The following is a 56,666-nucleotide window of genomic DNA, read 5'->3' as shown; positions in this document are numbered from 1 at the left end:
TCGGCGGCCGCCCGGGGCCCGTTCCGTCCGATCACCGAGATCCGGTCGCCCGCGACCCCGAAGACCGCGAGACCGTCCGGGAGGAAGCCGGGCATCGACAGCCCCGCAGCCACCCGCAGCACCTCGGCGGTGGACATCGCCTCGGCCAGCGCCCGCCCCGCGTCCAGCAGGAACGCCTCGCGGTTGCGCCGCCAGTCACCGGTGACCGGCGCGCCCTGCGCGGCGGTGCCGGGCAGCGGCTCGGGAACCTCCTGGAGGGTGCCGAGCAGGTAGTAGCCGTCCTCGCTGCCGCCACGGGCCACCGGCCGGGCCCGGCAGCGCACGGTCCGCAGCACCGTGCCCTTCTCGTCCACCACCCGCAGCCGGGCCTCGGCGAGGCTGCCCTCGGCCAGCGCCAGCAGCACGGTGGCCTTGACCTCCAGCCAGTCCGCGGGGTGGAAGCAGGCACGGGCGGCGGCCTGGGAGAGGGTGACGGCCTCGGCGGGCAGTCCCACCAGCCGGGCCGCTTCGGCGTCGTAGGCGACGGCGCCCGAGACACTGTCCCAACGCCATAGACCGGTCGCCATGGCGGCCAGCAGGTCCTCGGTGCGCATTGCACTACCTTATGGGGATTTTCCGAGCGCTTACCAGTGAGGGTCCGGGCGCCGGTAGGCTTGCCCAGAAGCTCCCGAGGGTACGTACGCCTCCCGATCACACGACTTGGATGAATGATGCATCGGTACCGGTCCCACACCTGTGGTCAGCTCCGCGCCGCTGACGTCGGCACGGACGTCCGGCTCTCGGGCTGGCTCCACAATCGACGGAACCTGGGCGGCATCCTCTTCATCGATCTCCGTGACCACTACGGCCTGGTCCAGCTGGTGGTCCGCCCGGACACCCCGGCCAACGAGGCGCTCAGCTCCCTCACCAAGGAGACCGTCGTCCGGGTGGACGGCCGGGTGATCGCGCGCGGTGCGGACAACGTCAACCCCGAGCTGCCGACCGGTGAGATCGAGGTCGAGGTCACCGATGTCGAGGTGCTCGGCGCCGCCGACCCGCTGCCCTTCACCGTCTTCCCCGAGGACGGGGTGAACGAGGAGCGGCGGCTGGAGTACCGCTTCCTGGACCTGCGCCGTGAGCGGATGCACCGCAACATCATGCTGCGCTCCGCCGTGATCGCCGCGATCCGGCAGAAGATGACCGCCCAGGGCTTCAACGAGATGGCGACCCCGATCCTGTCCGCCACCTCCCCCGAGGGCGCGCGCGACTTCCTGGTCCCGTCCCGGCTGCACGCCGGCAAGTTCTACGCGCTGCCGCAGGCCCCGCAGCAGTTCAAGCAGTTGCTGATGATCGCGGGCTTCGACCGCTACTTCCAGATCGCGCCCTGCTTCCGCGACGAGGACGCCCGCGCCGACCGCTCGCCGGGCGAGTTCTACCAGCTCGACGTCGAAATGAGCTTCGTCGAGCAGGAGGACGTCTTCGAGGTCATCGAGAAGGTCATGACCGAGCTCTTCGAGGAGTTCGGCAACGGCCGCCATGTCACCTCGCCGTTCCTGCGGATCCCGTTCCGCGAGGCGATGCTGAAGTACGGCTCCGACAAGCCGGATCTGCGCGCCAAGCTGGAGCTGAAGGACGTCAGCCATGTCTTCGCGGGCTCCGGCTTCAAGGCGTTCGCCGACAAGCACGTCCGCGCCCTTGCCGTACCGGACACCGCCGACCAGCCGCGGAAGTTCTTCGACCAGATGGGCGAGTTCGCGGTGCTGCACGGCGCCAAGGGGCTGGCCTGGGTGCGGATCGGTGAGGACGCCAAGCTGACCGGCCCGATCGCCAAGTTCCTCAGCGACGAGGACGTCGAGAAGCTGATCGCCGAGGTCGAGGGCAAGCCCGGCACCTCGATCTTCTTCGGCGCGGGCGACTACGACGAGGTCTCCAAGATCATGGGCGCGGTGCGGGTCGAGGTCGCCAAGCGCACCGGTCACTTCGAGGAAGGCGTCTTCCGCTTCTGCTGGATCGTGGACTTCCCGATGTTCGAGCGGAACGAGGACACCGGGCAGATCGAGTTCTCCCACAACCCGTTCTCCATGCCGCAGGGCGGTCTGGAGGCGCTGGAGACCAAGGACCCGCTGGACATTCTCGCCTGGCAGTACGACATCGTCTGCAATGGCACCGAGCTGTCCTCGGGCGCCATCCGGAACCATGAGCCGGAGGTCATGTTCAAGGCGTTCGAGATCGCGGGCTACTCCCGCGAGGAGGTCGAGCGCGAGTTCGGCGGAATGCTCCGCGCGTTCCACTTCGGTGCCCCGCCGCACGGTGGTATCGCTCCCGGCGTCGACCGCATCGTGATGCTGCTGGCCGATGAGCCCAGCATCCGCGAGACCATCGCCTTCCCGCTCAACGGCAACGCCCAGGACCTGCTGATGGGCGCGCCCAGCGAGGTGGACGAGGCCCGGCTGCGCGAGCTGCATCTGTCGATCCGCAAGCCGCAGATCAAGCAGGCGGCGAAGAGGGACGGGCAGCCGGCCGAGGGCCAGGCGGAGCAGCCCGCGGAGTAACGAGGCAACCACTCCGGTACCCCAGCCGGTTCTTCGAGTGTGAAGACATCTGCGAGGGTACGGACGCGGACCGGACGGAGGGCCGCGGGTGCGCTGACCGCCGCCGCCCTCCTCCTGTCGGCACTGTCGCTGACCGGATGCTCGGCGGACGGCGGCCACAACGGATCCGCCGGCCGCCCCGGCGCACCCGACTCGTTCACGGACGGCGCGCTGTCCGGACGTGGGGCGGCCCTTGAGCCCGCGAACGCGCACCACCCCGGGCGGGGCGGCCCGGTCCGCCCGGCGGCCCGTTCCGACCCCGCACCCGAGCTGAGCCGCGCGCTGCCCGGACTCGGGCCGCGGACCCGGGCCGAACTGCCGGACGACTCCGACCAGGTCGTGGTTGTCACGGGCACCGGCCGGAACTCCGCCACCTCCACCGCGGTGCTCTACGAACGGGTGGAGGCGGACGAGGAGAGCCACGGCACCAGCCGCGGTACGGGCGACGCGGGCGCGGCCTGGCGGGCCGGAGCCTCCTGGATGGCCCACAACGGGCAGCGCGGCTGGACGGACCGTCACCACCAGGGCGATCTGCGCTCCCCGATCGGTGTCTTCGGCCTCACCGACTCGGGCGGGCGGCGCAAGGACCCCGGCACCCTGCTCCCCTACGACCACACCCGGTCGGGCTTCACCATCCATGGCTCCGGCTCCGAGGGCGAGCCGCTGTCCGGGTCCTTCGGCTATGCGCTGGCCATCAACTACAACCGGCGGGCGGGCACCTCACCCCTGGACCCGGCGCGGCCGATGGGCTGGAACCGGGGCGGTGGCATCTGGTTCCACGTGGACCACGGCGGGCCCACCCAGGGCTGTATCAGCCTCTCCCGGAAGAACATGAAGAACCTGCTGCTGACCCTGGACCCGCAACGCCACCCGGTGGTGGTGATGGGCGACTCCGCGTCCCTCGCCCGCTGACCGCTGACGGCCGGGCGCCCCCTTTGAAGATGGACCCTAGTGGGGGATACCGGGCTCCGACAGCCGCCGGTCCACCCCGCACGGTTCGCCCCGCTCCCGCGTACGTGCCGCCCGGAGCACCGCGCGCAACAGCCGTCCGGGCGTGGTGCGGTGCTGCCACAGCACCGCCCGCACGCCGTACTCCATCACCGCCATCAGCTCGGTCTCCGGCAGCTCGCCCGCGACCAGCACCACCCGCTGCGCACCGCCACGCACCAGTCGGCGCAGCTCGGCCCCGGCCGCGTCGTCGAGCCGCTCGGCGAGCATGACGGCCACGGTGGCGGGGGACTCATCGCCGGCGAGCAGCTCGACGGTGGGCTGATGCTGGAGATGGCGGACGACCCCCGCCCGCGAGAGCGGGTCGGGGCCGTGGACCGTCACCGTGACCCGTGCGTCCGGCACTGTTTTCCTCGATTTCCCCGTGGTGTGGACTCACAGGGTCATCGGCAGGACTAAACGAACGGTTGTCGGGCGCTCAACGGGCCCGCGCGCCCCCGCCGGGGGCTCGCCGCCGCGGGCTTACGCCGCCTGGGGCTTACGCCGCCTGGGGCTTACGCCGTCGGCTGCTCCACGCCGCCGAACCGCTCCCGGTAGGACTCCAGGTCATCCTCGGTGATCTTCGCGAAGAGCACCGGCGGCACGGTGAAGGCGGTGCCCGCCGGGACCGACGCCAGCGCCCTGGCCTCCTCCTGGCTCACCCACGGCGCGGTGTCGTCCGTCAGCGCGAACGCCGACCGCATGGCCCGCGCGGACGCCGGGATGAACGGCTCCGAGACGATCGCGTAGAGGTGGATCAGGTTCATCGCGGTCCGCAGGGTGAGGGCCGCCGCCTCCTGGTCGGTCTTGATCTCCAGCCAGGGAGCCTTCTCCTCCAGGTAGGAGTTGCCCGCGCTCCACAGGGCACGCAGCGCCGCCGCCGCCTTGCGGAACTGGAGCGCGTCCATGTGCTCCTCGTACTCCGCGAGCAGCCGCGCGATCTCCTCACCGAGCCGCTCCTCGGCCGCACCGGCGGGCTTGCCCGCCGGGACCTCGTCGCCGAACCGCTTGCGGGAGAAGGACAGCACCCGGTTGACGAAGTTGCCCAGGGTGTCGGCCAAGTCCTTGTTGACCGTGGCCGAGAAGTGCTCCCAGGTGAACGAGGTGTCGTCGGACTCCGGGGCATTGGCGATCAGGAAGTAGCGCCAGTAGTCGGCGGGCAGCAGCTCCAGCGCCGCGTCGGTGAACACACCGCGCTTCTGCGAGGTGGAGAACTTGCCGCCGTAGTACGTCAGCCAGTTGAACGCCTTGACGTAGTCGACCTTCTTCCAGACGTCCCGGGTGCCCAGGAGCGTCGCCGGGAACATCACGGTGTGGAACGGGACGTTGTCCTTCGCCATGAACTCGGTGTAGCGGACCGTCTCGTCCACGTCGTACCACCACGACTTCCAGTCGCGGTGCGCCGGGTCCTGGTCCGACCACTCCTTGGTGGCGCCGATGTACTCGATCGGGGCGTCGAACCAGACGTAGAAGACCTTGCCCTCGGCCGCCAGGTCCGGCCAGGTGTCGGCCGGGACCGGTACGCCCCAGTCCAGGTCACGGGTGATCGCCCGGTCCTGGAGCCCCTCGGTCAGCCACTTGCGGGCGATCGACGACGCCAGCGTCGGCCAGTCCTTGCCGTGCTTCTCGACCCAGGCGCCGACCTCCTCGGCCAGCTTGGACTGGAGCAGGAACAGATGCTTGGTCTCCCGCACCTCGAGATCGCTGCTGCCGCTGATCGCCGAGCGCGCGTCGATCAGATCGGTCGGGTCCAGCACCCGGGTGCAGTTCTCGCACTGGTCGCCGCGGGCCTTGTCGTAGCCGCAGTGCGGACAGGTGCCCTCGATATAGCGGTCGGGGAGGAAGCGGCCGTCGGCGTTGGAGTACACCTGACGGATCGAGCGCTCCTCGATGAAGCCGTTCGCCTTCAGCTCGCGGGCGATGGTCTGGGTGATCTGCACGTTCTGCTCGGAGGAGCTGCGGCCGAAGTAGTCGAACGCGAGCCCGAAGCCGTCGTAGATCGCCTTCTGCGCGTCATGCTGCTGGGCGCAGAACTCGTCCACCGGCAGCCCCGCCTCCTTGGCGGCCAGCTCGGCCGGGGTGCCGTGCTCATCGGTCGCACAGATGTAGAGCACGTCGTGGCCGCGCTGGCGCATATAGCGGGAGTAGACATCGGCCGGGAGCATGGACCCCACCATGTTGCCCAGGTGCTTGATCCCGTTGATGTAGGGAAGGGCGCTGGTGATGAGGTGTCGAGCCATTGCAGGCTGCTCCCGAGTCGATACTGTGGGTGACTTTTTCCTGATGTGAGCTGCCCATATCGTATCCGAGCGCAGGGGGCCACCCGCGCGGGTATTTCCCCGCCGCGGATGGCCCCCTGGTGCGTCAGCCCCTGATGGGGTCAGCGCTTGACGGGGTCAGCCCTTGACGGCGCCGGCCGTCCGCGCCTCCTCCAGCCAGCCCGGGAACTTCCCGACCAGCTGCTGGAACACCTCCGCGTCCGCCACCGCGCGGGGGTCCAGCCCGGCGTGGAAGAAGCCCGTGTTGTCCACGGCGCGCTTCTCCGGGACGGCGAGCGCGGGGGAGGTGTCCAGCTTGCGGAGGAAGTCGAAGCCCTTGGCCTCCGGGTCGCCGAACGCGATGAACTGCCAGAACAACGGCAGCCCGGCCGCCGCGCACAACGCCTTCTCCGCGGCGGGCTTCCCGGTGGGCGCACCGTCGGTCTGGAAGATCACCAGTGCGGGGTCGGTGGTGCCGGACTTCTTGTAGTGGTCGATGACCGCGTCGATCGCCGTGTGGTAGTTCGTCCGCCCCATGTGCCCGAGCGCCCCGTGCAACTCCGTGACGCGGCCGGAGTGGTTGGCGAGGTCGATCTCGGCGGTGCCGTCGATGTCTGTGGAGAAGAAGACGACGGGGACGGTGCCGGTGCCACTGCCGAGGTGTGTGGCGAGGGCCACGGCCTGGTCGGCGAGGTGCTGGACGGTGCCGTCCTTGTAGTAGTTCCGCATCGACCCGGACCGGTCGAGAACGAGGTAGACGACGGCGCGCGTACCGGCCATCCCCTGCTTTTCGATCACCTCCGCGGCAGCGGTGTACAACCCGACCAGTGCGGGAGCCTTCTCCTGAACCTCAGCGGCCCCCACGGCCGGGGTGCCCGCCGTCGCCTCGGCGGCCGTTGCCTTCGTCGTAGCCTCGGCCTCGGCCGGGGCCTTGGCTTCCCCGCTCTCGGCGGACTCCGTGTCCGGCTCGGGCTCGGGCTCGGGCTCCTCCGAGCCTTCGGCTCCGGCGGCGTCGGCTTTCGGTTCGTCCGACGCGTCATCGGCCACGGCTTCCGCCTTGGCAGGCTCGGCCTCGACCTCCGCCTTCGTGGCGGGCTCGGCCACCGGGGCGGGCTCCTCGTCGGCCTGCGCCTCGGGTTCCTCCACCTTCGCGGTCATCTCGGGCTCGTTCAGGGTCTCCGCCGTGGCCTCCGCTTCGGCGATGTCCGGCGTCGGCTCGTCCGACGCGTCGTCGGCCGAAGTCGCCGGGGCGTCGCCCTCTGGCCCTGCCTCCGCTTCCACGGGGGCGTTGGCCTGGGGCTCGCTCGGTGTGGCGGGCTCCGCGTCGGCCTGTGCCGTGGCGGGCTCGGGCTCCGCCGTGGCCTCGGCTTCGTCGGCCTCCGGTGTCGGTTCGTCCGACGCGTCGTTGGCCGTGACCTCCGGGGCGTCTTCCGCGTCTGCTTCCCCATCGGCCGCGACAGCGGCCTCGGGCTCGGGGGCGGCGGTGTCGTTCTCGGCGGCCTCCGCCTCCGTGGTGGTGTCGGCGGGCTCCTCGACGGCTTCCGGCTCTACCGCCGTGTTGGCGGCGGACGTGTCGTCGGCCGACGCCTCGGCCTCGGCAGCGGTCTTGGGCTCCGAAGCGGCGGTGTCGCTCTCGGCGGCCTCAGCCGCCGGGGCAGACGCCTCGGTGGCCGTCGCTTCGTTGGCCTTGGCGGCGGTGTTGTCCTCGGTCTCCGCGTTGGCGGCGCTGTCGGCCTGGGGCTTGGCCGCCGGGGCGGGGGGCTCCTCGGTCTCCGCCGTGGCGGGCTCGGGCTCTTCCTTGGCCTCCGGCTTCGCCTCAGCCGACGCGTCGTTGGCCGTGGCCTCCGGGGTCTCTTCCGCGTCTGCTTCCGCCTCGGCCTCGGCAGCGGCCTTGGGCTCAGGGGCGGCGGTGTCGCTCTCGGCGGCCTCCGCCGCCGGGGCGGACGCCTCGCTGGCCTTGGCGGCGGCGTTGTCCTCGGCCTCCGCCGTGGCGGGCTCGGGCTTCGTTGCCGTCTCGGTCTCGGCCTCGGTCTCGGCCTCGGCCTCCGTCTCCGTGGTGGTGGCGGACGCGTCGTCGGCCGACGCCTCGGCAGGGGCCTCTGCTGCCGAGATGCCCGCCTTCGCCTCGGGGTCGGGCGAGCCGAGGATTTCGTCCAGCGTCTTCAGGGGTTCGGCCAGGGCCGGGTCCGGCAGGATGTCGTCGTCGGCGGACCGCGGGGCCGGGATCCTGGGGGCGGCCTCGGCCTCGGCCTTGGGCGCGGACTCGGGCTCCTCCACCGTTACGGCCACCTCCACCGCCTCCGCTACCTCGGCCGTCTCGGCCGTCTCGGCCGGGACGGCGGCCTCGGCGGCCTCGGCGGCCTCAGCCGAGACGGCCCCCGTTTCCCCGGGCTGGGTGTCCGGGACAACTGCGGCCTCCGGCATGGCGGAGTCGTCCGCCGTCGTGGCCCGGGAGCGTCCGAAAACTTTGCGCAGTAGGTCCCGTATGCCCATGGGAGATACCTCTCACGTGTCGTGTGCGGTGCATGGCGGAGCATGACCGTGGTGCCGAAAGGCTAGCGGGCCGCTCGGCCGCCCTCTTCCGTCGATTCCGGTCGCCCGTCGTTCACGCATGGTTCATGAACCGGACGCCGTACCGAGGTTCTACGCCCATAGCTTCACACCGAATGAGGGATTCCGACGCCATGTCGGTGCGGGCCGCGCGAGCGGGCCCCCAGAAGCCTTACGTGACACCCTTACGGAGGGGAAGACGTGCGCAAGCTGCTGCCGCTCATCAGCGCGCATCCGGGCGGTCGTTCGGCGCTGACGTGCCGGTACCGCTGTGGTGACGCCTGTTTCCACGAGGTGCCCAACACGAGTGACAACGAGTACGTGGGCGACATCATCGCCCGCTCCGCGTCGCGCCGCTCGCTGCTGCGGGCGAGCGCCGTGGTGACCGTGGCCGCCGCGACCGGGGCCACGGCGCTCGGTCGGGCGCCGCTCGCCTCGGCCGCCGAGGGCACCGCCGCGCCGACGGCCGCCGAGGCGGCCAAGGGCCGCGCGGCACGGGGCCTGCGCTTCGCGCCCGTCGCGCCGAACACCAAGGACGCGGTGGTCGTCACCGAGGGCCACGACCAGAACGTCGTCATCCGTTGGGGCGACCCGATTCTGCGCGGTGCGCCCGCCTTCGACGCGAACAACCAGTCGGCCAAGGCGCAGGCGGGGCAGTTCGGTTACAACAACGACTACATGGCCGTCCTCGACCTTCCGGACGAGCGGGACCGGCAGCTGCTCGTGGTCAACCACGAGTACACCGACGAGGTCCTGATGTTCGCGCACTACGACGCGAACAACCCCACCCGCGAGCAGGCCGAGATCGGCTGGGCCGCACACGGACTGTCCGTGGTCGTGGCGCAGGAGGACAGCAAGCTCGGCAAGCTGACCGCGGTGACCCGCCACCGCCTCAACCGCCGGATCACCGGCACCACGCCGTTCGAGGTCACCGGCCCGGCGGCGGGCAGCAAGCTGCTGCGCACCTCGGCCGACCCGACCGGCAAGCGGATCCTGGGCACGCTGAACAACTGTGGTGGCGGTATCACCCCGTGGGGCACGGTGCTGTCGGGCGAGGAGAACTTCAACCAGTACTTCGCCAACGGCGGTTCGGTGACCGACCCGACGACGGCCGCGCGCCTCAAGCGCTACGGCGTCACCGGGGCCGCTTCCGAGCGCAAATGGGAGCGTTTCGACAAGCGCTTCGACGTGGCGCAGGAGCCCAACGAGTCCAACCGCTTCGGCTGGGTCATCGAGATCGACCCGTTCGACCCGGACTCCACCCCGCGCAAGCTGACCGCGCTGGGCCGCTTCAAGCACGAGGCCGCCGAGCCCCGGCTGACCGAGGACGGCCGCCCGGTCCTCTACATGGGCGACGACGAGAAGTTCGACTACTTCTACAAGTTCGTCTCGTCCAAGCGCATGATGAAGGGCACCAGCCGGGCCGCGCGTGAGCACAACCGCACCCTGCTGGACGAGGGCACGCTGTACGTCGCCAAGTTCACTGGTGACAGCCCGGCCTCGGAGATCGACGGCAGCGGAAAGCTGCCCGAGGACGGGGAGTTCGACGGCACCGGCCAGTGGATCGCGCTGGCGAGCGGCAACACCTCCTACGTCGAGGGCATGACCGCCGAGGAGGTGTACGTCTTCACGCGGATGGCCGCCGACAAGGCGGGCGCGACGAAGATGGACCGCCCCGAGGACGTCGAGCCGAGCCCGCGCACCGGCCGGGTGTACATCGCGCTGACGAACAACAGCGACCGGGGCAAGGACGGCAAGCCGCCCGTCGACGAGGCGAACCCGCGCAAGAGCAACAAGCACGGCCAGATCCTGGAGCTGACCGAGCACCGCGACGACCCGGCCTCCCGCCGCTTCAGCTGGCGGCTGTTCCTGGTCTGCGGTGACCCGGCGGACCCGTCCACCTACTTCGGCGGCTTCCCGAAGGACCAGGTCAGCTCGATCTCCTGCCCGGACAACCTGACCTTCGACTCCTACGGCAACCTGTGGATCTCGACGGACGGCAACGCCCTGGGCAACCACGACGGTCTGTTCGGGGTGGCCACCGCGGGCAGCCGCCGCGGTGAGGTCAAGCAGTTCCTGACGGTGCCGAACGGTGCCGAGACCTGCGGTCCGATCGTCCAGGACCGGCGGGTGATGGTGGCCGTGCAGCACCCGGGTGAGATGGACGGGGCGAGCGTGGAGAACCCCAAGTCCACCTGGCCGGACGGACCGGGCAAGCTGGTCCGTCCGTCGGTGATCAGCGTATGGCGGCGCGACGGCGGAAACATCGGCGTCTGACCACAGCCGCCGCTTCCGCGCGGCGTGCGGTGAACGACCCCTGGTGCCCATGGGCACCAGGGGTCGTCCTATTGCACCGGCTCACCGGCTCACCGCGCGTCCTGAGGTAAACCGGAGGATTCACTTCCCATTTGGTGATCCCGTAGTGATCACTTGTTGATTCCGGAACCGTCCGCGTTGCACCAGACCGTGTCTCCGGCACCCTTCGACGTCGCCTTCTGCTTCACTTTGCCGTCGACCAAGATCGTGCACGTCACCTTGGATTCGCCGCTCACCGTAAGGCTGAGACCGTCGAGCTCGGTCACCTCCACGGTCTTGGTCCACTTACCGTGCGCCGGGCCGAGCTCCTTGGGGTCGAACTCCTTCTTCACACTGTCCTCGAAGTTCTGCGTCCCCGGCTTGTCGTACTCCACTTCGAACGGTTGTGAGCCGGTCGCCACGTATGTCACCTTGTGTTTCTCCTCGCTGTCGTCGGAACACCCCGTCAGGAGTGCCGCTGTCACCGCAAGGCCGGTGGCGAGGAGAAATGGGCGCATTTCCTTCATTCTTTTTCCTTGTGCTGATCTGGTGAACATGCCCGAAGGGGCGGCAGCAGCCTGTCATTCGTGGGGACAGTAAATCCACCCTTATCCGAAATCATCTCCGGATGATTTCTATTGACCTGTCGATGAGTTGGGGCGGCGCTAAACTCATGGGTCCATAAAACGGGCAGACTTGGAAAGCGATGGGGATACATGGCTAGATCCGGGCCGGTCGGTTCTCCGTCGGCCACCGGACGGAGCAGGCTTCTCCAGAGCCCGCTCGCGTTGATGGACACCACCATGGACCAGCTCCGCACACTGATCGTGGTCTACGAGACCGGAACGGCCCTGGGCGCGGCCCGGGTTCTGGGGCGGGAGCAGTCGAGTGTGCAGAAGCAGCTCGACACCATGAACCGCAACTTCCGTGAGCTGTGCGGCGAACCGCTGGTGCTCAAGCAAGGGCGCGGCAAGGACGTGCTGTTCACCGGCACCGGGGAAACCCTCGTGGAACTGGCGCGCGGCACGCTCGACGACTGGCTGGAGGGGATCCACGAGTCGCGCCGGCGGCTCGGCAGAACGCTGATGGTGGGCACCACCCGCTTCACGCTCGGCTATCTGGCGGGCGCCGGGGAGCGGGTGGCCGAGGAGTTCCGGCAGCGCGGGATCGAGCTCAAGGTCGGCCATGTCCGCACCCGCGACGTGCTGGCCAAACTGCGCGCCAAGGAGGTGGATCTGGTCTGCGGCAGTGTGGTGACCAGGCCGGACGACGACCATGAACTCGACGCCTTCGATGTGATGGAGTGGCGCCGCAACGGTGTTTCGCTGCTGACCAATCTGTCCGAGGCGGAGCTGCCCGGTCCGACGGTCGAGGCGGACGCGCTGCGCGCCCTCCCCCTGGTGATCTCCGCGAGCGGGCTGATGAACGGGGTGCTGCACACCTGGTTCGGCGCCGACTACCGCGGCAAGCTGCGGATCGCCGCCGAGATCGACACCGTCAACTACGGCTTCGAGCTGCTGCGTTCGGGGCTGCTGCGCGGCTGCATGCTGGTCACCAGGGGGGTCGCGGACGCGGCGGGCGATCCGCGGATCGCCCAGGGGCGGGAGCTGCGCGCGGTGGAGCTGGTCAATGACACCGGGCCCCGGCTCGAGGTGCTGCTCGGCGCCTTCACCCGGCGCGGGGAGCGGGCCCACTACGACGCCTCTCATCCGCTCAACCAGCTGTGGAACGCACTGGCGTTGGAGAACGAGCGGTGGCGGAGCGAGCAGCGCTGGCCGACGTCGGGTCTGGAGCCCGATCCGTTCGAGCTGGCCAACTCCTACGACCCGAGCGAGAGTTGAGATCCGCCGGAGCCCAACGGTCCAGTACGGACATGATCTTGCGTAATCGTCGGCGTACGGCGTGTGAGGATTGACACTTCGTCAGGGGATGGGTGTGTGCCAAAATGCTCTCCAGCGATTTTCGCGTGCTCCGGGGTCGGTGCAACTCCGAACCGGCGGTGACAGTCCGCGACCCGGCCGAACCCATCGGCCGGCCGATCCGGTGGAACTCCGGGACCGACGGTGACAGTCCGGATGGGAGGAAGTACGCGGCGGCACCCCGTGCCGCACGGCGGCGCCCGCGGACGGCCGGGCAGCCTGGACCGTGCACCGCGCCGCTGCTGCCCGCGTCTCCCCGGAATCGATCCGCAGGGAACAGGGCACAGGAGGGCCACAGCCCATGGCAGTGATGGAGCAACCGGTCGAGACGGAACGTCTGCTGGCCGTGGAGCAGGCGAGCGAGGCGTTCGCCGAGGGCGGCTTCGTGGTCGTCTTCGACGACGCGTCGCGGGGGCAGGAGGGCCATCTTGTGCTCGCCGCGGAGCACACCCATGAAGGCGCCCTGCGCCAGATGCTGGACCATACCTCCGGCGTGGTGTGTGTGGCCCTGCCGCACGACCGCGCCGCCCGGCTGTCACTGCCGCAGATGGTGGAGGAGAACACCGGACTCCAGTCGACCGCCTTCACCGTCTCCGTCGATCTCCTCGGGCCCACCACCACCGGCGGCTCCGCCCTCGACCGCTCGCACACCATCCAGGCCCTCGCCGATCCGCGCACCGCCCCCGAGCAACTGGGCCGCCCCGGCCATGTCTTCCCGGTGCGCGCGGTGCCCGGCGGTGTGCTGGAGCGGGCCGGATACCCCGAGGCCGCCGTCGATCTGTCCCTGCTGGCCGGGCTCTCCGGCGTCACGACGATGTGCGAGGTCGTCCGCGCGGACTGGAACACCGCGTGCCACGGTGACCTCAGCAGACTGGCCGCGAGCCGTCTGATGCCGATGATCTCGGTGACCGATCTGGCCACGTACCGGCTGGCCGCGCGGGCGCTGGGCCGCTGAGCCCTTCGCTTCCGCGCCCCTCAACTCGCGCTGTCGCGCCGCAGCGCCAGCACCGTTTCGACGGTGTCCGCCTGGTCCGCCGGTTTGTCCTCCCGGTAGCGCAGCACCCGGGCGAACCGCAGGGTGACCCCCATCGGATAGCGCGAGGAGCGCTGGAGGCCGTCGAAGGCCACCTCCACCACCAGCTCCGGCCGCACCCGCACCACCCAGCCGTCGTCGCTGACGGCGATCGCGAGCAGCGCCTCGGTCTGCCAGGACAGCAGCGTGTCGGTGAGCCCTTTGAACGTCTTGCCGAGCATCGCGAACGTGCCGTCCGGCCGCCGTGCGCCCAGATGGAGGTTGGACAGCTTCCCGGTGCGGCGGCCGTGCCCCCACTCCGCCGCCAGCACCACCAGATCGAGGGTGTGCACCGGTTTGACCTTCAGCCAGGAGGCACCGCGCCGGCCCGCGCCGTACGCCGACTCCAGCCCCTTGACCATGACCCCCTCATGCCCCCGGGCCAGCACGTCGGCGGCGAACTCACCGGCCGCGCGCCGGGTTTCGGGATCCTCCGGATCCTCGGCGACCAGCCGCCGCACCCGCCGGGGCTCGGGCGTCACCCGGGCCAGTTCGCCGTGGCGCTCCCGGGCCGGGAGCGCCAGCAGATCGCGGTCGTCCACGGCGAGCAGATCGAAGAAGACCGGGGACAGCGGCAGCGCGGCCGAGGCCCCGGCCACGTCCAGCCGGGAGCCGACCCGGGCGGAGGTCTCCTGGAACGGCCGCGGCCGCCCCTCGGCGTCCAGGGAGATCACCTCCCCGTCCAGGACCGCACGCTCCACCGCCAGCTCCCGCGCCGCCGCGACCACCTCCGGCAGCCGCCCGGTGATCTCGTCGAGGGTGCGGGTGTAGATCCGTACGTCGTCCCCGTCCCGGTGCACCTGGACCCGGATGCCGTCGAGCTTCTCCTCGACCGCGCAAGGGCCGAGCCGGTCCATGGCCTCGTCGAGGTCCTTGGCGCTCTGCGCGAGCATCGGCAGCACCGGCCGCCCCACCTCCAGCCGGAAGTCGGCCAGCGCCTCCGGGCCGCGCCCCAGCAGGGCTTCGGCGACCGCGCCGAGCGAGCCGCCCAGCATCACCGCCCGGCGCACCTCCGCGGGCGGCGCACCGGCCGCCGCCGCGAGCCCCTCCACCGCCAGCGCCTCCAGCGCGCCCTGCCGCAGCTCCCCGCCCAGCAGCCCGAGCAGAAAGCGCTGCTCGTCCTCGGTCGCGGCGGACATCAGCTCGCCCACCAGACGCTTGCGTTCCGCGGCGGCGCCGGTGCCGGAGACCGCCGCGATCCGGTCCAGGGCGCGATGCACCTCCAGCACCGTGAGCCGTGGCTCGGCGGCGGGCTCGTACCGCTCCCGCAGGGTGGACCAGCCCACCCCGGTGCGCCGCTGCGGCAGCCTGCCCGAGAGATAGGTGCTCACCACCGGGGCCTCGGCGGGCTCCGTACGGCGGAACAGCCCGGCCAGGGCGGCGGTCTTCTCCGAACGGGAGGAGGTGGCCGCGACCTGCCGGGAGGTCCGGGCGACAGCTGCCAGCAGCATGGGTTCAGCGTGCCCCGCCCGGCGCCCGGCCGCACGCGGGCCGCGCGGACCCGCCGGGGGCCGGGGCGGCGGAAGCGGCATACATTGGCAGAGGGGGCTGGGCGGGTGCGGACGCAGGGAGCACGCCACGGGACAGCAGATCGACTACGAGGCCCTCTTCGAGGCCATCCCGACCCCGGTGCTGATCCTGGGACGCGACCTGGTCATCGTCGCGGCCAATGACGCCTATCTGCGGGACACCCAGCGCACCCGCGAGGAACTGGTCGGGATGTACGTCTTTGACGCCTTCCCCGACAACCCCGACGACCCGGGGTACAACGCCACCCGCAGTCTGGAGTCCTCGCTGCGCCGGGTGCTGCGCACTGGGGAGCGGGACACCATGGGGTTGACGAAGTACGACATCCCCATGGTGGGGGAGGGCCGGTTCGAGGAGCGGTACTGGAGCCCGATCAATACCCCCGTACTGGACCGCGAGGGCCGGGTCGCGCTGATCATCCACCGGGTCGAGGATGTGACCGAGTTCGTCCGGGGGCGTGAGCAGCGGGCGCAGACGCCCCAGAGCGCGCGGGCCGAGGACGTGAGCGCCGACCTCTTTACCCGGACCCGTGAGCTCCAGGAGCTGAACGAGCGGCTGCGGCAGGCGCACGCCCGCGAGCGGGAGACCGCGCTCGCGCTCCAGCGGGCGATGCTGCCCACGAGCTCACCGGGGCAGTATCCGTACGCGGCCGTGCGCTACCGCCCCGCCGTGGGCTCGCTCAATGTGTGCGGTGACTGGTACGAGCTGACCGAGCTGCCGGAGGACCGGATCGCCGTCGCCGTGGGGGACGTGGTGGGGCAGGGGCTGGAGGCGGCCTGTGTGATGGGGCAGCTGCGCAGCGCGCTCTCCGCCGCGACCCGGGTGGTGGACGGCCCCGCACAGGCCCTGGAGGTGCTCGGGTTCTACGCGCGCTTCGTCGAGGGGGCGCTCGCCGCGACCGCCGTGCAGGTGGTGATCGACTCCCGGGCGCACACCGTCGTCTACAGCTGCGCGGGCCATCCGCCGCCCGCGCTGCTCCGGGCCGACGGTCGGGTGGAGCTGCTGGACCAGGCCACCGATCCGCCGCTGGGCGCCCGGACCGAGCAAGTGCCCCGACCGCAGGCCGAGGTCCGCTACGACACCGGAGCCACCCTCGTCCTCTACACCGACGGGCTGATCGAGCGCCGGGACGAGGACATCGACGTCGGTCTCGGCCGGCTCACCGCCAGCCTCGCCCGGCACAGCGGACTGGATCCGGAGGAGCTGGCCGACGCCGTGCTGGCGGACCTCGGTGTCACCGGCGGCCCGGCCGCCGATGACACCGCGCTGGTCGTCATCGCGTTGTCGTAGTTGTCGTAGGGGTTGCGGTACCGCGGCTCGGTCCGGCGCACAGCGCCCAGATGACGAAGCCGTCGACGATGAGCAGCACCATGGCCCACACCGGGTAGTACGGCAGCCACAGGAAGTTGGCGATCAGCCCGAGCCCGGCGAGCACCACGCCGGTGACCCGTGCCCACATCGCCCCGGTGAACACGGCGAGGCCGGTCACGATGAGGACGATGCCGAGGATCATATGGACCCAGCCCCAGCCGCTCAGGTCGAACGCGAAGATGTAGTTCTGTGTGGTGACGAAGACGGTGTCATTGGTGACGGCCGCGATGCCCTGGAACAAGGTCATAAGACCGCCGAAGATCATCATGACCGCCGCGAAGACAAGCCATCCGCTCACCTCGGGGCGCGGGGTGGCGGCTCCTGTCTGAACTCCACCGGCGTGACTGGCCATTTCGGGCTCCTTCATCAGGTGCTATCGAAGACCACATGGTCCCGATGAGGGGCAATTCAGATGAAATGTCCCGACTTCAGGTTTACACACACCGCCCGGCTCGGCACCCCGCGTGGCGGGGGCCGCGAAGGTGATGGAAAGTCACTGATCCGGTACGGAACGTGCTGATGGTGGCCGCTGCCCGGGTGCGGAACTCGCCTTCCGGGGCTCTCCGGTGTAGATGTGGGTATATGGCCCGGTTTATGGGTCGATCGTGGGCTGCCCGTATGTTCCCCGGTCGGCAGCCACGGAGTCAGTGGGGTGAGCGCCCGGAGGCGGAGGGGCGGCGCTCGCGGTCGCGCCTGAGCGTCCGCAGCGTGGCCGGTCAGGTCCTGGTCCTGCAACTGGTGATCGTGCTGCTGCTCGGCGCCGCGGCCACCGTGGCGCTTCTGCTCCAGGTGCGCCGTGACTCCACCGAGGAGGCGAGGGGGCGTTCGCTGGCCGTCGCCGAGTCCTTCGCCGCCTCCCCCGGGATCGTCAAGGCGTTGCAGAGCCCTGATCCCACCGCCTACCTCCAGCCGAAGGCCGAGACCGTCCGCAAGCAGTCCAATCTCGACTTCGTCGTGGTCACCGACAACAAGGGGATCCGGATCACCCACCCCAGACCCGAACTCATCGGCAAGCACTTCGTCGGCACCATCAAGCCCGCGCTGGCAGGAGGCCGGGTGACCGAGATCGTCAACGGCCCCGGTGGCGAGGTGAGCCAGGCGACCGTCCCGGTCTTCAACGGCCATCACCATGTGGTCGGCCTGGTGAGCGCCGGGATCCTGGTCAAGAAGGTGAGCGGTCTCGTCGATCGCCAGCTGCCCCTGCTCGTCGGCGCCGTCGTCGCCTCGCTCGCCCTCGCCACCGGCGGTACCGCCCTGGTCACCGGACGGCTCAGACGGCAGACCCGCGGTCTGGACCCGGTCGAGATGACCCAGATGTACGAGCACCATGACGCGGTGCTGCACTCGGTGCGCGAAGGGGTGCTCATCGTCGGCGCCGACGGCAGGCTGGTGCTCGCCAACGACGAGGCGTCCCGGCTGCTGGACCTGCCGCCCCGGCCCGAGGGGCGCCCGGTCGAGGACCTGGGTCTTGAGCCGCATATCGCGGATCTGCTGGTCTCCCGGCGGGTGGTCACCGACGAGGTGCTGGTCGCCGGTGAACGGCTGCTGGCCGTGAACAACCGGCTGACCGACAGCGTCGGCGGCCCGCCCGGCAGCGTCGCCACCCTGCGCGACTCCACCGAGCTGCGGGCCCTCTCCGGCCGCGCCGATGTGGCGCAGAAGCGGCTGAAGCTGCTGTTCGACGCCAGTGTGGAGATCGGCACCACCCTCGATGTGAGCCGGACCGCCGAGGAACTGGCGCAGGTGGCGGTGGAGCGGTTCGCCGACTTCGTCACCGTCGACCTGGCCGAGCCGGTGCTACGGGGCGAGGAGCCGCTGCCGGTGAGCGGGGTGGAGATGGTGCGGGCGGCGGTCCACGGGGTCCGCCACGACCACCCCTTCTACTCGGTCGGCAAGCACTTCGCGTTCGTCGCCTCCACCCCCCAGGCATGGGGCTACGGCAGCGGGCGGCCGGTGGTGGAGACCGATCTCACCGAGGCCACCGGATGGCAGGCCCAGGACCCCGAACAGACCGCCAAGGTCGTCGAGTACGGCGTCCGTTCGCTGGTCACGGTCCCGCTGCGGGCCCGGGGTGTGCTGCTGGGGATGGTCAACTTCTGGCGGCTGAAGGAGCGGGAGCCCTTCGAGGACGAAGAGGTGTCCCTCGGCGAGGAGCTGGCCTCCCACGCGGCGGTGTGCATCGACAACGCCCGCCGCTACACCCGCGAGCACACCATGGCCGTGACCCTCCAGCACAGCCTGCTGCCGCGCGCCCTGCCCGCCCAGAGCGCCCTGGACGTCGCCTTCCGCTATCTGCCGGCGGAGTCGGGGGTGGGGGGTGACTGGTTCGATGTGATTCCGCTGCCGGGTGCGCGGGTGGCGCTGGTGGTGGGGGATGTGGTGGGGCATGGTCTGCATGCGGCGGCGACGATGGGGCGGTTGCGGACGGCGGTGCACAACTTCTCCACACTGGATCTGCCGCCGGACGAGATCCTGTCCCATCTGGACGATCTGATCGCCCGGATCGACCAGGACGAGAGCCCCGGCTCCCTGGAGCGGATCGAGGGCCTGGAGGCCGCGGGCGAATCGATCATCGGTGCCACCTGTCTGTACGCGATCTACGACCCGGTGACCCGGCGCTGCACCATGGCGCGTGCGGGTCATCCGCCGCCCGCCGTGGTGAGTCCGGACGGTTCGGTGGAGTTCCCCGATCTGCCCGCGGGACCGCCGCTGGGCCTGGGCGGGCTGCCATTCGAGACCGCCGAGCTGGAACTGCCCGAGAACAGCCATCTGGTGCTCTACACCGACGGGCTGATCGAGGACCGCCGCCGCGAGATCGACACTGGTCTGGAGCTGCTGCGCAACGCACTCTCCCACCCCGGCCGGACGCCCGAGGAGATCTGCACCCACGTCCTGGACGAGATGCTGCCCACCACCCCCAGCGATGACATCGCGCTGATCGCCGCCCGTACCCGGGTGCTGGGCCCGGACCGGGTGGTGTCCTGGGAAGTGGCCTCCGATCCGATGGTGGTGGCCGGGGCACGCGCCGGTGTGCTGCGGCAGCTGGAGGAATGGGGCCTGGGCGAGTACGCGTTCACCGCCGAGCTGGTGCTGAGCGAGCTGATCACCAACGCCATCCGCCATGCCACCGGCCCGATCCGGGTGCAGGTGCTCCGCGGCGACCGCGAGCTGATCTGCGAGGTGTCCGACACCAGCAGCACCTCACCGCATCTGCGCTATGCGGCGACCACCGACGAGGGCGGCCGGGGGCTGTTCCTGGTGGCGCAGTTCGCCGAGCGCTGGGGCACCCGTTACACCTCTTCCGGCAAGGTCATCTGGGCCGAACTGGCGATTCCCTAGTGGTGCGCGGGCGCGGTTATCGCGATGTTCACGTTTGCGGAGGTCGTGTAAGGGTTCCTGCGCTACTGGATCCGTTGTCTCCGATCACGGGGCCGAATTACGGTCCTCCCCCGGAGGGATACGTGACATCACCTCAGGACTGTTCACCTTTGTCCCGGTGAGCGGGGTGTGGAAGTCCTCCGAGGACTGATGAGCCGTCATGGTCCGCGTACTGAGCGGTACCGGTCAAAACCGCGTGATCGGTACTAGCATGTGCCGCCCACGGCTTGATGTCCGCGTGGTCCAGTCTCCACCCACACGAACGCGCCCATGAGGACCTGATTGATGTCAGCACACATATCCAGCCATCCCTACAAAGGCCCCTCGCTGACCCGGCAGGCTCTGATCGTTCCGTTGCTGGCAGCCGTCGTCGCCGGTGGTGCGGGGCTGTGGGTGACGGCCGAGGTGCCCCCCGCCGACCGCCCCGCGGTCGCCGTCTTCAGCGGGGCGGTCGCCGTCCTGCTGGCGGCGGCCCTGGTGGTCGCGGCCTTCCGGGCGCGGTCCATCAGCCACCTCCAGGACCGGATCACCACGCTGGAGCGGGAGGCCGCGGCGAAGGAGCTGGAAGCCTCCAGACTCGCTGACGAAACCATTCCCGCCGCGGTGAAGCGGCTGCGGGACGGGGGTTCGGCGGACACCGTGCTGACCCAGGTGACGCGTCCGGTCAGCGCCGCCCACCAGCGGCTGCTGCGGGTGCTGGTGCAGGAGATCGGCACCGGTGAGCGGATGCGCGCCTCCGCGATGGCCGCATGCGCCAACGCCGCGGGCCGGGTCCAGGCGCTGGCCACCACGATGCTCGCCGATCTGCGCGAGATGGAGAACCGGTACGACGAGAACGTCCTGGGCGACCTGCTGAAACTGGATCACACCACCGCCCAGGCGGGCCGGATCGCGGACTCCATCGCCGTGCTCACCGGTGCCCGCTCCGGCCGCCGCTGGACCAAGCCCATCGTGATGGAGTCCGTGCTGCGCGGCGCGATCGGCCGGATCAGCGCCTTCCAGCGGGTGCGGGTCCACTCGGCCAGCAACGCCGCGGTGGCCGGTTACGCCGCCGAGGGCGTCATGCACGCGCTCGCCGAGCTGATGGACAACGCCGCCAGCTTCTCACCTCCCACCGAGGAGGTGCATGTGTACGTCGAGGAGACGCACACCGGCGTGGTGGTCACCATCGAGGACGGCGGTCTGGTCATGAGCCAGGCCGCACTGGCCCGCGCCCAGAAGGCGGTGTCCTCCGAGGCGCTGGATCTGACGACGCTGTCGGGCACCCGGCTCGGGCTCGCGGTCGTCGGCTGTCTGGCCCGTAAGCACGATCTCACCGTCTCCTACCGGCCGTCCTCGCGTGGCGGCACCGGCGTCGTGGTGCTGATCCCGCAGCAGCTGATCACGCACATCAACCAGGACGCCGTACTCGAACCGCCTGCCCGCGCCCGCGCCGCGGAGGCGTCCCGGCAGGCGTCCGCCACCCCGTCCGCGCGGGTAGCCGAACGCGCCGACAGCGCCCCGGCCAAGGTCTCGGCGCCCGCGGAGTCCCCGGACCCAGCGGTGTCCCCGGCACCGGGACCCGGCACGCCGTCCCCCGCCGCCCAGCCCCCGCGGTCGGTCAACGGCCTGCCCAAGCGGCGCCGGGGCGAGACGCTGGCGGCGGCCTCCCGGCCCGTGCCCCCCGTCTCGCCGGAGGCCAACAAGGCGAAGACCAGCCGTCCGCGCCCGGAGGAGGCCGGAGCGCGTTTCGGCGCCTTCCGCCAGGCAACCCGTAAGGGCTCCGCCACCGGTGCGGCGCGTAACGCCGAGTCGGCGGCGTCCGCAGAGCACACCGGGCCCGCCGGGCCCGCCGAGTCCGCCGAGCCTGCTGAGAACGACCAGCCGTGACAGAAGGAACGCCGATGAACACCACAGACCGCAGCCTGGACTGGCTGCTGGAGAATCTCCTGGAGAAGACCCCGGGTTCACGGCACGCCCTGGTGCTGTCCCGGGACGGTCTCAAGCTGTGCCTCACCTCCGGGCTGTCCGTGGACCAGGCCGACCAGCTGTCGGCCATCGCGTCGGGCATCCAGAGCCTGGCCCACGGCGCGTCCATCGAGTTCGGCGACGGCAGCGGCGGGGTCCGGCAGTCGATGACCGAGTTCCACGGGGGGATTCTGTTCATCGTCGAGGCCGGCGAGGGCGCCCATCTGGCCGTTGTGGCCCATGACGACGCCGACGTCGGCGTGATCGGGCACAACATGAACGAGCTGGTCGAGCAGATCGGCGACCATCTGCGGGCCGCGCCGCGGGTGGCCGCGGGCGGCGCCGGGGCCAACGCATGATCCGAGGGGCGCTCGACAACGAGGACCCGGACCGGCTGTACACCATCACCAGTGGCCGAAGCCGCGCCGACGAGAGCGTCTTCGACATGGTCACGCTGATCGTCAGCGAATGCGAGCCGATGCCGGGCATGCAGTCCGAGCACGTCAAGATCCTCCGGATGTGCCGCAGTCCGCTGTCGGTCGTGGAGATCTCCTCGTATCTGGACCTGCCCGTCAGCGTCGTCAAGATCCTGCTGTGCGATCTGCTGGACACCGGCCGGATCACCGCGCGCCATCCGCATGCGGCCCGCCCCGGCGGGCGGCTGCCGGAGCCCGAAACCCTGAAGAAGGTGCTCGTTGCACTCCAGAACCTCTGACAGCGCCGTACGTGCCCCGCTGCGGGAGAGCGCGAGCGACGGCCTCAAGATCGTGATCGTGGGCGGGTTCGGCGTCGGCAAGACCACGATGGTCCAGTCGGTCAGCGAGATCCGCCCGCTCAGCACCGAGGAGACGATGACGCAGGCGGGCATCGGGATCGACGACGCCTCCTTCGTCCGGAGCAAGACCACCACCACGGTCGCCTTCGACTTCGGCCGGATCAGCCTCGACGAGCAGATGGTGCTCTATCTGTTCGGCGCCCCCGGCCAGGAGCGGTTCTGGTTCCTGTGGGACCGGCTGTTCTCCGGAACCCTGGGCGCGGTCGTGCTGGTGGACACCAACCGGCTGGCCGACTCCTGGTACGCGCTGGACCGTCTGGAGCACCACGGCACCCCGTTCATCGTGGCGCGCAACAACTTCAGCGAGCCGCAGCACACGTTGGAGGAGGTGCGGGAGGCCCTCGACCTGCCGCCCGAGGTCCCGGTGATCGACTGCGATGCCCGTAAGCGCGACTCCAGCAAGACCGTGCTGGTCACACTGGCACGCCATCTTTACTCCCTGTCCGCCACCTCCGCTGTGGAGAGCACCGCGTGACGACTCCCGACCCCGTCGAACCGTTCGCCCCACCTGCCCCGGCGGCCGCGCCCGCGCCCGCAACACCCGCCCCGGGATGCCCCTTTCACCCCGACGCGGTGCCCATGCACACCGAACACCTCCAGGACGATCCGGACGAGCTGTACCGGCGGCTCCGCCGGGATCACGGCCCCGTCGCACCCGTCCTGCTCGACGGCGACGTCCCCGCCTGGCTGGTCCTCGGTTACCGGGAGCTGTATCGCGTCACCTCCGACCCCAAGATGTTCGCCCGCGACTCGCGCCGCTGGAACGCCTGGGACCGCGTCCCGGCCGACTGGCCGCTGATCGCCTTCGTCGACCACCGCTCGACGATGCAGTTCACCGAGGGCGCCGAGCATCAGCGCCGTTCCGCGGCGATGTTCGAAGCGCTGTCCTCGGTGGACCAGTTCGAGCTGCGGGCGGGCTGTGAACAGGTCGCCGACGAACTGATCGACACCTTCGCGGGCAGTGGACGCGCCGATCTGGTGGCCGAGTACGCCGACCAGCTCCCGCTGCGTGTGGTGACCCGGCTCTACGGACTGGACGCGTCCGAATCGGCCGCCCTCCAGCGCGACATGCTCGACCTGACCAACGGCAGCGACGACGCCGCCGGCGCGCACCAGCGGATGTACGACCGGATCGCGGCGCTGGTGGCCAAGGCCCGCGTCAACCCGACACCCGGCATTCCCGAGCGGCTGGTCGCGCACCCCGTGGGCCTCACCGACCAGGAGATCATCAACGATCTGATCGGCACGGTGTACGCCAGCCACCAGCCCACCGCGCACTGGATCGGCAACGCGCTTCGGCTCATGCTCACCGACGAACGCTTCGCGGTCACCATGGCGGGTGGTCGCCGCAGCGTCGGCCAGGCGCTCAACGAGGTGCTGTGGGAGGACACTCCGGGCCCCAACGTCATCGGCCGCTGGACCGCCGAGGACACCGTGCTCGGCGGACAGCACATCAAGAAGGGCGACTGTCTGATCCTCGGGCTCGCCGGGGCCAACGCCGATCCCAACGTCCGCCCGGACTTCCGGGCCGGCGCGTCGGGCAACCAGGCCCATATGGCCTTCAGCCACGGTGAGTACGGCTGTCCGGAGCCCGCGCGCGACATGGCCGAGGTCATGGCCGCAACGGGGATCCAGGTGCTGCTCGACCGGCTTCCGGACGTGACGCTGACCGTGCCGCCGGAGAAGCTCCAGTGGCGCTCCTCCCTCATGATGCGCGGTGTGGCCGCCATCCCGGTCACCTTCACCCCGGCGCCGCTGGCCTGAGGTGCCCGTCGCGAGACGCCGGACAGCGGACGCCCCGGCCGCGAGGGCCGGGGCGCCGGGCTTTCGGATGCCGCTGCGGATGCGCGACGGATCGGCTACGACGGAGCGCGGGCGCCACGCGCCTTGAGCAGGTCGGCCATCAGCGCGATCTCCGACTGCTGCCCCTGGACCATCGTCCTGGCCAGCCGCTTCACGGTGGAGTCCGTGGCCAGCTCGACCGCGCCCCGGGCCATCGCTATACCGCCCTTGTGATGGGCGGTCATCAGCTTCAGATAGAGCACCTCGGCCTTCTTGCCCTTGGCCGAACGCAGCGTGTCCAGCTCGGTGTTGGTGGCCATGCCCGGCATCAGCGACCCGTCGTGCGGGGTGTACCGCCCGCCGTCGCCCATGCCTTCCATACCCTCCATCCCCTCGTGGTCCATCGAGCCATGGCCCTTGGAGCCGTGCTTCATCCACGTCATCGGGGGGTCCTCGGAGGTCGCGTCGAGCCCCCACAGATCCAGCCAGCCGAGCATCATTCCGCGCTGGTTGGCCTGGGTGTTGATGATGTCGTAGGCGAGCCTGCGCACCTCTTCGTCATCGGTGCGGTCGCGCACGATGAACGACATCTCCACCGCCTGCTGATGGTGGACGGCCATGTCCCGGGCGAACCCCGCCTCGGCGGAGGTGTCCGAGGGGGCGCCGGTGCCCGTGCTGCCCTCCGAGCGGTCTGTCATAACCCACAGCAGCCCCACCGCGACCAGGGTCACTACGGCGAGCGCGGCGGCGACTCCCGCCACCAGGGGCTGCCGCGAGGCACGGCCGAGCCCGGCCCGGACACCGGTCATGAAGGCTTCCCTCCGGTGCAGGCGGCGCCCGGCTCAGGGGTCTGGTCGCCCTGCACGAACTTCTTGAAGAACTCGGCCACCCGTGGATCCGACGCCCCGTCGATCGTCAGCTGATGGCCCCACGCGTTCAGCATGAGCGGGGACTTCTGGCCCGGGTAGGGGCTCATCAGCGAGTACTGGGTCTTCTCCACCCGTGCCTTGAGCGCCGCCACGTCCTTCGCCGGCGCCTTGTCGGTGTAGGTCACCCACACCGCGCCGTGCTCCAGCGAGTGCACCGCGTGCTCGTTCTCCAGCGGCTTGTTGTACACATCGCCGGAGCAGTTCTGCCAGACCTGGTTGTGGTCCCCGCCCACCGGCGGTGACATGGCGTACTTGACCTTGCCCCGGACGTGGGTCTGGGTCAGTCCCTTCCACGTGGTCATGCCCTTGAACGTGCCGCTGCGCACGGTCTGGGAGGTGACCTTGGTCTGCTTCTTCTCGTTCTTGTCCCCGGCGTCCACCAGGAAGTAGCCGCCGACGGCCAGACCGGCGACGATCACCGTGGAGGAGGTGATGGTCAGGATCCGGTAGCGCTTCTCGCGGGCCTTCTCCTTGCGGCGCAGTTCCTCTATCTTCGCGCGGCGCTCGGCGGCCGCGCCCTTCGTCTTCGAGCCCTTGGAACTCATGGCTGTTGTCTGTCCTCGCTGTTCGCGCACTGGATGGGGGGTGATCGCGGGTACCGGCCGCCGGTCTAGGTCCGCAGGACCTGGAGCTGATGGAGGCCGAGGGCGTGGACAGCGCGGTCGGGCGGTGCCCGGACAGAGTCCGCGGTCCGCGGTCCGCCGGGTGGCGGCACCTCGGTGCGCAAGGGCGGAGGAACGGGGGTGGGCACCAGCGCCTGGCCCGTGCCGTGGGAGCCCGCGACACAGTTGTCGCCGTCCCTCGGGTCCCGATCGGACGGCTGGTCCTGGTCCGCACGGACCGGCTGGTCGGCAAGGGCGAGCAGATCGGGCGCGGTCGTGGTGGCGTGGTGGGTGCACCCCGCCGACGGTGCGGTGTGGTGCGCGGCGGGGTGGATGCACGACGGCATCACCCAGAACACCGCGGCCAGCAGCAGAGCCGCGCGCCACAGCCCGAGGAGCGTGGTGTGGCGCACCACGCTCCTCGCTATGCCGCCGTCTGCCTCCCGCCGTTTTCCCATCGCGCCCAGATCGTAACCAGTGGGCATGCCGCGGCTGAATGGCCACACAGCCGGATCACGCCGGATCCGGCCGCATCAGGCCGATGCGATCCGCCGGGTCGCTCCGGGTCAGTCGTGCCGGGGAAGGCCGGACAGCTCGTGGTCCGCGTGGCTGAGGGCCTCGGCGACCAGCCGGGCGAGATGTCCGTCCTGAAGGGCGTAGACCACCCGGCGGCCGTCCTTGCGGGAGCTGACAAGACCGGCCAGCCGCAGCTTGGCGAGGTGCTGGCTGACGGCCGGGCGGGCGGCGCCGCAGGCGGCGGTCAGAGCGGTGACATCGGCCTCACCCGCGGTGAGCGTGTGCAGCAGCGCCAGCCGGGTGCGGTCGGCGAGCAGGCCGAGGACACGGGCCGCGGCGTCGAACTGTGCGGCGCTCGGTGCTCGCTGGTGCGCATGGTGTGCAGCTGATAGGTGCATGCGTGCGCTCATACGCACATAATGGCCTTGCAGGGGAGCCCGTGTCCAGCGCATCGGGCCGGCCAGTGAACGGAAGGGGAACGTCGTGGACGACCGGCACGGACACCACGCACACCACGGACATCACGAACGGCACGGACAGCACGGACAGAACGGACAGAGCGGGGACCACGGGGGCCACCACCACCCGCACAGCGGCAGCGGCCGGTGGGCCCGGCTGCGCCACCGGGCCGGGCATCTGCTGCGGCCCCACTCGCACGACTCCGCCGACCGCACCGACCACGCCCTGGAGTCCTCCGCGCAGGGCATGCGCGCCCTGTGGCTCTCCCTCGTGGTGCTCGGCGCCACGGCCCTGGCCCAGGCCGTGGTAGTGGCGATGTCCGGATCGGTCGCGCTGCTCGGTGACACCGTGCACAACGCGGCGGACGCCCTGACCGCGCTGCCGCTCGCCGTCGCCTTCGTGCTCGGCCGCCGCGCCTCCACCCGCCGCTTCACCTACGGCTACGGACGCGCCGAGGACCTGGCCGGGATCGCGATCGTGCTCACCATCGCGGCCTCTGCCGCGTTCGCCGCCTGGACCGCCGTCGACCGGCTGCTGCACCCACGGGAGATCAGCCATCTGCCCGCCGTGGCCGTGGCCGCCGTCATCGGCTGCGTCGGCAATGAATGGGTGGCCCGCTACCGCATCCGCGTCGGCCGGGAGATCGGTTCGGCCGCACTGATCGCCGACGGTCTGCACGCCCGTACCGACGGCTTCACCTCGCTCGCCGTCCTGGTGGGCGCGGGCGGCGCGGCCCTCGGCTGGCGGTCGGCCGACCCGCTGGTGGGGCTGGCCATCACCGCCGCCATCCTGCTGGTGCTGCGCGACGCCGCCCGCGAGGTGTTCCGCCGGGTGATGGACGCCGTGGACCCGGAGCTGGTCGACGCGGCCGAGCGCGCGGTGACGGCCGTCCCCGGCGTGCGGGGCGTGGGTGAGCTGCGGCTGCGCTGGATCGGCCACCGGCTGCGGGCTGAGGTCGCGGTGGTGGTCGACGGGGGCCTGAGCGTACGGGGTGCCCACCGGGTGGCCGTCGAGGCCGAACACGCCCTGCTGCACGCGGTGCCACGGCTCACCGCCGCCCTGATCCACGCCGATCCGGCACCGGTGCCCGGCGCCCCCGATCCGCACGCCCCGCTCGCCCACCACGCCGCCCCGGACACCGCTCGGGCGGTGTGAACCCGATCCCCGGCCCGTACCATCGCAGGCCGGAGGTGGTGCGGATGGAGACCACGGGCGGCGGACGGGTGCTGGTGACCGACGACGACGCGGCCATCAGGCGTTCCCTGGAGCGCGGACTGCGGCTCAACGACTTCTCCGTGTCCCTCGCCGACGGCGGCCGGGCCGCCCTCGCCGCGGTGCGCGACCACACCCCCGATGTGGTGGTCCTGGACATCTCCATGCCGGATCTGAGCGGAATCGAGGTGTGCCGGGCGCTGCGCGGGGACGGCAGCGACATCCCCGTACTGATGCTCTCCGCCCTCGACGAGGTGTCCGACCGGGTCGCCGGCCTCCAGGCCGGGGGCGACGACTACCTCGTCAAACCCTTCGCCCTCCAGGAGCTGGTGCTGCGGCTGCACGCCCTGCTGCGGCGCCGCCCGCCCGCGCCCACCGACCGGGTGCGCGTCGGCCCGCTGGAGATCGCCCCCGAGGCGCGCGAGGCACGGCTGGACGGGGCGCCGCTGCGGCTCACCCGGCGCGAGTTCGAACTGCTGGAGGTGCTCGCCCGCAACACCGGGATCGTGCTCACCCGCGACCAGCTGCTGGACCGGGTCTGGGGCTACGACTTCGACGTGCGCACCGACGCCGTGGACACCTTCGTCAGCTATCTGCGCCGCAAACTGGAGGCCGACGGACGGCCCCGCATGCTGCACACCGTGCGCGGAGTGGGCTTTGTGCTGCGTGCGCCCGACGGCCCCGGCGGGCGTACGTCATGAGGCTGGCCACCCGGATCGCGCTCGCCGTGGGCGTCGCCGTCCCCGTCCTCGTCCTCGCCTCCGGCTGGGTGCTGCTGCGGCTGGTCACGTCCGATCTGCACCATGAACAGGACGCCCGGCTGCGGCGCGGGGCCAACGCCGTGGCCCCCGACGCGCGGGCGCTGCTGCGCGCCACCGCGTCCGGCCGTCCCCAGGCCCAGCAGAACCGTGAACGGCAGCTCCTGGGCTCGGCGCTGGACATGGGCATCCGGCTGGGCGGTCCCCAGGGAACCGTCGCCGCGGGTCCCCAGCCGAAGGACTCCGTGGAGCTGCCGGAGGTGACCGGACGGCCCGTCACGGTGCGTGCGGACGACGCGAGCTGGCGGGCGCTGTCCCTCCGGGTGACGGTCGGACCGCGCAAGGGCGGACCCGCGGCGCGGGGCACCCTGTGGCTGTTCTCCCCGAACGCCACCAGCGAGGCCGAACTCTCCCTCGTACGGCGCCGCGTGGTGACCGTGGCGCTGCTGGCCGCACCGCTCGCCGGGGCGCTGGCCTGGGCCGCCGCCTCGGGCACGGTCCGGCCGCTGCGCCGCCTCCAGCGCCGTACCAGTGGGCTCGATCCGCGCACCAGCCCGGCCCGGCTGGAGCACCGGCGCACCGGGATCGCCGAGGTCGACGATCTGGAGGCCACCCTGCGGACCGTGCTGGACCGCTACGACCAGCAGGCCGCCCGCACCGCGGAGGCGCTGGAGACCGCGCGCTCCTTCGCGGCGGCCGCCTCGCACGAACTGCGCACCCCGCTGATGAGCATGCGCACCAACCTCGACATCCTCGCCGAGTACCCCGTACTGCCCGCCGCCGACCGCACCGAGGTGCTGGCCGACCTCGGCCATGAGCACGAGCGGCTGCTGCGGCTGCTGGTGAGGCTCCGGGCGCTGGCCCACGGCGATCTGGTGGAGGCGGACGCCTTCGAACCCGTCGACCTCGCCGAGGTGGTGGAGGCGTCGGCGGCCGATCTGCGCCGCCGCCACCCCGAGGCCGAGGTGCGGGTGAACGCCGTTCCGGGGCTGTGGGCGCACGGCTGGGAACAGGGGCTGCGCTCGGTGGTGGACAACCTGCTCACCAACGCGCTGACGCACGGCACCGCCGACGGCCAACCGGCCAGGATCGAGGTGGCGTTGGGGCCGGGGCGGACGCCGGAGGGACCGGTCGCGGTGCTGACGGTCGACGACCGGGGGCCCGGCATACCACCCGACCGCCGCGAGGAGGTCTTCCAGCGGTTCCACCGCCGCCCGGACAGCCCCGGCTCGGGACTCGGCCTCACCCTGATCGCCCAGCAGATCGCGCTGCACCGCGGCACGGTCGCGGTGGCGGACCGGCCCGACGGGCTGTCGGGGGCCCGGATCGGGATCCGGCTGCCGCTGCCGGCCGACGGATCCGGGGCGGCCACCGGGGCGGGGGAGGCCACGCTGCCGCTGCTGCGCCGGGACTGGTACTCCGGGCCCGGCCCGCACTCGGGGGCCGGTCCACAGGAATTCCACAAAGAGCGTCCCTAGCGTCCCGTTCCGACAGGCAGGTAAGGCCTACGGAAGGACGACACCATGCACCGCGGAAAGAGCGCGGCTGTGGCCCTCGCGGCCACCGCCGCCCTGATCGGCACGGCGGGTCTCGCCCAGGCGGACAGCAGCGCCCCGGCGTCGAGCCCGGCGGCCACCCCGAGCCCGGCGGCCACCCCAGGCGCGGACGGCAAGGGCGGCAAGGTGACCGGGGACGGCGCCGAGACTTTGTGCAAGCGCGCCCCGAAGATAGACAAGCGGCTGGCACGGGCCCTGAAGCGGCTGCGCGGTCCGGAGACCCAACGCGGCTCGATCGCCCGCGTCAAGAAGCGGATCGAGTACGCGAAGAAGGAGGGCCACACCGAGATCGCCACCTTCCTCAACGACCGGCTGAAGTTCCGCAACGCCCTCCTCCCCACGCTGGAGAAGCGGCAGAAGGACCTGGTCAAGGTCAAGACGTGGTGCACCGCGCACAGCAACGGGTCCACCGCGTGACCCGCCGTACGGCAGGGGCGGCCGCCGCCGCGGCGGTGCTCTGCGCCGCGCTGGTCACCGGCTGCGGTGGTGGCGGCTCGGACGACTCCGGGACGTCGTCGGGCAGCACCCCGTCGGCCACCACTCCGACACCGTCGTCCTCCGAACTCCCCGAGCTGAACCGGCTGGTGGACGACGCCGAGTCGGCCGCGAGCGCGGCGGAGTCCGACGCCGACAAGAACGGATGACGGCGGACGCGGGCGGGCCGCCGGTCCGCCCGCGCCCGCCCGTTCGCCCACCGCCCCTTCCCGCTCGGCCGTTCACACCTTGCTGACCGGGGCGATCAGCCCCGCGACGGAACCGGACGGCACCGGATTGGCCTGGGCGCTCACCAGATCGCCGCGCTCCAGGAACCCGGTACCGCTGACGTCCACGTGGACCCGCAGCCCGTAGGCGTCCCCCGGGACCAGTTCACCGGGCACCTTGACGCTGAACGGGACATGGCCCCCCGGGCTCAGCGGCACATCGGTGAGCACCTGCGCGCCCACCACCGACGAGGGCATGTCCGCGCGGGACACATTGCGGACCTCCACCACCACCCGGGCCGCCAGCCCCGCCGGGGCGTCGGCGGGCAGGGACACGATGCCGCTCAGGACGCTGCTCATGCCGGGCCGCCGCTCATCGCTCACCTCACCGTGGGGGAAGGAGGGCTTCTTCCGCATTCCGCCACAGGTTCGCCCCGGGCCGGAGGTCTGGTACGCCCATCCGGGTGGCTCACTGCCCAGGGACGGCCCTGTGCCGATGTTTCCGGGCCGGATGCGTCGGCTCAGCTTGAGCAGGGGCTGCCGTCCAGGGAGAGGCTCCCGGGTGCTCCGGCCCCGCCCTCCGTGTCGGCGGTGAAGCCGAAGGAGATCGTGCCGCCCGCCTTCACCCGCCCGTTGTAGCCCTTCGGGGTCACGGTCACCTCGTCGCCGTGCTGGCTGACTTTACCGTCCCAGAGATGGTTGATCTCCTGGGAGCCGGAGAACGTCCAGCTGACCCGCCAGGTGTCCAACGCCTTGTGGGAGGTGACGTTGACCTCGGCCTCGAAGCCACCGGGCCAGGAGTGGACCACCTCGAACTCCGCCGTGCAGGACGGACGGGCGGCAGGCTCCGGCAGATCCTTGGGCTGGTGGCCCGAGTTGGATCCGCTCCTGTTCCCGGGCGACGACGGAGGGTCCGGCTTCTTGTGGTCCTCGTCCTTCCCGTCCTTGTCCTTGCCGTCCTTCCCGTCCTTGCTGTCCTCGGACGGCTCGGGGGTGGCGGACCGGTCCGTGCCGTCCGGCACCGTGCCCGGGGGCACCCCCTGCGGCAGGGAGGCGGCCGGTTCCCGCGGTGCCGCGCCGCCCCGGTCGTGAGAGGTACCCGTACTGGTCAGCGCCACCACCCCGGCGAGCAGCACCACGGCGGTCACCGACAGCGTCACCGTGGTCCGGGCCCGTCTGCGGGCGGCGCGAGCGCTGTGGGCGCCGCCCCCGCGGCGGGGCCTTCTGAGCCACGGTATGTCGAACCGGTCCAGCAGCCGTTGCCAGCAACGCGGCCTGACGGCGTTCGGGGTCGCCGCCTCGCGGGTGTGCTGGGCGGCGGGAGCCTGGGCGGCGACCATGCGGCGCCGTTCGAGATACGGGTATCCGCCCCAGCCGAGCACCCCGCTTGCCAGCGCGCCGGGCAGTCCGCCGCCGTCCAGGTAGAGACAGGCGGACGCCTCCCGGCACCGTACGCACCACGCCAAGTGGTCCCACAGATCGTTGGGCGAGGGGGCGTCGGGCGAACGGGTTGCCGCCTCAAGCAACTTGGCGTAAGCGGCGCACTCCGCGTCGGTCAGGGACTCCACATGGTTGCGGCGGCAGCGCTCCCGGTAGGCGTGGCGGACCCGGTCGATCTCCTCGGCCGCGGTCAGGGTGTCGCAGCCCAGTTCCCGGGCGATCGCCTCCACGGACAGCGACTCCACCTCGACCGACCACAGCAACGCGCCGTCCGCCTCCGGCAGATCCCGCAGCCCGCGCAGCGCGAGCGGCTGCTCCTGGCGCGGAACGGCGTAACGCGCGGCCTGGTCCGAGCCCAGCCAGCTCCGCAGATCGGGGTTGAGCCGGTCGCCGTGGCGGTGGACGTGCCAGTCGGCCGCGGTCTTCCGTACGGCGGCCAGCAGCAGCGGCAGCCAGGGCAGGCGCCGCCAGCCGCGGGTACGCAGGCTGCGGGTCTGCCGGATACCGCGCCGGAACGCCTCGGTGGCCAGCCGCATACCGCTGTCGGGGCTGGTGGTGCACAGTTCCGCGTAGTCGGCGACCGCGTCCCAGTAGGCATCGAGCAGGGCGGTCGCGGATATCTCGCCATCGGGTCTCTCGGAGGGAGGGACGGTGTGACCGAGCGGCACGTTCACATCGTCCAGGAGAGATGAGTGGTGGGGCATGGAAGGGGATTCCTCACTCATGAACAGCAACGCCCCCGCCGGGGGGAAACCCTCTCACATCAGGGCTGGGGGAGGGCGGGCAGCCGACAGCGCCGTACTGCCTAGGAATTGGAGATTCCTCTTGTGTGGTCGCGACGAGCCTTTCACGGGTGTGAGCGGCTGACAAGAAGATCGAGGAGTCCCCATGGGGCGAAGTCGCCCTAACTGACGGGCGATTTGAGTCGAGGTTAACTCCGGCCGATCGGGACCGAAAACCGTTCCTAGATGCTGAGCGGAAGTGAGTCCTGATGCCAGAACTCGTGCTCAGTCGTGTGCTGCGAACGGTTGTGGGCACACTGGTCCCCCGCTTTCGCTCCGCATCCGGCGTCGACGGATCGTGTTCGTGGTCCGGGAATGCGGGGGCGGGTTTCCTCACGCCTCGGGGTACTCGATGTGGCCTGGACGGTCCGATGCCCCGCATGATCGCTCTGGTCGTGCGGGGGCGGTGCCGTCCGTCGCCGGATCGGGTGCCCCAGGGCGCGCCTGCCGATCGCCACCGCTGCCGCGTGATGGCGAGTGGTCTTTCTCTTCTTGCTGGTGAGGGGCTTTTGCCAGTGCTGGGCGCCCCAGCGGCTGGTGTAGGCGGGATCGACGGCAACGATGGTGATGCCGAGTTCGGCGGCCATCGATACCAGTCGTGCCCGCAGCTTGGAGGTGGGCATGCCGGAGATCAGCTTGCGGAACCGCTTCCTGCGCCCGTGCTTCTCCCGGGTGGTGTCCGCTTGGAAGTCCAGGTCCTCGATCGCGATGGCCGCACCGTGGCGTTCGGTCCAGTGCAGGAGGCGGATGATCGCATGCCGTACCTGCGCGTCCCGGTGCGCTGCGCTGCCGGACAGGTCGTAATCGAACCTGCGGGGCTCGCCGACCGGGTTGCCGTGGGCGTCCAGGCGCCAGGCGGCCAGGTGGTCGGCGTTGGTGTCCACCCCGATCAGCCCGCCGGACCGGACCGCCTCCCACGGCATCGTTCTCACCGGTGGGATCTGCCAGGAGGCGGTCAGGTACCAGCGGCCACGCTGCACATCGAGGTGGATGCGGTACGCCACGGCGCGGTTGGCCGCGATACGGTCAGCCCACTGCTGGCCCCGGTGCCGGAAGCCGACCCGGCAGGCCAGCACATACCGGCCGTGGGGGCTGTTCGCCAGCCGGGCCAGCGGCGCGGGAAGCCTGATGCTCACCTCACCGCCGGGGCTGACCCGGATCGTCTCGTTCCCCTAGCGTTTCCCGGACTCGCCGTCGGCCTGGAGGAACCAGCGCTCAGCCTCCCATCGCAGCCGCCACTCGGTCTCGGTCAGCCGGGCTGCTTGGAGGTTGTGCCGGTTGCACAGCAGCTTCTTGCCACCGCGCACCACACGCACGCGTCCGCTCGCACGATCGGCCCGCTCTCCCCTCAGCCGGTCTTGGAGCACATGCAGGCGCCGGGACTTGGCGAACCACTCCTGCCGGGAACGGTAACCACCCGGCAAGCCCCGCGCTCCCTTCGCCCCGACCGGCAGCGACAGCCGACGAGCGATCGTACGAACACCGGCCTCAAGGGACTGGATATACGCGAGCTGACCACGCCGGGCCAACGCCCACTGATCATGCGTGGCCTTGGTAAGGCTGCCCGCCCAACGTGAGGAGGACTGACCGGTCAACGCCCGCTTCCGCTGCGCCCACCGGTCACTGTCGTGGTCCAGCCCAGCCGCGCAGCGGGCCTTCCAGTCCCGGGAAGCCAGAGAGCCCAGCCAGCCACCGACCAGGCGCAGGACCATCTCGTCCTGACCGGTCAGGCCCTTGAGACCGGCGCGGATGGCCACCCCGGCCGGGCCGGGCGCCACGAACGGCGCCGCCATCTCCCGCAGCCCGCCCATCCCCCACCCCTACGCGACTCGAATATGTCCCGTCACCGCACCCAACGAGCACCAGTGCGAAGAGGTCACGCATGCGACACAAGAACTCCCGTTCCCTCCCACCACTTCGAAGGCTCGTCGCACGGTCGTCGATACTCACCCGCGCACACCAAAACGCACCCAAGTGTCTTCAATGAACAGCAGCTGCCAACCCCTGTGCGGCGACCCGGGACGGGGGCGCCGGGTCGCCGCGAGGGGAGCGGCGGGGGACCGGCGGGGAATCGCCGAGCGCCGCGTCCGGCGGTGGATCAGAGGGGGCCGGTTCGACGACGGAATACCCCCGGATCCCCCACCCTACGCCGAAGTGTGTGCAATGACCATCAGTAGCCCGAGGCAATGAAGGTAATTCCGTCAATGGGGCAGTGGATGTGTTGGACTTCCGCACATGCGAGGCTCTGGCTCCGAATCGTTGGACTTATGCGATCGGACGGATGACTTTTCCCTCGCAGCTGCGTCACTATGATGGCCGGATGCACATGTACCGGATCGGCGAGGCGGCGGCCCTGCTGGGTGTCAGCGCTGACACTCTGCGGCGTTGGGTCGACAGCGGGCGGCTGGCGGCGGAGCGGGATGAGCAGGGGCGGCGGATGGTGCCGGGGCCCGCGCTCGCCGCGTTCGCGCGGGAGGTCGCCCGGGGCGCGGAGCGGGAGAACCCCGGCTCCTCGGCCCGCAATCGCTTCGCCGGGATCGTCACCGAAGTGATCCTCGGCGATGTGTCCGCCCAAGTGGAGATCCAGGCGGGGCCGTTCCGGGTGGTCTCCATGATCAGCCGGGAGTCGGCGGAGGAGTTGAAGCTGGAGCCGGGCGTTCCCGCGGTGGCTGTGATCAAGTCGACCAATGTGGTCGTGGAAAGACCGTGAACCCGCGTGCCATGGCCGGACGGTGACGTCCGCGCCCGGTGCGGCAGAGAGGGAGAGACCCTGTGACCACCCGTTCCGCATCCCGTCGTGCCCTGCGCGTGGTCGGCGGCCTCGCCGTGGCGGCCCTGACGCTCAGCGCCTGTTCCTCGGACGACTCCGATGACAGCTCGAAGAATACGGACTCCGGCTCCTCTTCCAAGAAGCTGTCCGGCACGGTGACGGTCTTCGCGGCGGCCTCCCTGAAGGAGAGCTTCCAAGCGCTCGGCAAGAGCTTCGAGAAGGAACACCCCGGCACCAAGGTGACGTTCAACTTCGGTGGCAGCGACGCCCTCGCGGCGAGCATCACCTCCGGCGCGCCCGCCGATGTGTTCGCCGCCGCGAGCCCGAAGACGATGAAGATCGTCACCGATCACCAGGACGCCAAGGGCACTCCGGCCACCTTCGTCCGCAACCAGCTGGAGATCGCGACTCTTCCGGGCAACCCGGAGAAGATCAAGAGCCTGAAGGACCTCACTCGGTCCGGGACGAAGGTGGCGCTGTGCGCCAAGGAGGTGCCGTGCGGCGCCGCCGCGCAGAAGGCACTGGACGCCGCCCACCTCAAGCTCACCCCCGTCTCCTACGAGCAGGACGTCAAAGGCGCCCTGACCAAGGTGGAGTTGAAGGAGGTGGACGCCTCCGTGGTCTACAAGACCGATGTGAAGGCCGCGGGCGGCAAGGTGGCCGGGGTGGAGTTCCCGGAGTCGGCGAAGGCGATCAACGACTACCCGATCGTGCTGCTGAAGAACGCGCCGAACGCCAGGACGGCCGGTGCCTTCATCGACCTGGTGAAGTCCGCGCAGGGCCAGAAGGCGCTGGGCGAGGCGGGCTTCCTCAAGCCGTGACCGCCACGGGAACCACCGGTGAGGCCGCCGAGCGGCTCAGCGCCGGGCCGCGGCCCCGGCGTACGGTCCGCCGTACCCGGGCCGGGGTCCCGGTGCCGCTGCTGCTGCCCGCGCTCGGCGGCCTCGTCTTCCTGGTGCTGCCGCTGGTGGCACTGCTGCTCCGGGCGCCCTGGCGCGATCTGCCCGAGCAGCTGACCAGCGCCGCGGTCTGGGAGGCGCTGCGTCTTTCGCTGATCACCGCCACCGCGGCGACCGCCGTGGCGCTGGTGCTCGGCGTTCCCCTGGCCTGGGTGCTGGCCCGCGTCCGCTTCCCCGGCCGGGGTCTGGTGCGCGCCCTGGTGACACTGCCGCTGGTGCTGCCGCCCGTCGTCGGCGGTGTGGCGCTGCTGCTGGCGCTGGGCCGCAACGGCGTCGTCGGCCGCTGGCTGGACTCCGCGTTCGGCGTCACCCTGCCGTTCACCACCACCGGGGTGGTGGTCGCCGAGGCGTTCGTGGCGATGCCGTTCCTCGTCATCAGCGTCGAGGGCACCCTGCGCGCCGCCGACCCCCGCTACGAGGAGGCCGCCACCACCCTCGGCGCTTCCCGCTTCACCGCCTTCCGGCGCGTCACCCTGCCGCTGATCGCGCCGGGCGTGGCCGCCGGTGCCGTCCTCGCCTGGGCGCGGGCGCTCGGCGAGTTCGGGGCCACCATCACCTTCGCGGGCAACTTCCCCGGCCGTACGCAGACGATGCCGCTGTCGGTCTATCTCGCGCTCCAGAGCGACCCGGCCGCGGCCATCGCGCTCAGCCTGGTGCTGCTCGCCGTCTCCATCGCCGTCCTGGCCGGGCTGCGCGACCGCTGGATGGCCGCCTCATGAGCACCCGGCCCGCCCGCACCCCGCCCGCCGCGGGGCGGACCACCGCCGAAGGGCTCGACGCCCATCTCGTCGTCGCCCGCGGCGACTTCCGGCTGGATCTGCGGCTGACCGCCGCCCCCGGTGAGGTGGTGGCCCTGCTCGGTCCCAACGGCGCGGGCAAGACCACCGCGCTGCGCGCCCTCGCCGGGCTCACCCCGCTCACCGCCGGAGCGCTGCGGCTGGACGGCCGGGCGCTGGAGGATCCGGAGCGGCGGATCGCCACCCCGCCCGAAGTCCGCCCGGTCGGTGTGGTCTTCCAGGACTATCTGCTCTTCCCGCATCTCACCGCACTCGACAACGTGGCCTTCGGCCCCCGCTGCCACGGTCTGTCCAAGGCCGAGGCCCGCGCCGAGGCCGCCGACTGGCTGGCCCGGATGGGCCTGGAGGCGCACACCGGCGCCAAGCCCCGCAGACTCTCCGGCGGCCAGGCCCAACGGGTCGCACTCGCCCGTGCGCTGGCCACCCGGCCCCGGCTGCTGCTCCTCGACGAACCGCTGGCCGCGCTGGACGCCCGGACCCGCCTCGGCATCCGCGCCCAGCTCCGCCGCCATCTCGCCGACTTCGAGGCGGTGGCGGTCCTGGTCACCCATGACCCGCTGGACGCCATGGTGCTCGCCGACCGGCTGGTGGTCGTCGAACACGGCCGCGTGGTGCAGGAGGGCACCCCGGCCGAGGTCTCCCGCCGTCCGCGTACCGACTACATCGCCAGCCTGGTCGGGCTCAACCTCTACCAGGGGCGGGCCGACGGCCACATCGTGACGCTGGACGGCGGTACGGCCATCACCACCACCGAGGACCTCACCGGACCGGTCTTCGTCGCCTTCCCGCCCTCGGCCGTCACCCTGCACCGCGACCGCCCCGACACCAGCGCGCGCAACGTCTGGCGGACCGAGGTCACCGGTCTGGAGTCGCACGGCGACCAGATCCGGGTGGAGCTCACCGGTGAACTGCCGCTGCTCGCCGATCTGACCACCGTGGCCGTCGCCGAACTCGGCCTCCAGCCGGGCCGTACCGTCTGGGCCACCCTCAAGGCGGCCCAGACCCACGCCTATCCGGCCTGAGCGCCTTCTCCGCACCCCACCACGTGATGGCGGAAGACCTGGCGGCGGGAGTGCGGGGAGACTTCGGTCGTCCGGGCGCCCGTCGCTCAGGACGGGATCGGGACGGCCCGGCCGCTGACGCGGACCCGGGTGTCGTCGGGCGCGACCTCGACGAGGAGGTCGCTCGGGCGGCCCATGTCCTCGCCCTGGCGGATCCGCACCCGCGTCTCCTCCGCGATCAGGCCCAGCGTGCGCAGATACCCGCCGAAGGCGGCGGCCGCGGCACCGGTGGCCGGGTCCTCGACCACCCCGCCCACCGGGAACGGATCGCGGGCGTGGAAGTCGAAACGGTCCGGGGCCTCCCGCCACACCAGATGCACAGTGGTCCAGCCGCGCCGGGTCATCAGCTCTTCCAGGGCGGCGAAGTCGTAGTCGAGAGCGGCCAGTCGCTCCCGGGTGGCGACGGCGAGGACGAGGTGGTCGTTGCCCGCGAAGGAGACGTGCGGGGGCAGCGCCGGGTCGAGGTCGGCCCGGGACCAGCCCAGGGCCGTCAGGGCTTCCTCCAGCTCGGTGTCCTCGGCGGGGCGGGACCGGGTGGGCACGCTGGTGAGGGTGGCGCGGGGCGGTCCGTCGCCGTCCGTCGCGGTGTGTACCCGGATCTCCCCCGAGGCCGTGTCGAAGACCAGCTCGCCGGGGCCGTCGCGCTCGGCGAGGGCCACGGACGTGGCCACGGTGGCGTGGCCGCAGAACGCCACCTCCGCGCGCGGGCTGAAGAACCGCAGCCGGTAGCGGCGCGCGGCCTCGTCCCGCTCGGTGAGGAACGCGGTCTCGGAGTAGCCGAGCCGGGCGGCGACAGCGGTCATCGCGGCGTCGTCGAGCGCGCGGGCGTCGAGGACCACCCCGGCGGGGTTGCCGCCCGCGGGGTCGGTGGTGAAGGCGGAGTAGCGCAGCACATCGGTGTCGTTCAGCGGTGCGGTCGTCATGGGAACCATGGTCGCGCCCCGCGCCCATCACGTCCAACGATTCCTTTCGCTGGCTGCCATCGAAAATCCCGATAGCCTGGATCCGTGGACACACGACTCCTGCGGACGTTCGCGGCCCTGGCGAGGACCGGGAGCTTCACCGCCACCGCCGCCGAACTCCATCTCGCCCAGTCCACCGTGACGGTCCAGATCCGCACGCTGGAGCGGGAGTTGGGCACCCGTCTCTTCGACCGGCTGCCCTCCGGAACCCTGCCGACCAGCACCGGCCGCCGGCTGCTCGAGGAGGCCGAGGACGTCCTCGAGGCCGAGGCCCGGCTGCGGGCGGTGGCCGCGGCCGGGAGCGACGGCGCAGCGGACGGCGCGGTGGAGGGCCGGGTCGCCCTGGGCGCGGGCGAGTCCCTGTGCGCGTCCCGGCTCCCCGGTGTCATCGCCGCACTGCGCCGCGGCCACCCCGGGATCGACCTCGAACTCCACGCGGTGGGCACCGACGCGGCCGTGGCGGGGCTGCGCTCGGGGCGGCTCGACCTGGTTCTGCTGCTGGAGCCGGAGGTGACCGACCCCGAGCTCACCGCCCGTGAGATCACCCGCGAACCCCTGGTCTGTCTGGCCGCCCCGGATCATCCGCTGGCCGGGCGCGAGGTGGGCTGGGAGGAACTGGCCGGCGAGCCGGCCGGGGAGCGCTTCTTCCTCCATGAGCAGGGGTGTTCCTACAGCGATCAGCTCGTCCGCACCCTGATGGCGCTGCCCGGCCCGGCGCCCCGGATCACCCGCTTCGGCAGTATCGAGGCCGCGCGCTCCTGTGTGGCCGCCGGTCTCGGGCTGACCCTCCTGCCCCGCGCCACGGTCGAACGGCATCTCGCCGAGGGCGCGTTGGCCGAGGTCCACACACCCGTCGTACCGCCGGTCCCGGTACAGCTCACCCGGCACCGCCGCCGCTGGACCAGCCCGGCGGCACGGGCGGTGGCGGAGGAGCTGACGCGGCTGCTGGCGGGCTGAGCGCTTAAGCCGGCGCGACGGCCCCACCGACCGGGCCCGACCCACCGGGTCCCGACCGACCAGGCCCGACGACCAGTCCTGAGCCACCGAGTCCGGTCTCAGGCCGCGGACGCCAGCAGCGCCGTCATCTCCTTCCTGGCGCGGGCCACTCGGGAGCGCACGGTGCCGATGGGGCAGCCGGTCGCCTCGGCGGCGTCCGCGTACGGCAGCCCCAGCAACTGCGTCAGCAGGAACATCTCGCGCCGCGCCGGGTCGAGTTCCGCCAGCAGATCGAGCAGCACCACCCCTTCGTCGAAGCCGGGGAGCCCCACCGGCTGGGCCCGTTCGGCCACGTCCTGCCAGTTGTCGGTGTCGAGCAGCCGCGGGCGGGCGGCGGCCATGCGGTGGCGGTCGACGACCACGCGGCGGGCGATCGACAGCAGCCAGGTACGGGCGGACGAGCGCCCGGCGAACGTCGGCAGTCCGGTCAGCGCTCTCAAGTACGTCTCCTGGGTGAGGTCGTCGGCGGCGTGCGGATCGGCGCCGAGCCCGATCACGAAGCGGCGCACATCGTGGCGGGTGGCGCGGACGAACCGCTCCACGGCGTCGGGGTCACCGTCGCGGGCGGCCAGGGCCCAGGCGGTGACCCGCTGGTTGTGGTCCTCGACGGTGTCGACGGCGTCGGTCAGGGCAGCGGGCATCGTCAAACGTCCTTCCGGTGGCGGTGGACGGTCCACGGGCAGGCGCGTGGCGCAGGCGAGGGCATGCGGGGGCGCCGCCCGGCTCCCAGGAGCCGGGCGCGAACGCGCCGACGGCAGCCGGGAGGGGCACGGAGCCCGCGGTACCGGGGCATCGATCCGGCGCCGGGACGGGCGCCGGTACTCCGCCCCTCAACGGTGCTCCGGAGACTCAACGGCGCTCCGGGAGAAGGGCGGTCAGTAGCAGAGGAGCGGATGCCCCGGTGGCCCTCTGCGGCGGATCACCTGCCACAGCAGCGCGTCCCGCAACCGGCGTGCGGCGGTGGGCCGGGAGGGCCGCACGGGCGGTTCTGCCGCCCCCGCGCCCAGCATCCGCAGGGCGATGCGCAGCGGTACGAACACGGCGGCCGCGAGTGCCCGGACCAGCCGGAACGCGGCGGTCTCACCGCGCCACAGCCACACTCCGCTGATGAGCGTGGCGAGCAGATGGGCGAGGGCCATACCGGCGCCGCCGTGCCAGGGCCAGTCCAGCCCCAGCGGCCCCGCCGAGCCCGCCGAGCCCGCCGAGCCCATCGCGCCCATCGGGTCCGCGCCGTGGTGCATGGGCGCGGGCATCGGCGGGGAGTGGTGCATGCCTCCGTGAGCGGGGGCCGCGCCCACCGTCTCCGAGAGCAGGAACAGGATGTGCAGCCCGTATTGGGCGACCACCGTCGAACCGGTCACGGCCAGCGCCCCGCGCTCCCGTCCGGCGGGCCACCACGCGACCGCGGTCGTCCCGGCGAACGCGCAGACCACCGACCACACCGGCAGTGTGCCGCCGGACATCAGCGTATGTCCGAGGGCCGTGACCACCACGCACACCGCCGCGAACACGGCGGCTCGCGCGAGGCGGAGGATCGACCCGGTGGCCATGGCCGTCATCGTGCCAGCGGCCACCGCGGAGGTCAGGAGCCACCGGCGAATCTTCGTCACCGCATGACAAACGCGAGCGGTGGCGCGGGGCCCGGTGGGGCCCCGCCCGTCACTTCTCGTCGTCGGACGCGGCGTCGGCCGTGGCGTCGGAAGCGGTGTCCGGCTTGGCGTCGTCGAAGTAGGCGTCCAGCACCGCGTCGAGCTCTTCGGTCCACGTCTTCAGCAGACCGCGGGACGACGGCTGGACCTCGGCCTCGTACCAGCGGCGGTTGGTGGCGTAGACGGTGACGGAAAGCCGCTTCTTGAACCGGGGGGTGTCGACCTCGACCGCGCCGATCTCGTCCCAGCCGAACTGGCACTCCTCGCCGTCCATGCGGAGGGTGACCCCGGCGCGGCGCGCGACGATGCCACCGCGGTGGTCGGACGCCTCGAAGACCGGCCCGTCGCCGTCGTCCTCCTCGGCGTCCTCGGCCTCGTCCTCCGCCGCGTCGTCCTCGGCATCCGTATCCGCGTCCGCGTCCGCGTCGGCGTCGTCAGCGTCGGTGGCCTCCTCGCCCTCGGCGTCCGTCTCGGTGTCCTCCTCGACGACGTCCTCGGATGGCCGCTCGGCCGTGTCCTTCGGGTCTTCCTCCTCCCCGTCGGCAGGGCGCGGGGACGTGAGTCCGGGGATGTACCCCGGGTCGGTCCCGGCGGCGGTGTGCATGGGCGGGATGATCGGTCCTGTGCTCTGCTCCACGGCGGGCAGTATTCCCGATGAACCTGTGCGGGCGACAGGCCGTTCCCCCGCCGTTCGCCGTTCCGCCGTCCGTCGGCCCCCATCGGACACCGTTCAACCGGAGGGAACGTGGCGGTACGACGGGTCCTGGTCCGGGCGTACCGGCCCCTCCTCGCGCGCGAAGAAATGGCTGAACTCCACGGCCTCCTCGAACCGTACGGCCCACAGCGGCGTCCGCCCGGGCGGCGTCTCCGGGCCGAGGGTGTAGGCGGTGTCCGTCGTGCCGTCCACGGGGCCACTGGAGTCCACCGAGGCGAAGCTCCAGTCCTCCTCGCCGGGTGCCCAGACGCCGCTGGTCAGCCACTCCTCCCGGAGGGCAAGACGGCCGGGGGCCGGGCAGTGCCACCGGAACCGGGTCACGCTCAGCTCCCCACTGACACTGGCGAAGACGCTCCAGCCCCGCCCCTCGGGCAGGAACCCCAGTTCGCTGGATTCCATCGCGCCGTAGTCGAAGGGCGCGCTGTTCCAGCGGCCCACCAGTCCCTCGTCCCCGTGCATGCCACAACCCTTCGCGTTCCCCGCGTGTCTCACTGTGCGACACACAGGGGAAAGGACACATATGCCGAGACACATCCTGCCGCTCGGTGGCGTGGTGGCCGTGGTGACGGGAGTCGCTCTCGCCGCCACCTCCTCGTACGCCACCGCATCGGCCACCGCCACGAAGGCCCCCGCCGCCCCGGCCGCCGGGAGGGCCACCCCCGCCGACATGGACGGCGACGGGTACGACGACCTCGCCACCGGTGCGTCCGGCGCGGCCGTCAAGGGCCACGCCAAGGCCGGATATGTGGCGCTGACCTTCGGCTCCGCCTCCGGGATCAAGGTGTCGCGCCACCAGGGGCTCACCCAGTCCCACGCCGGTGTGCCCGGAACGCCGGAGGCCGGGGACCGGTTCGGCTCGGCGCTGGCGATGGGCGACGTGGACGGCGACGGCCACGCCGATCTGATCGTCGGGGCGAGCGGTGAGGCCATCGGGGCGGTGAAGGGCGCCGGTTCGGTGACGATCGTCTTCGGCTCCTCGACCGGGCTGTCCGACAAGGCCATCGCCTACCACTCGCCGACCGTCACCGCGGGGCAGGGCTTCGGCGGACGGCTGGCCGTGGGGGACTTCAACCACGACGGTCTCCAGGACGTGGCCACCGTCGACGGCGCCAAGGTGGCCGTGGTCAACGGGGCGAAGAACCTGCGCTCCACCCCGTCACCGGCCGTCAAGCGGATCACCCCGCCCGGCGGCGGCGCGGGCACCCAGGGCATCGCCAGTGGTGACATCAACGGCGACGGCTACGCCGACCTGGCCACCGTCGCGTATTTCGACGACCCGGCCGACGAGGGCACCCTCGGTGTGCTGCCCGGCTCCCGCGCCGGTCTGTCGAGCACCCCGCTGGGCCGCAACGTCGGTCTGCCGTTCGCGGGTTACCGCGCGGTGGTCGGGGATGTGAACGGCGACGGCAAGGACGACGTGGTCATCGACACCGGCTTCGAGGACGGGCCCGACGACTACAAGCTGCGCACCTTCCCCGGCACCGCGAGCGGGTTGGACGCGGCCGGTGCCGTGGCCTGGTCCGGTGCGCAGCAGGGCGGCACCGCGGCGAAGCTGGCCGACATCGACGGCGACGGCTGCGAGGACCTGCTGATCGGCGACCCCGGGGCGGTGGACAGCGACGGCTTCCAGAACGCCGGTGCCCTGACCGTGCTGCGCGGCAGCAAGAGCTGGCTGACCGCCGAGGGCGCCCAGACCCTCTCCCTGGACACCAAGGGCGTGGTCGGTGTCGCCGAGACCGGCGATCTGTTCGGCTCCACGCTCGCCCCCGCCGACTACAACGGCGACGGGAAGGCCGATCTCGCCACCGGGGCACGTGGCAAGTGGCAGGGCACGGGTGCGGTGAGCATGACCTACGGCAGCGACAGCGGGCTGACCGGCCAGGGCTCCATCCTGTTCGGCCCCGGTTCGTTCGGCTACGCCACGGACAAGGCGGGCTTCGGCTCGGCCCTCTCCACACCCCCGTCCCCCTGACGGACCGCCTGAGGGACCGCGTACTGACTTTTGTCATCGCGAGGTGGTGACGGGCGGTTCTGCCCCCGACCCGTCACCACCCGACAGGATCGGTACATCGGGAAGGAAGCACACGGCATCACCACCAGGGGGCGGATATGACCGGCACCGGCACCATCACCGAGCAGCAGGAACGGACGGACGGCCTTGCGGACATCAAGCCGCTGCCGGTGTGGTTCTTCGCCTTCGAAGGCGTCGGCGGCGCCGCCTACGACCTGTGCCAGGTGTGGGACGTGGCCTGGGTGGCCATCGCCGTGCTCGGGCTGGTCAACCTGGTGGTGGGGCTCACGGTGCTGCGCCGCAGGATCAAGCTGGTGCGGGCCATGCTGAAGGGCTCACGCACCCGGAAGATCGCCTTCGGTCTGATCGGTCTGCGGCTGGGGCTGCATGTGGTCCTGGGCGCGCTCGGCACCCAGGCCTCGGTGGCGGGGCATCTGGCCCTCGCCGCCACGATGTGCGCGCTCACGGTGGCCCTGCTCTACATCGACCAGCGGATCACGTTCAAGGTGCTGGGCCTGCGCCCCGCGCCCGCCGCCTGAACCGCGCCCGCGGCCTGAACCGCTCACGCGCTCAACCGATGCCCCGGCGGACGTCCCCTGTCCGCCGGGGCATCGGAGTCGTTCGGCACCGGCACGCGGCTCAGCCGCACCTGCTGCCGTCGTTGATGCAGCGCACCGCCTTCGCCATCAGCCGCGACGACATCACATTGATGAAGTCACCGTGGTCCGTGACCGGTTTGTGCAGCTGCTCGGGGAAGCTGTCGACGGCGAACACCGAACCGGGCGCGACCTTGTAGGTGATCCGCTGGACCAGCTGCGGAATCGCCTGGAACCCCTGCGGACATGAGCCGTCGCCCTGGGCGAACGCCACATGGGAGCGGTGGTTGGCGCTGTCGATGTTCTTCCCGTCCCAGCAGCTCTGGAAGTTGAACGTACGCACCACATTGCTGCCGCTCGGGCACAGCGGGTACTTGTCCTTCAGCTGCCGGTTCTCGAATCCGGTGCAGCTCCATGAGGCGTTGGCGTTGGCCGTGCCGTTGGTGAACGACTTGGCGTCACCGGTGATGATGCGCAGGAACTTCGGCATCGCAGTGACCTTGGAGACGGGGCTGCCGCGGAAGCTGAGCTTCACCGAGGCGGGCTGGAGGATGCGCCCGACGTTGGCGTCCTTTCCTCCTCCGTCCGCGTTCACGTCCTTCTCATTGCTGCCGTCGCGCAGCCGCAGGACCGGCCAGTAGTGGGTCGAGCGGTCGCCGTTGGTGCAGGTGGTCCCGGCGGTGGCGAGATCCTGGTCGCTGGAGAACGCGTCGGTCGCGAGGTTGCCGACGTAGTCGTGCATATGGTGCGCGCCGTTGCTCACCCCGGGGGCCACGATCACGTTGTCCGGGTTGAAGTGCTTGTTCTCGTTGCGGCCGCAGCGCGTGATGAAGGTGCCCCTGGACGCGTCGCCGTTCAGGGCCGGCTTGCTGACGTTGGGCCGCACACTGCGGATGTCCACGAAGTCGGCCTTCTGCGGCCCGCTCTGCGGCGGCTGTTGCTGCTGGCCGTCCGCGGCCGGAGTGGCACCAGCCGGAGTGGCACCAGCCGGGGCGGGGGTGGCACCGGCGGCCTCGGCGGTGGCTGCGGAGTCCCGCTGCACCGTGCACGACGCCAGTGAGGACAGCCCGTGCGGCCGGGACGCGACCTTGTCGATCGTCGCGGTGATGCGGATGATCGCGGAGCGGCGCTGTGTCGACAGCGGTTCGAGCACCCGCGTCTTCACCCAGTCGTCGTCCGCACCGGCTCCCCGTGCGGCCAGCCGCTGGTACGCCGTGGCGACCTGGCTGTCCATCCGCGCCAGCTCGTCGTCGACCGTGGGTTGCGCCTGCTCCGGCACCCGCGTCAAACGGATCGAGATGTCCGGGCACTTGATGGTCAGCGTCTCCCGCGCGGACGCCTGCTGTTCGCCGGACTGCCCGGCCGAGGCGTCGTTGTCGGTCATCAGAAGGGCACCAGCCCCGACACCCATCGCGGCCACACCGGCGACGGTCATGACGAGCAGTCGAGACCGTCTGTGCTTCTTTTTATTCACATGTCCACCCTTCATGGATGTGGTCGTCGGAGATACGCCAACCGCGGCGAAAGTTCTCAATGCCCGCCGAAAGTTCTCCATGACGCACGTATCCGGCCCGGACCTCGCACATCACCACGCGACAGGCAGGGCCTAACCTGCTCCGGTGACGATCGAGTTGGCCCTGCTGTCGACGGTCTCCCACCGGGGGCAGGAGATCAGCGCCCCACGGCTGCGCGGACTGCTCGCCCTGCTGGCCGGTGAGCCGCGGACGGGCTGCGGTACGGCGCGCCTGATCGACGGGCTGTGGCCGGACGGGCAACCCGGGAATCCCACCAAGGCGTTGCAGGTGCTGGTCTCCCGGGCCCGCTCGCTGCTCGGCCCCGACACCATCGCCAGCACCCCCACCGGCTACCGGCTCACCCTCGCCGAGGAGCGGATCGACGCCTCCTGCGTACTGCTGCACGCCGCCGCGAGCGCGGAGAAGGCACGTGCCGGGGACCACGCCGGTGCCCTCGCCGAGGCCGAGGCCGGACTCGCCCTCTGGAACGGCGACGGTGGCGGCCATGGCGCTCCCGGCGCTCCCTCCGCTCCCGGCACTTCCGGCAGCACTCCCGGCAGCACTCCCGGCCACGAGAACGGCGTCCCCGCGGACCCGGTCGCCGCGCTGCGCGCCGAGCGGGCGACGACGTACCGGGCGCTGCTGCGCGCCCGCGCACTGGGGCTCGCGCGCACCGGCGCCCGTGAGGCGGCGGCCGCACCGCTCGCCGCGCTGGTCCGCGAACGCCCTCGGGACGAGGAGCTGTTGCTCGAACTGGTGCGGTGCGAGGCGGCCACCGCGGGCACCGCCACCGCCCTTGCCACGTACGACGGCTACCGCCGCGCCCTGCGCGAGGAACTCGGCACCGATCCCGGCCCCGCCCTGCGCGCCCTGCACCAGGAACTGCTGTGCGCCGAGGCGCCCGTGGTGCGGCGCGGGGTGCCGCACGAGCCCAATCCGCTGCTCGGCCGGGACGCCGATGTCGCCGCCGTGGCGGCGCTGCTGCGCAGTGCGCGGGTCACCTCGGTCGTGGGCCCCGGCGGGCTCGGCAAGACCCGGCTCGCGGGCGCGGTCAGCCGGGACGCCGACCAGCGGGTGGTGCACCTCGTCGCGCTCGCCGGTGTCACCGGCGACGAGGACGTGGCCGGGGAGGTCGCGTCCGCGCTCGGCGTGGGGGAGACCCGCCGACCGCCGGGCGGCGGCTCCGGTTCCGCCCCGCCGACCGACGTCCTCACCGGCATCGTCGCGGCCCTCGGACCCGGCCCCGCCCTGCTCGTCCTGGACAACTGCGAACACGTCGTCCGCGGGGTCGCCGAACTGGTCCGCGCGCTGGTGTCCATGACCCGCGAGCTGAGGGTGCTCACCACCAGCCGGGCGCCGCTGGGCCTCACCTCCGAATCGGTTTATCCGCTGCCGGAGCTGGACCTCGCGACCACGGTGGAGCTGTTCGAGCAGCGCGCCCGTGCGGCCCGCCCCGGCGTCGAACTCCCCGCCGACCGGGTCGCCGCGCTCTGCCGCCACCTGGACGGGCTGCCCCTGGCGACCGAACTGGCCGCGGCCCGGGTGCGGGTGATGTCGGTGGCCGAGATGGCCGACCGCCTGGAGGACCGGTTCGCGCTGCTGCGGGGTGGGGCGCGCGACGCACCCCAGCGCCATCGCACCCTGCACGCCGTCGTCGACTGGAGTTGGAACCTCCTCGAACCGGCGGGCCGCGCCGCCCTGCGCGCCCTCTCGGTCTTCCCCGGCGGCTTCACGGCGGATGCCGCCGAACACCTCCTGGGCGGACACGAGCTGTTCGCCGACCCCTTCGGGGAGGTGGAGGTGCTGGGCGTACTGACGGACTTGGTGGACCAGTCGCTGCTCAAGGTGGCCGACACCGCGTCCGGCACCCGCTTCCGGATGCTGGAGACCGTACGGGAGTTCAGCGCCGTCCACCGGGAGCGGGCCGGGGAGACCCCCTGGGTGACGGACCGGTTCCTCGCCTGGGCCCGCCACTTCGGCATCACCCACCACGACGCGCCCTTCGGCCCCGACGCCTTCGCCTCCTGGCGGCTGATCGGCGCCGAACAGGACAACCTGGTACGGGCACTGCGGCTCGGCCTGGCCCGTGAGGACGCCCCCACGGTCGCGGCCACGGCCGCCGCGCTGTGCGCCCTGTGGACCACCGAGGCCAACTACGTCCGGATGATCGCCCTGGCCCGGGACACCGGTCGGCTGCTGTCCCACTACCGTCCGGAGCCCGCGTACACCGAGGTGACCCGCACGGTCGCCGCCCTGGTCACCGCCAACGCCTTCCTCGGCGTTCCCACCGGCCCGCTGCGCTTCCTCGCCACGCTGCGCCGACTGCCGGACGCCCCGCCGGACTCCCTGGTCAGGGCGGTCGCGACGGTCCTGCGCGCGGTGCCCGCGGTACTCGGCCCCGACCACACCGTGCTGGACGCGCTGTGCGCGAGCGAGTCGCCGCTGCTCGCGTCCGTCGCCGAGGGCGTGGCCGGATATGTGTGGGAGAGCGAGCACGAACCGGAACGGGCGATGGCCGCCGTCCGCCGGATGCTCGACGCTCTTCAGGGCCGCGGGGTCCCCTGGCTGCGGATCCTCGCCCTGTCCCGGCTCGGCGAACTCTGCCTTGCGAGCGAACGCGGCGAGGAGGCGGCGCACCATCTGACCGAGGCGATGCGGCTGCTCGACGCGTTCGGTGACTGGACCGACATGATGGGGCTGCGCTGGGGCCTGGTGCTGGCCAACCTCCGGACGGGTTCGGTGGACACCGCCGAGTACTGGCTCGAGCAGGCCGCGCTCAACCGGCCGGAGGACGCGTTGGAGCTGCTGACCCCCGAGCTCGGGGCGCGTGCGGAGATCGCGCTCGCGCGGGGCGAGACGGAGAAGGGGCTCGGCCTGTGGCGCGAAGCGGTGGTGCGGGCGTCGGCGGCGAGCGGGCCCGGGGACACACCCGATGCCGCACGGGACGTCGACCCGCTCGGGGAACCCTGGACGCTGGAGGTCCAGGCGGTGGCGGTCGCCGCGCACGCCCAGCACGGCGGCCTCGACGCGGTCGCCGATCTCGTCGCAGCGCTTCCGGCCCGGCTGACGGCGCTGCTGTCCCGTCCCGTGGTCACCGCCCAGCGCACCTTGGTGGACTTCCCCATCTGCGGAACGCTGCTGCTCGCGCTCGGCACGGCCGATCTGGCCCGCGCGGACGGGGCCGCCGACGCGGCGGCGGCGCGGGGGATCGGCGTACGGCTGATCGCCCTGGCCGAGCGGTTCCGCTGTCTGCGCAGCTTCCAGCCCACGATGTCCTCCGCCCGCGCGCGGAGCGCGGCCGGGAACGCCGACGGGGCGGCGTACGACGAGGCGGTGTCGGCGTACGCCGCCCTGGGGCGGGAAGAGCTGAGCGGGGCCGCGCTGGCGCTGCTGGGGGAACGGATGGCGGTGGACTGAGGGCCCTCGGCCCGGAGCCGTTCAGAGCCGGACCGGCAGCCGCAGCAGATGGAAGCCGTCCGCGGGCCAGTGCCCGAACTCCAGCTCGTCACGGCCCACGGCGAGCTCCGGCTGCGGCCGCGCGATGAGCAGCCGTTCGAAGACCACGCCGGTCACCAGGCGGCCGAGCGCGGCGCCCAGGCAGTAGTGGGCGCCGTACCCGAAGGCCAGATGGCCATCGCCGCGGCCCATCTCCCGCCCGATGTCGAGCCGTTCCGGGGCGTCCCCGTACTCCGCCGGGTCGTGATCGGCGGCGAGCAGCGCGACCGTCACCGTCTCGCCCTTGGTGATCGGTGTCCCGGCGAACGCGAAGTCCTCGGTGGCGTACATCGAGGCGCCGATCCGTACGAGGGTGACGTAGCGGAGCAGTTCGGGCACGGCGCGGTCGAGCAGCTCCGGCTCGGCGCGCAGCCGGGCCAGCTGGTCCGGATGGTCGAGCAGGGTGAGCACGGCGTGGGCGAGGAAGAGCGCGGGCGGGGTGATCCCGGTGTTGATGAGCAGGAAGACGATCGCGATGATCTCGTCCTCGGTGAGCGGGCCACTGCTCTCGCGGGCGGTGCGCAGCAGTGCGGAGACCAGGTCGTCGGTGGGGGTCTCGCGGCGCCGGGCGATCAGCTCCTTGAGGTGGCCCACGATGCCGCCGAGGGCGTCGCCCACCCGGCTTCCGTCGCCGTACGCGAAGTCACGGATCCATCCGCACATCCGGTCCCGGTCCGCCGCGTCGAAACCGACGAGTTCGCAGATGACGGCGGTGGTCAGCGGATAGGCGAACTCCCCCAGCAGATCGGCCTCGTCCTTCGTCGCCAGCGCACCGATCAGCGCGTCCGCCGCCCGCTCGGTGAACTCCCGCAAGCCCGCGATGCGCCGGGCGGTGAAGGCCCGGGTCAGAGGCGCCCGGCGGCGTGCGTGCTCCTCGCCGTCGAACAGCGCCAGATGGCCGGAGAGGTACTTCACGTACTCGGGCGGGAGACCGGCGGACGCGGCATCCATCAGTTCGGCCTGCGGATCCGAACCCCCGGCCCCGCCGGGCACCTTGGAACGGTCCCGGATCAGCCGGGGCTCGGTGAGGGCGGCCTTGACGTCGGCGTAGCGGGTGACGAGCCGCACGGGGGTGGTGAGCCCCGGGAGGACCACGCGGGGGAGTTCGGGGCGGGAGCGGAGGGCGGTGTATCCGCGGACGGGGTCCTGGAGGAGTTCGGGGGTGAGGTGAACGGTGCGGTCGGACATGACGGCCTTTCACGTCGAAGGTGGCTGGTGGCTGATCGCTGGGGTGGGCCCTTTGACGACGGGCTCTAGCCGGGGTCACGACCGAACTGTCGCTTGGACCAGACGTAGCCGAGCAGGGCGATGGCGAGGCACCAGCCCACGGCGAGCCATCCGTTGGTGCCGATCTCCGTACCGGTGAGCAGTCCGCGCAGCGTCTCGATGACGGTGGTGTACGGCTGGTACTCGGCGAACCAGCGGATCCAGCCGGGCATGGCGTCCACGGGGACGAAGGCGCTGCTGACAAAGGGCAGCAGCAGCGACACGGGCAGTACGGCATTGCTCGCCGCCTCGGCCGTCGGGCTCGCCAGACCGAGGCCGACCGCCAGCCAGGTGACCGCGAGGCTCAGCAGCACCAGCAGCCCGGCCGCGGCCAGCCACTCCACCGCCCCGGCGCCGGAACGGAACCCGATCGCGAGGGCGACCCCGGTCACCAGCACCAGGCTGACCACCGTCTGGATCACACTGCCGATCACATGGCCGACCAGGACCGAGGCCCGGGAGATGGCCATGGTGCGGAAGCGGGCGACGATGCCCTCGGCCATGTCGGTGCAGACCGCGACAGCGGTGGGCATCGCCCCGGATCCCACGGTCATCAGCAGGATGCCGGGGACGACGTAGGCGATGTAGTCGGCGCGGCTCCCGCCACCGCCACCGCTGCCACCGAGTCCGGCGCTGAGCGCGCTGCCGAAGACGTAGACGAAGAGGAGCAGCATGATCACCGGCATTCCGGCGACGCCGAGGGTCATGGACGGGTAGCGCCGGGCGTGCAGCAGATTGCGCCGCAGCATGGTGAGGGAGTCACGGACCGCGAAGGACCGCAGATGCGCGGGGGAGTTCGTGGTGGAGTTCATCGGGCTTGCACCTTTTCGTTGCCGGGGCGGCCGGTGACGGCGAAGAAGACGTCATCGAGGTCGGGGGTGTGCACGGTGAGCGCGTCGGGGGTGACGGCCGCGCGGTCGAGACGGTCGAGCAGGGCGCGCAGCGCCGCGACGCTGCCGTCGCCCGGCACCTGGAGGGAGAGGTCCTCCTGCTGCGGGATCCCGCCGCCGAGCGCCCTGGCGGCCGCCGCGAGGGACTCGGCGTCGCGGAACCGCAACCGCACATGTCCACCGGGCACCAGCCGCTTGAGCTCGGCGGGAGTGCCCTCGGCCACCAGCTTCCCCTGGCTGAGGACGGCGATCCGGTCGGCGAGCTGATCGGCCTCCTCCAGGTACTGCGTGGTGAGAAAGACGGTGACACCGCCGGCCACCAAGTCCCGGATGATCTCCCACATGTTGTGCCGGCTGCGCGGGTCGAGTCCGGTCGTCGGCTCATCGAGGAAGATCACGCTCGGGTTCCCGACCAGCGTCATCGCGATGTCCAGACGCCGCCGCATGCCCCCGGAGTAGGTGGACGCGGGCTTCCTGGCCGCCTCCACCAGATCGAACCGCTCCAGCAGCTCCCCGGTGATCCGCCGCCCCTCCCGGCGCCCCAGATGGTGCAGATCCGCCATCAGCGCCATGTTCTCCTCGCCGGTGATCATGCTGTCCACCGCCGAGAACTGCCCGGTCACCCCGATCGCCGCGCGCACGGCGTGGGCCTCCGCCGCCACATCGTGCCCGGCGACGCTCGCCTGCCCGCTGTCGGCGCTGATGAGGGTGGAGAGGATCTGGACCGTGGTGGTCTTCCCGGCTCCGTTCGGCCCGAGCAGCGAGAAGATCGTCCCCCGCGGCACCCGCAGATCGATCCCGTCGAGGACCACCTTGTCGCCGTAGGCCTTCCGCAGGCCGCCGACCGCGATGGCGGCGTCGGCCCTGTTCGGTCGCTGTGCTGTCGTCATGCGGCAGAGCCTGCGGGAGCTCGCCTTCAGCGCGGTTTCACACCGGTTTCAGGACCCGGCCCCCGGGTTTCACCCCCGGACACCCGCCCCTGGCCGCGCACCCGCCTGTGCCCGCGCACCCTCCAACTCCCCCCGCGCCGCCTCCATGAAGGCGTGCCGCCGCTCCCGCTTCCCCGTCGGCTGCCCGTCCGGCGGGCTGTTGCGGATGAGCGTGTGCAGCACGGTGGTGAACTCATGTGCCGCCTGCGCCACTTCCCAGGAACACACCAGCTCCACGGCCTTCTGCGCCAGCCACAGATCGTGCAGCTTCTCGTCCTCGGGGTCATCGGGGGACGGCAGCCCGAGCTTTCTGCGGTCGAGTATCAACTCCACCCGCTGCGCGGCGGTCAGGAACGCGAGGATGGCGTCCTTGCGTTCGGCCCGCTCGATGTCGGCGCGCTGCCGGTGTTCCCGCTGCACCTCGACCCGCGTGGTCAGATGCTGCCCGATGAGGGTGCCCGCGGTCCCCAGGAAGACGCCGAGCAGGGCGAGAACCGTGCCTCCAGTGATCCCATCCACGCCCGACAGACTGTCACTTGATGATCTCCGTGGGGACCGCGGGCATGTCAACGAGACGATACGTCTTGCGGGTCTGGGGAGAGCGTGACCCTGTGACTGTGTGAGACAACCCCGTACCAGCATGTACCAGCACATACAACCTGTATCAGGACAGGGTGGACCCTGCTGCTCCGACGGGGCAGGCTGGATCCATGGGGTCGCTCGTCCGTTCACCACCGGCACCGGGGGCGGACGATCACGGCCGGTTCGTGATCACGCTCGAGCAGTGTGTGCCCTTCGTGATCGCGCTGCTCGTGCTGGCCATCGAGCTCACCCCCGCCCACTTCCTGTACACCGGCCCGTTCCTCACCGCGACCCCGGCGCTGGCCGCGTTGACGATGGGTCCCAGGGGCACGATGGCGTCCGCGGCCGTCGCCCTGACCGTCAGCGTGATCACCGCCACCTATAACGACGCATGGGGCAGTAACCAGGTCTACAGCAATCTTGCGGGGCTTCTGCTGGTGTCCGCGGCCAGTATCACCACGAGTAATGCCGTGCGTACGCGCAGACAGAGTGAACTCGACCAGATCCGCCGCATCTCCTCGGCGGCCCAAGAGGTCATCCTGCGCCCCGTACCCGCCAGGCTGGGCCCCTTGCGGGCGGCCAGCACCTATCTCGCGGCCGAGACGGGCGCCCGGATCGGCGGTGATCTCTACGAGGCCGTGCACACCCGGTACGGGGTCCGGCTGATCGTGGGAGACGTACGGGGCAAGGGCCTCCACGCCGTCCGCGCGGCCGCCGCCGTGCTCAGCGCGTTCCGCGAAGCCGTGCACTACGAGGACGACCTGGTGGAAGTGGTCGACCACTGCGCGGCCGCCCTACGGCGGGAGGGCGCCGTGACGGGCGCGGCCGACGAGGACGACCAGGCGGAGGAGTTTGTCACCGTCCTGGTCGCCCAGGTCCCGGACACCCCCGTGGTCCAGCTGGTCAACCGAGGCCATCCACCCCCACTGGTCCTGAGCCACGGCAAGGTCCACCCCCTGCTCCCCACCTCGCCCCTGCCGCCCCTCGGCCTGGAGGGCTTCTTCTCCGGCCCTCCCGCCAAGGCCGAGACCTATCCCTTCGCCCCCGGCGACCGTCTCCTGCTGTACACCGACGGCGTGATCGAAGCCCGCAACCGCGACCATGGCTTCTTCCCCCTGCCCGAAGCGATGGCGGCGGTGCACTCGTGCACCCCGCCGGAGTTCCTGCACGACCTGCACGGTCGATTGATGCATCACACGGAGGGCTGGCTGGCGGACGATGTGGCGATGGTCGTGATCGACCGCGTCGACACATAGGCCGCCCCGCGCTTCGATCACACGTTTGATTCTGTAGGTATCGACGTGCGCCCGTGCCGTTGGCGGCTGATCCTGGACACAGGGGCCTGCCGGGCAGCGCCCGGAGCTGCGGACCGAACGGAAGGTGAACGTCACCATGAAGACACCCCCGATCGTTTCGCCGCAGGAGTGGGAGGCGGCGCGCGAGCAGCTGCTTGTGGAAGAGAAGCAGTTGACCCGCGCCCGTGACGCACTGGCCGCCAAGCGTCGGCGGATGCCATGGGTGGCGGTGGACAAGGACTATGAGTTCGACGGCCCCGAGGGCAAGGCGAGTCTGCTCGATCTGTTCCAGGGGCGTCGTCAGCTGATCGTCTACCGCGCCTTCTTCGAGCCCGGCGTATTCGGCTGGCCCGACCACGCTTGCCGCGGTTGCTCCATGGTGGCCGACCACGTGGGCGACCTCGCTCATCTGCATGCCCGCGACACCACACTCGTCTTCGCCTCGCGCGCGCCGCAGCCGGAGATCGAGCGGCTGAAAGCGCGCATGGGCTGGACGGTGCCCTGGTACACGATCACCGACGATTTCGACACCGACTTCGATGTGAACGAGTGGCACGGCACCAACGCGTTCATCCGCGATGGCGACGGCGTCTTCCGCACCTACTTCATCAACGCCCGCGGCGACGAGGCGTTGGGCAGCACCTGGAGCTACCTCGACATGACCGCGCTCGGGCGGCAGGAGACATGGGAGAACTCCCCCGAGGGCTATCCCCAAACCCCGCCGTACGAATGG

50 protein-coding genes, 1 pseudogene and 1 riboswitch (2 of these 52 running past the window's edge) are annotated in these 56,666 nt (G+C 71.4%); of the genes and pseudogenes, 27 read left to right on the top strand and 24 right to left on the bottom strand.

The annotated features are described in order from the left end of the window. Positions 1-593 carry the 5' portion of an ATP-binding SpoIIE family protein phosphatase gene (locus tag AC4BEG_RS16420; RefSeq protein WP_490706615.1) on the bottom strand. The gene continues 1,561 nt to the left of window position 1, outside the view, so only the first 593 of its 2,154 coding nucleotides appear in the window; the start codon lies at positions 591-593; the stop codon falls past the left edge of the window. 117 nt (positions 594-710) lie between these two features. On the opposite strand from AC4BEG_RS16420, the gene aspS reads away from it, so the two are divergent. Beyond that, entirely contained in the window at positions 711-2,531 is a 1,821-nt protein-coding gene (aspS, locus tag AC4BEG_RS16415) for an aspartate--tRNA ligase (RefSeq protein WP_490707098.1), read from the top strand. A gap of 39 nt (positions 2,532-2,570) precedes the next feature. Continuing rightward, the gene (locus AC4BEG_RS16410) at positions 2,571-3,482 is read left to right on the top strand and encodes a hypothetical protein (RefSeq protein ID WP_490706614.1); all 912 of its coding nucleotides are present in this window, start codon (positions 2,571-2,573) and stop codon (positions 3,480-3,482) included. A gap of 36 nt (positions 3,483-3,518) precedes the next feature. Here AC4BEG_RS16410 and AC4BEG_RS16405 read toward each other — a convergent pair whose 3' ends face one another. The 3 genes from AC4BEG_RS16405 to AC4BEG_RS16395 form a co-directional block, all read right to left on the bottom strand. Further along, entirely contained in the window at positions 3,519-3,923 is a 405-nt protein-coding gene (locus AC4BEG_RS16405) for a DNA-binding response regulator (protein ID WP_490706613.1), read from the bottom strand. A gap of 149 nt (positions 3,924-4,072) precedes the next feature. Further along, on the bottom strand, positions 4,073-5,797 hold the full coding sequence (gene metG / locus AC4BEG_RS16400; protein WP_490706612.1) for a methionine--tRNA ligase: 1,725 nt from the start codon (positions 5,795-5,797) through the stop codon (positions 4,073-4,075). A gap of 156 nt (positions 5,798-5,953) precedes the next feature. After that, positions 5,954-8,308, bottom strand: coding sequence for a VWA domain-containing protein (locus AC4BEG_RS16395; RefSeq protein WP_490706611.1), 2,355 nt, complete (start codon positions 8,306-8,308; stop codon positions 5,954-5,956). 258 nt (positions 8,309-8,566) lie between these two features. Here AC4BEG_RS16395 and AC4BEG_RS16390 point away from each other — a divergent pair, with 258 nt between their 5' ends. Next, positions 8,567-10,642 carry a PhoX family protein gene (locus AC4BEG_RS16390; protein WP_490706610.1) on the top strand — a complete coding sequence of 692 codons (2,076 nt, stop codon included), beginning with the start codon at positions 8,567-8,569 and terminating at the stop codon, positions 10,640-10,642. A 149-nt stretch (positions 10,643-10,791) separates the two neighbouring features. Here AC4BEG_RS16390 and AC4BEG_RS16385 read toward each other — a convergent pair whose 3' ends face one another. Further along, positions 10,792-11,187: a hypothetical protein gene (locus tag AC4BEG_RS16385; RefSeq protein ID WP_490706609.1), complete on the bottom strand. Its 396-nt coding sequence runs from the start codon at positions 11,185-11,187 to the stop codon at positions 10,792-10,794. 264 nt (positions 11,188-11,451) lie between these two features. Between AC4BEG_RS16385 and AC4BEG_RS16380 the strand changes: the two genes are divergently transcribed. Together AC4BEG_RS16380 and AC4BEG_RS16375 are read left to right on the top strand one after the other, a co-directional pair. After that, on the top strand, positions 11,452-12,501 hold the full coding sequence (locus tag AC4BEG_RS16380; protein WP_490706608.1) for a LysR family transcriptional regulator: 1,050 nt from the start codon (positions 11,452-11,454) through the stop codon (positions 12,499-12,501). Between the two features lie 121 nt (positions 12,502-12,622). Continuing rightward, a riboswitch (FMN riboswitch) is annotated at positions 12,623-12,753 on the top strand. Between the two features lie 127 nt (positions 12,754-12,880). After that, positions 12,881-13,534 carry a 3,4-dihydroxy-2-butanone-4-phosphate synthase gene (locus tag AC4BEG_RS16375; RefSeq protein ID WP_490706607.1) on the top strand — a complete coding sequence of 218 codons (654 nt, stop codon included), beginning with the start codon at positions 12,881-12,883 and terminating at the stop codon, positions 13,532-13,534. 20 nt (positions 13,535-13,554) lie between these two features. On the opposite strand, the gene AC4BEG_RS16370 is transcribed toward AC4BEG_RS16375, so the two are convergent. Then, positions 13,555-15,102, bottom strand: coding sequence for an ATP-dependent DNA ligase (locus tag AC4BEG_RS16370; protein WP_490706606.1), 1,548 nt, complete (start codon positions 15,100-15,102; stop codon positions 13,555-13,557). Between AC4BEG_RS16370 and AC4BEG_RS16365 the strand changes: the two genes are divergently transcribed. Beyond that, positions 15,101-16,468, top strand: coding sequence for a PP2C family protein-serine/threonine phosphatase (locus tag AC4BEG_RS16365; protein WP_490706605.1), 1,368 nt, complete (start codon positions 15,101-15,103; stop codon positions 16,466-16,468). The two genes, AC4BEG_RS16370 and AC4BEG_RS16365, sit on opposite strands and share 2 nt — an antisense overlap. On the opposite strand, the gene AC4BEG_RS16360 is transcribed toward AC4BEG_RS16365, so the two are convergent. Continuing rightward, positions 16,452-16,901, bottom strand: coding sequence for a DUF7144 family membrane protein (locus AC4BEG_RS16360; RefSeq protein ID WP_490706604.1), 450 nt, complete (start codon positions 16,899-16,901; stop codon positions 16,452-16,454). The genes AC4BEG_RS16365 and AC4BEG_RS16360 overlap by 17 nt on opposite strands. Before the next feature lie 266 nt (positions 16,902-17,167). Here AC4BEG_RS16360 and AC4BEG_RS16355 point away from each other — a divergent pair, with 266 nt between their 5' ends. The 6 genes from AC4BEG_RS16355 to AC4BEG_RS16330 all read left to right on the top strand — a co-directional run bounded on the left by AC4BEG_RS16355 (position 17,168) and on the right by AC4BEG_RS16330 (position 24,473). Continuing rightward, the gene (locus AC4BEG_RS16355) at positions 17,168-19,888 is read left to right on the top strand and encodes a SpoIIE family protein phosphatase (protein ID WP_490706603.1); all 2,721 of its coding nucleotides are present in this window, start codon (positions 17,168-17,170) and stop codon (positions 19,886-19,888) included. A 324-nt stretch (positions 19,889-20,212) separates the two neighbouring features. Next, positions 20,213-21,796 carry an ATP-binding protein gene (locus tag AC4BEG_RS16350; RefSeq protein WP_490706602.1) on the top strand — a complete coding sequence of 528 codons (1,584 nt, stop codon included), beginning with the start codon at positions 20,213-20,215 and terminating at the stop codon, positions 21,794-21,796. A gap of 14 nt (positions 21,797-21,810) precedes the next feature. Beyond that, positions 21,811-22,233 carry a roadblock/LC7 domain-containing protein gene (locus AC4BEG_RS16345; RefSeq protein WP_490706601.1) on the top strand — a complete coding sequence of 141 codons (423 nt, stop codon included), beginning with the start codon at positions 21,811-21,813 and terminating at the stop codon, positions 22,231-22,233. Beyond that, the gene (locus tag AC4BEG_RS16340; protein ID WP_490706600.1) at positions 22,230-22,589 is read left to right on the top strand and encodes a DUF742 domain-containing protein; all 360 of its coding nucleotides are present in this window, start codon (positions 22,230-22,232) and stop codon (positions 22,587-22,589) included. The genes AC4BEG_RS16345 and AC4BEG_RS16340 overlap by 4 nt, the downstream gene beginning before the upstream one ends. Further along, complete coding sequence (locus AC4BEG_RS16335) at positions 22,570-23,184, top strand: GTP-binding protein (protein WP_490706599.1); 615 nt, start codon at positions 22,570-22,572, stop codon at positions 23,182-23,184. Before AC4BEG_RS16340 ends, AC4BEG_RS16335 begins: the two co-directional genes overlap by 20 nt. Then, positions 23,181-24,473, top strand: a complete 1,293-nt coding sequence (locus tag AC4BEG_RS16330) for a cytochrome P450 (RefSeq protein ID WP_490706598.1) — start codon at positions 23,181-23,183, stop codon at positions 24,471-24,473. Before AC4BEG_RS16335 ends, AC4BEG_RS16330 begins: the two co-directional genes overlap by 4 nt. Positions 24,474-24,568: 95 nt before the next feature. Here the strand turns inward: AC4BEG_RS16330 and AC4BEG_RS16325 are convergent, their stop codons facing one another. The 4 genes from AC4BEG_RS16325 to AC4BEG_RS16310 form a co-directional block, all read right to left on the bottom strand. Next, positions 24,569-25,300 carry a DUF305 domain-containing protein gene (locus AC4BEG_RS16325; protein ID WP_490706597.1) on the bottom strand — a complete coding sequence of 244 codons (732 nt, stop codon included), beginning with the start codon at positions 25,298-25,300 and terminating at the stop codon, positions 24,569-24,571. Next, entirely contained in the window at positions 25,297-25,965 is a 669-nt protein-coding gene (locus AC4BEG_RS16320) for a thioredoxin-like domain-containing protein (RefSeq protein ID WP_490706596.1), read from the bottom strand. Before AC4BEG_RS16320 ends, AC4BEG_RS16325 begins: the two co-directional genes overlap by 4 nt. Positions 25,966-26,030: 65 nt before the next feature. Beyond that, positions 26,031-26,507, bottom strand: coding sequence for a hypothetical protein (locus AC4BEG_RS16315; RefSeq protein WP_490706595.1), 477 nt, complete (start codon positions 26,505-26,507; stop codon positions 26,031-26,033). Positions 26,508-26,588: 81 nt separating this feature from the next. Then, on the bottom strand, positions 26,589-26,948 hold the full coding sequence (locus tag AC4BEG_RS16310) for an ArsR/SmtB family transcription factor (protein WP_201871989.1): 360 nt from the start codon (positions 26,946-26,948) through the stop codon (positions 26,589-26,591). 73 nt (positions 26,949-27,021) lie between these two features. Here AC4BEG_RS16310 and AC4BEG_RS16305 point away from each other — a divergent pair, with 73 nt between their 5' ends. The 5 genes from AC4BEG_RS16305 to AC4BEG_RS16285 are packed head-to-tail and all read left to right on the top strand — an operon-like array spanning position 27,022 to position 31,167. Beyond that, positions 27,022-28,152 (top strand): cation diffusion facilitator family transporter, encoded by a 1,131-nt coding sequence (locus AC4BEG_RS16305; protein WP_490706594.1) that lies wholly within the window; start codon positions 27,022-27,024, stop codon positions 28,150-28,152. A gap of 44 nt (positions 28,153-28,196) precedes the next feature. Then, entirely contained in the window at positions 28,197-28,910 is a 714-nt protein-coding gene (locus AC4BEG_RS16300) for a response regulator transcription factor (RefSeq protein WP_490706593.1), read from the top strand. Then, entirely contained in the window at positions 28,907-30,445 is a 1,539-nt protein-coding gene (locus AC4BEG_RS16295) for an ATP-binding protein (RefSeq protein ID WP_490706592.1), read from the top strand. The genes AC4BEG_RS16300 and AC4BEG_RS16295 overlap by 4 nt, the downstream gene beginning before the upstream one ends. A gap of 45 nt (positions 30,446-30,490) precedes the next feature. Then, complete coding sequence (locus tag AC4BEG_RS16290; protein ID WP_490706591.1) at positions 30,491-30,940, top strand: hypothetical protein; 450 nt, start codon at positions 30,491-30,493, stop codon at positions 30,938-30,940. Next, the gene (locus AC4BEG_RS16285; protein WP_490706590.1) at positions 30,937-31,167 is read left to right on the top strand and encodes a hypothetical protein; all 231 of its coding nucleotides are present in this window, start codon (positions 30,937-30,939) and stop codon (positions 31,165-31,167) included. Before AC4BEG_RS16290 ends, AC4BEG_RS16285 begins: the two co-directional genes overlap by 4 nt. A 72-nt stretch (positions 31,168-31,239) precedes the next feature. On the opposite strand, the gene AC4BEG_RS16280 is transcribed toward AC4BEG_RS16285, so the two are convergent. The 3 genes and pseudogenes from AC4BEG_RS16280 to AC4BEG_RS16270 all read right to left on the bottom strand — a co-directional run bounded on the left by AC4BEG_RS16280 (position 31,240) and on the right by AC4BEG_RS16270 (position 35,257). Then, positions 31,240-31,641 carry a hypothetical protein gene (locus AC4BEG_RS16280; RefSeq protein WP_490706589.1) on the bottom strand — a complete coding sequence of 134 codons (402 nt, stop codon included), beginning with the start codon at positions 31,639-31,641 and terminating at the stop codon, positions 31,240-31,242. 104 nt (positions 31,642-31,745) lie between these two features. Then, the gene (locus tag AC4BEG_RS16275; RefSeq protein ID WP_490706588.1) at positions 31,746-33,368 is read right to left on the bottom strand and encodes a cellulose binding domain-containing protein; all 1,623 of its coding nucleotides are present in this window, start codon (positions 33,366-33,368) and stop codon (positions 31,746-31,748) included. A gap of 260 nt (positions 33,369-33,628) precedes the next feature. Beyond that, positions 33,629-35,257, bottom strand: a pseudogene (locus AC4BEG_RS16270) (nuclease/transposase family protein). Between the two features lie 509 nt (positions 35,258-35,766). Between AC4BEG_RS16270 and AC4BEG_RS16265 the strand changes: the two are divergent. The 4 genes from AC4BEG_RS16265 to AC4BEG_RS16250 all read left to right on the top strand — a co-directional run bounded on the left by AC4BEG_RS16265 (position 35,767) and on the right by AC4BEG_RS16250 (position 38,994). After that, entirely contained in the window at positions 35,767-36,156 is a 390-nt protein-coding gene (locus tag AC4BEG_RS16265; RefSeq protein ID WP_201871972.1) for a TOBE domain-containing protein, read from the top strand. Positions 36,157-36,218: 62 nt separating this feature from the next. Continuing rightward, positions 36,219-37,037 carry a molybdate ABC transporter substrate-binding protein gene (gene modA, locus AC4BEG_RS16260; protein ID WP_490706587.1) on the top strand — a complete coding sequence of 273 codons (819 nt, stop codon included), beginning with the start codon at positions 36,219-36,221 and terminating at the stop codon, positions 37,035-37,037. Then, positions 37,034-37,894, top strand: a complete 861-nt coding sequence (locus AC4BEG_RS16255) for an ABC transporter permease (RefSeq protein ID WP_490706586.1) — start codon at positions 37,034-37,036, stop codon at positions 37,892-37,894. Before modA ends, AC4BEG_RS16255 begins: the two co-directional genes overlap by 4 nt. Next, positions 37,891-38,994: an ABC transporter ATP-binding protein gene (locus AC4BEG_RS16250; protein WP_490706585.1), complete on the top strand. Its 1,104-nt coding sequence runs from the start codon at positions 37,891-37,893 to the stop codon at positions 38,992-38,994. Before AC4BEG_RS16255 ends, AC4BEG_RS16250 begins: the two co-directional genes overlap by 4 nt. An 86-nt stretch (positions 38,995-39,080) precedes the next feature. Here the strand turns inward: AC4BEG_RS16250 and AC4BEG_RS16245 are convergent, their stop codons facing one another. Then, positions 39,081-39,965 (bottom strand): PhzF family phenazine biosynthesis protein, encoded by an 885-nt coding sequence (locus AC4BEG_RS16245; RefSeq protein ID WP_490706584.1) that lies wholly within the window; start codon positions 39,963-39,965, stop codon positions 39,081-39,083. Between the two features lie 75 nt (positions 39,966-40,040). Between AC4BEG_RS16245 and AC4BEG_RS16240 the strand changes: the two genes are divergently transcribed. Continuing rightward, on the top strand, positions 40,041-40,952 hold the full coding sequence (locus tag AC4BEG_RS16240; RefSeq protein WP_490706583.1) for a LysR family transcriptional regulator: 912 nt from the start codon (positions 40,041-40,043) through the stop codon (positions 40,950-40,952). Positions 40,953-41,050: 98 nt separating this feature from the next. Here the strand turns inward: AC4BEG_RS16240 and AC4BEG_RS16235 are convergent, their stop codons facing one another. The 4 genes from AC4BEG_RS16235 to AC4BEG_RS16220 all read right to left on the bottom strand — a co-directional run bounded on the left by AC4BEG_RS16235 (position 41,051) and on the right by AC4BEG_RS16220 (position 43,814). After that, the gene (locus AC4BEG_RS16235; RefSeq protein ID WP_490706582.1) at positions 41,051-41,632 is read right to left on the bottom strand and encodes a sigma-70 family RNA polymerase sigma factor; all 582 of its coding nucleotides are present in this window, start codon (positions 41,630-41,632) and stop codon (positions 41,051-41,053) included. 234 nt (positions 41,633-41,866) lie between these two features. Further along, a complete protein-coding gene (locus tag AC4BEG_RS16230; RefSeq protein ID WP_490706581.1) occupies positions 41,867-42,541 on the bottom strand; it encodes a hypothetical protein in 675 nt (224 codons plus the stop codon). Between the two features lie 109 nt (positions 42,542-42,650). After that, positions 42,651-43,277 (bottom strand): hypothetical protein, encoded by a 627-nt coding sequence (locus AC4BEG_RS16225; protein ID WP_490706580.1) that lies wholly within the window; start codon positions 43,275-43,277, stop codon positions 42,651-42,653. 93 nt (positions 43,278-43,370) lie between these two features. Continuing rightward, entirely contained in the window at positions 43,371-43,814 is a 444-nt protein-coding gene (locus AC4BEG_RS16220) for a hypothetical protein (RefSeq protein WP_490706579.1), read from the bottom strand. A gap of 61 nt (positions 43,815-43,875) precedes the next feature. Between AC4BEG_RS16220 and AC4BEG_RS16215 the strand changes: the two genes are divergently transcribed. Then, entirely contained in the window at positions 43,876-45,327 is a 1,452-nt protein-coding gene (locus tag AC4BEG_RS16215) for an FG-GAP-like repeat-containing protein (protein WP_490706578.1), read from the top strand. A gap of 137 nt (positions 45,328-45,464) precedes the next feature. Beyond that, entirely contained in the window at positions 45,465-45,905 is a 441-nt protein-coding gene (locus AC4BEG_RS16210) for a hypothetical protein (protein WP_490706577.1), read from the top strand. Positions 45,906-46,005: 100 nt separating this feature from the next. Here the strand turns inward: AC4BEG_RS16210 and AC4BEG_RS16205 are convergent, their stop codons facing one another. Beyond that, a complete protein-coding gene (locus AC4BEG_RS16205) occupies positions 46,006-47,397 on the bottom strand; it encodes a DUF1996 domain-containing protein (protein ID WP_490706576.1) in 1,392 nt (463 codons plus the stop codon). A gap of 184 nt (positions 47,398-47,581) precedes the next feature. Here AC4BEG_RS16205 and AC4BEG_RS16200 point away from each other — a divergent pair, with 184 nt between their 5' ends. Beyond that, the gene (locus AC4BEG_RS16200) at positions 47,582-50,893 is read left to right on the top strand and encodes an ATP-binding protein (RefSeq protein WP_490706575.1); all 3,312 of its coding nucleotides are present in this window, start codon (positions 47,582-47,584) and stop codon (positions 50,891-50,893) included. A gap of 21 nt (positions 50,894-50,914) precedes the next feature. Here AC4BEG_RS16200 and AC4BEG_RS16195 read toward each other — a convergent pair whose 3' ends face one another. The 4 genes from AC4BEG_RS16195 to AC4BEG_RS16180 all read right to left on the bottom strand — a co-directional run bounded on the left by AC4BEG_RS16195 (position 50,915) and on the right by AC4BEG_RS16180 (position 54,575). Continuing rightward, on the bottom strand, positions 50,915-52,159 hold the full coding sequence (locus AC4BEG_RS16195; protein WP_490706574.1) for a cytochrome P450: 1,245 nt from the start codon (positions 52,157-52,159) through the stop codon (positions 50,915-50,917). A gap of 65 nt (positions 52,160-52,224) precedes the next feature. Then, positions 52,225-53,049, bottom strand: coding sequence for an ABC transporter permease (locus AC4BEG_RS16190; protein WP_490706573.1), 825 nt, complete (start codon positions 53,047-53,049; stop codon positions 52,225-52,227). After that, positions 53,046-54,017 carry an ATP-binding cassette domain-containing protein gene (locus AC4BEG_RS16185; protein ID WP_490706572.1) on the bottom strand — a complete coding sequence of 324 codons (972 nt, stop codon included), beginning with the start codon at positions 54,015-54,017 and terminating at the stop codon, positions 53,046-53,048. The genes AC4BEG_RS16190 and AC4BEG_RS16185 overlap by 4 nt, the downstream gene beginning before the upstream one ends. Positions 54,018-54,086: 69 nt before the next feature. Next, a complete protein-coding gene (locus tag AC4BEG_RS16180) occupies positions 54,087-54,575 on the bottom strand; it encodes a hypothetical protein (protein WP_490706571.1) in 489 nt (162 codons plus the stop codon). 191 nt (positions 54,576-54,766) lie between these two features. Here AC4BEG_RS16180 and AC4BEG_RS16175 point away from each other — a divergent pair, with 191 nt between their 5' ends. After that, positions 54,767-55,894 carry a PP2C family protein-serine/threonine phosphatase gene (locus AC4BEG_RS16175; protein WP_490706570.1) on the top strand — a complete coding sequence of 376 codons (1,128 nt, stop codon included), beginning with the start codon at positions 54,767-54,769 and terminating at the stop codon, positions 55,892-55,894. 136 nt (positions 55,895-56,030) lie between these two features. Next, a protein-coding gene (locus AC4BEG_RS16170) for a DUF899 domain-containing protein (protein ID WP_490706569.1) crosses the window boundary here: on the top strand, positions 56,031-56,666 show its 5' portion. Its footprint extends 90 nt past the window's final position; only the first 636 of its 726 coding nucleotides appear in the window; its start codon is at positions 56,031-56,033; its stop codon lies beyond the right edge, outside the window.

Source organism: Streptomyces sp. JLBJ103 (assembly GCF_058215575.1).
Note: the sequence above shows the minus strand (reverse complement) of the source record. Positions and strands in the feature narration are given on the sequence as shown.

Bases quoted from the DNA above. Each gene is read 5' to 3' on its own strand.
- aspS (WP_490707098.1), top strand. From the start codon at position 711: ATGCATCGGTACCGGTCCCACACCTGTGGTCAGCTCCGCGCCGCTGAC.
- metG (WP_490706612.1), bottom strand. From the start codon at position 5,797: ATGGCTCGACACCTCATCACCAGCGCCCTTCCCTACATCAACGGGATC.
- AC4BEG_RS16395 (WP_490706611.1), bottom strand. From the start codon at position 8,308: ATGGGCATACGGGACCTACTGCGCAAAGTTTTCGGACGCTCCCGGGCC.
- AC4BEG_RS16385 (WP_490706609.1), bottom strand. From the start codon at position 11,187: ATGAAGGAAATGCGCCCATTTCTCCTCGCCACCGGCCTTGCGGTGACA.
- AC4BEG_RS16380 (WP_490706608.1), top strand. From the start codon at position 11,452: ATGGACACCACCATGGACCAGCTCCGCACACTGATCGTGGTCTACGAG.
- AC4BEG_RS16375 (WP_490706607.1), top strand. From the start codon at position 12,881: ATGGCAGTGATGGAGCAACCGGTCGAGACGGAACGTCTGCTGGCCGTG.
- AC4BEG_RS16365 (WP_490706605.1), top strand. From the start codon at position 15,101: ATGGGTTCAGCGTGCCCCGCCCGGCGCCCGGCCGCACGCGGGCCGCGC.
- AC4BEG_RS16370 (WP_490706606.1), bottom strand. From the start codon at position 15,102: ATGCTGCTGGCAGCTGTCGCCCGGACCTCCCGGCAGGTCGCGGCCACC.
- AC4BEG_RS16360 (WP_490706604.1), bottom strand. From the start codon at position 16,901: ATGGCCAGTCACGCCGGTGGAGTTCAGACAGGAGCCGCCACCCCGCGC.
- AC4BEG_RS16355 (WP_490706603.1), top strand. From the start codon at position 17,168: ATGTTCCCCGGTCGGCAGCCACGGAGTCAGTGGGGTGAGCGCCCGGAG.
- AC4BEG_RS16350 (WP_490706602.1), top strand. From the start codon at position 20,213: ATGTCAGCACACATATCCAGCCATCCCTACAAAGGCCCCTCGCTGACC.
- AC4BEG_RS16345 (WP_490706601.1), top strand. From the start codon at position 21,811: ATGAACACCACAGACCGCAGCCTGGACTGGCTGCTGGAGAATCTCCTG.
- AC4BEG_RS16340 (WP_490706600.1), top strand. From the start codon at position 22,230: ATGATCCGAGGGGCGCTCGACAACGAGGACCCGGACCGGCTGTACACC.
- AC4BEG_RS16325 (WP_490706597.1), bottom strand. From the start codon at position 25,300: ATGACCGGTGTCCGGGCCGGGCTCGGCCGTGCCTCGCGGCAGCCCCTG.
- AC4BEG_RS16320 (WP_490706596.1), bottom strand. From the start codon at position 25,965: ATGAGTTCCAAGGGCTCGAAGACGAAGGGCGCGGCCGCCGAGCGCCGC.
- AC4BEG_RS16315 (WP_490706595.1), bottom strand. From the start codon at position 26,507: ATGCCCACTGGTTACGATCTGGGCGCGATGGGAAAACGGCGGGAGGCA.
- AC4BEG_RS16310 (WP_201871989.1), bottom strand. From the start codon at position 26,948: ATGAGCGCACGCATGCACCTATCAGCTGCACACCATGCGCACCAGCGA.
- AC4BEG_RS16300 (WP_490706593.1), top strand. From the start codon at position 28,197: ATGGAGACCACGGGCGGCGGACGGGTGCTGGTGACCGACGACGACGCG.
- AC4BEG_RS16295 (WP_490706592.1), top strand. From the start codon at position 28,907: ATGAGGCTGGCCACCCGGATCGCGCTCGCCGTGGGCGTCGCCGTCCCC.
- AC4BEG_RS16290 (WP_490706591.1), top strand. From the start codon at position 30,491: ATGCACCGCGGAAAGAGCGCGGCTGTGGCCCTCGCGGCCACCGCCGCC.
- AC4BEG_RS16280 (WP_490706589.1), bottom strand. From the start codon at position 31,641: ATGCGGAAGAAGCCCTCCTTCCCCCACGGTGAGGTGAGCGATGAGCGG.
- AC4BEG_RS16275 (WP_490706588.1), bottom strand. From the start codon at position 33,368: ATGCCCCACCACTCATCTCTCCTGGACGATGTGAACGTGCCGCTCGGT.
- AC4BEG_RS16265 (WP_201871972.1), top strand. From the start codon at position 35,767: ATGCACATGTACCGGATCGGCGAGGCGGCGGCCCTGCTGGGTGTCAGC.
- AC4BEG_RS16250 (WP_490706585.1), top strand. From the start codon at position 37,891: ATGAGCACCCGGCCCGCCCGCACCCCGCCCGCCGCGGGGCGGACCACC.
- AC4BEG_RS16245 (WP_490706584.1), bottom strand. From the start codon at position 39,965: ATGGTTCCCATGACGACCGCACCGCTGAACGACACCGATGTGCTGCGC.
- AC4BEG_RS16235 (WP_490706582.1), bottom strand. From the start codon at position 41,632: ATGCCCGCTGCCCTGACCGACGCCGTCGACACCGTCGAGGACCACAAC.
- AC4BEG_RS16230 (WP_490706581.1), bottom strand. From the start codon at position 42,541: ATGGCCACCGGGTCGATCCTCCGCCTCGCGCGAGCCGCCGTGTTCGCG.
- AC4BEG_RS16220 (WP_490706579.1), bottom strand. From the start codon at position 43,814: ATGCACGGGGACGAGGGACTGGTGGGCCGCTGGAACAGCGCGCCCTTC.
- AC4BEG_RS16215 (WP_490706578.1), top strand. From the start codon at position 43,876: ATGCCGAGACACATCCTGCCGCTCGGTGGCGTGGTGGCCGTGGTGACG.
- AC4BEG_RS16210 (WP_490706577.1), top strand. From the start codon at position 45,465: ATGACCGGCACCGGCACCATCACCGAGCAGCAGGAACGGACGGACGGC.
- AC4BEG_RS16205 (WP_490706576.1), bottom strand. From the start codon at position 47,397: ATGACCGTCGCCGGTGTGGCCGCGATGGGTGTCGGGGCTGGTGCCCTT.
- AC4BEG_RS16195 (WP_490706574.1), bottom strand. From the start codon at position 52,159: ATGTCCGACCGCACCGTTCACCTCACCCCCGAACTCCTCCAGGACCCC.
- AC4BEG_RS16190 (WP_490706573.1), bottom strand. From the start codon at position 53,049: ATGAACTCCACCACGAACTCCCCCGCGCATCTGCGGTCCTTCGCGGTC.
- AC4BEG_RS16185 (WP_490706572.1), bottom strand. From the start codon at position 54,017: ATGACGACAGCACAGCGACCGAACAGGGCCGACGCCGCCATCGCGGTC.
- AC4BEG_RS16175 (WP_490706570.1), top strand. From the start codon at position 54,767: ATGGGGTCGCTCGTCCGTTCACCACCGGCACCGGGGGCGGACGATCAC.